Annotated in this window: 47 protein-coding genes (1 of these 47 only partly in view); 20 read left to right on the top strand and 27 right to left on the bottom strand. The window is 61.2% G+C overall.

Annotated features, from left to right (window positions below; genetic code table 11):
* Nucleotides 1-190: 190 nt before the first annotated feature.
* The 3 genes from AC1DYF_RS19480 to AC1DYF_RS19470 form a co-directional block, all read right to left on the bottom strand.
* The gene (locus AC1DYF_RS19480; RefSeq protein ID WP_477878406.1) at nt 191-814 is read right to left on the bottom strand and encodes a GntR family transcriptional regulator; all 624 of its coding nucleotides are present in this window, start codon (nt 812-814) and stop codon (nt 191-193) included.
* 150 nt (nt 815-964) lie between these two features.
* A complete protein-coding gene (locus AC1DYF_RS19475; RefSeq protein WP_477878405.1) occupies nt 965-1,633 on the bottom strand; it encodes a GntR family transcriptional regulator in 669 nt (222 codons plus the stop codon).
* 294 nt (nt 1,634-1,927) lie between these two features.
* On the bottom strand, nt 1,928-2,470 hold the full coding sequence (locus AC1DYF_RS19470) for a cupin domain-containing protein (protein ID WP_477878404.1): 543 nt from the start codon (nt 2,468-2,470) through the stop codon (nt 1,928-1,930).
* 210 nt (nt 2,471-2,680) lie between these two features.
* Between AC1DYF_RS19470 and AC1DYF_RS19465 the strand changes: the two genes are divergently transcribed.
* A complete protein-coding gene (locus AC1DYF_RS19465; protein ID WP_477878403.1) occupies nt 2,681-3,934 on the top strand; it encodes an MFS transporter in 1,254 nt (417 codons plus the stop codon).
* Nucleotides 3,931-5,313: a hypotaurine--pyruvate aminotransferase Tpa gene (gene tpa, locus AC1DYF_RS19460; protein ID WP_477878402.1), complete on the top strand. Its 1,383-nt coding sequence runs from the start codon at nt 3,931-3,933 to the stop codon at nt 5,311-5,313. Before AC1DYF_RS19465 ends, tpa begins: the two co-directional genes overlap by 4 nt.
* Nucleotides 5,314-5,845: 532 nt before the next feature.
* Here tpa and AC1DYF_RS19455 read toward each other — a convergent pair.
* The 3 genes from AC1DYF_RS19455 to AC1DYF_RS19445 all read right to left on the bottom strand — a co-directional run bounded on the left by AC1DYF_RS19455 (nt 5,846) and on the right by AC1DYF_RS19445 (nt 10,648).
* Nucleotides 5,846-6,433: a DUF1349 domain-containing protein gene (locus tag AC1DYF_RS19455; RefSeq protein ID WP_477878401.1), complete on the bottom strand. Its 588-nt coding sequence runs from the start codon at nt 6,431-6,433 to the stop codon at nt 5,846-5,848.
* Nucleotides 6,434-6,511: 78 nt separating this feature from the next.
* Complete coding sequence (locus AC1DYF_RS19450) at nt 6,512-6,964, bottom strand: helix-turn-helix domain-containing protein (protein ID WP_477878400.1); 453 nt, start codon at nt 6,962-6,964, stop codon at nt 6,512-6,514.
* Between the two features lie 42 nt (nt 6,965-7,006).
* Nucleotides 7,007-10,648 carry a FecR domain-containing protein gene (locus tag AC1DYF_RS19445; protein ID WP_477878399.1) on the bottom strand — a complete coding sequence of 1,214 codons (3,642 nt, stop codon included), beginning with the start codon at nt 10,646-10,648 and terminating at the stop codon, nt 7,007-7,009.
* Nucleotides 10,649-10,913: 265 nt separating this feature from the next.
* Between AC1DYF_RS19445 and AC1DYF_RS19440 the strand changes: the two genes are divergently transcribed.
* The 3 genes from AC1DYF_RS19440 (at nt 10,914) to AC1DYF_RS19430 (ending at nt 13,640) form a co-directional block, all read left to right on the top strand.
* A complete protein-coding gene (locus AC1DYF_RS19440) occupies nt 10,914-12,854 on the top strand; it encodes a CHASE2 domain-containing protein (protein WP_477878398.1) in 1,941 nt (646 codons plus the stop codon).
* Nucleotides 12,855-12,935: 81 nt separating this feature from the next.
* Nucleotides 12,936-13,487, top strand: a complete 552-nt coding sequence (locus tag AC1DYF_RS19435; protein ID WP_477878397.1) for a Crp/Fnr family transcriptional regulator — start codon at nt 12,936-12,938, stop codon at nt 13,485-13,487.
* 6 nt (nt 13,488-13,493) lie between these two features.
* Nucleotides 13,494-13,640 (top strand): hypothetical protein, encoded by a 147-nt coding sequence (locus tag AC1DYF_RS19430; RefSeq protein WP_477878410.1) that lies wholly within the window; start codon nt 13,494-13,496, stop codon nt 13,638-13,640.
* A gap of 41 nt (nt 13,641-13,681) precedes the next feature.
* Here AC1DYF_RS19430 and AC1DYF_RS19425 read toward each other — a convergent pair whose 3' ends face one another.
* Complete coding sequence (locus AC1DYF_RS19425) at nt 13,682-14,677, bottom strand: LacI family DNA-binding transcriptional regulator (protein ID WP_477878396.1); 996 nt, start codon at nt 14,675-14,677, stop codon at nt 13,682-13,684.
* 278 nt (nt 14,678-14,955) lie between these two features.
* Between AC1DYF_RS19425 and ltnD the strand changes: the two genes are divergently transcribed.
* From ltnD to otnC, 4 genes are read left to right on the top strand one after another with little or no spacing between them, the layout of a single operon-like run.
* On the top strand, nt 14,956-15,885 hold the full coding sequence (gene ltnD / locus AC1DYF_RS19420) for an L-threonate dehydrogenase (protein WP_477878395.1): 930 nt from the start codon (nt 14,956-14,958) through the stop codon (nt 15,883-15,885).
* Nucleotides 15,886-15,888: 3 nt separating this feature from the next.
* Nucleotides 15,889-16,665 carry a 2-oxo-tetronate isomerase gene (gene otnI, locus AC1DYF_RS19415; protein WP_477878394.1) on the top strand — a complete coding sequence of 259 codons (777 nt, stop codon included), beginning with the start codon at nt 15,889-15,891 and terminating at the stop codon, nt 16,663-16,665.
* Nucleotides 16,666-16,667: 2 nt separating this feature from the next.
* Nucleotides 16,668-17,930: a 3-oxo-tetronate kinase gene (otnK, locus tag AC1DYF_RS19410; RefSeq protein WP_477878393.1), complete on the top strand. Its 1,263-nt coding sequence runs from the start codon at nt 16,668-16,670 to the stop codon at nt 17,928-17,930.
* Nucleotides 17,927-18,565 (top strand): 3-oxo-tetronate 4-phosphate decarboxylase, encoded by a 639-nt coding sequence (gene otnC / locus AC1DYF_RS19405; protein ID WP_477878392.1) that lies wholly within the window; start codon nt 17,927-17,929, stop codon nt 18,563-18,565. Before otnK ends, otnC begins: the two co-directional genes overlap by 4 nt.
* 86 nt (nt 18,566-18,651) lie before the next feature.
* Here otnC and AC1DYF_RS19400 read toward each other — a convergent pair whose 3' ends face one another.
* The 5 genes from AC1DYF_RS19400 to AC1DYF_RS19380 all read right to left on the bottom strand — a co-directional run bounded on the left by AC1DYF_RS19400 (nt 18,652) and on the right by AC1DYF_RS19380 (nt 25,199).
* Nucleotides 18,652-21,021 carry a glycoside hydrolase family 3 N-terminal domain-containing protein gene (locus AC1DYF_RS19400; protein ID WP_477878391.1) on the bottom strand — a complete coding sequence of 790 codons (2,370 nt, stop codon included), beginning with the start codon at nt 21,019-21,021 and terminating at the stop codon, nt 18,652-18,654.
* A 97-nt stretch (nt 21,022-21,118) separates the two neighbouring features.
* Nucleotides 21,119-22,117 (bottom strand): ABC transporter ATP-binding protein, encoded by a 999-nt coding sequence (locus AC1DYF_RS19395; protein ID WP_477878390.1) that lies wholly within the window; start codon nt 22,115-22,117, stop codon nt 21,119-21,121.
* Nucleotides 22,118-22,120: 3 nt separating this feature from the next.
* Complete coding sequence (locus AC1DYF_RS19390) at nt 22,121-22,972, bottom strand: carbohydrate ABC transporter permease (protein ID WP_477878409.1); 852 nt, start codon at nt 22,970-22,972, stop codon at nt 22,121-22,123.
* Complete coding sequence (locus AC1DYF_RS19385; RefSeq protein ID WP_477878389.1) at nt 22,969-23,886, bottom strand: carbohydrate ABC transporter permease; 918 nt, start codon at nt 23,884-23,886, stop codon at nt 22,969-22,971. Before AC1DYF_RS19385 ends, AC1DYF_RS19390 begins: the two co-directional genes overlap by 4 nt.
* Before the next feature lie 59 nt (nt 23,887-23,945).
* Nucleotides 23,946-25,199, bottom strand: a complete 1,254-nt coding sequence (locus tag AC1DYF_RS19380) for an extracellular solute-binding protein (RefSeq protein WP_477878388.1) — start codon at nt 25,197-25,199, stop codon at nt 23,946-23,948.
* A 183-nt stretch (nt 25,200-25,382) separates the two neighbouring features.
* Here AC1DYF_RS19380 and AC1DYF_RS19375 point away from each other — a divergent pair, with 183 nt between their 5' ends.
* A complete protein-coding gene (locus AC1DYF_RS19375) occupies nt 25,383-26,417 on the top strand; it encodes a LacI family DNA-binding transcriptional regulator (RefSeq protein ID WP_477878387.1) in 1,035 nt (344 codons plus the stop codon).
* Nucleotides 26,418-26,500: 83 nt separating this feature from the next.
* Nucleotides 26,501-27,313, top strand: coding sequence for a phosphorylase family protein (locus tag AC1DYF_RS19370; RefSeq protein ID WP_477878386.1), 813 nt, complete (start codon nt 26,501-26,503; stop codon nt 27,311-27,313).
* Between the two features lie 32 nt (nt 27,314-27,345).
* Here the strand turns inward: AC1DYF_RS19370 and AC1DYF_RS19365 are convergent, their stop codons facing one another.
* A complete protein-coding gene (locus AC1DYF_RS19365) occupies nt 27,346-28,266 on the bottom strand; it encodes an SMP-30/gluconolactonase/LRE family protein (RefSeq protein WP_477878385.1) in 921 nt (306 codons plus the stop codon).
* A gap of 211 nt (nt 28,267-28,477) precedes the next feature.
* Between AC1DYF_RS19365 and AC1DYF_RS19360 the strand changes: the two genes are divergently transcribed.
* Nucleotides 28,478-29,470 (top strand): LacI family DNA-binding transcriptional regulator, encoded by a 993-nt coding sequence (locus AC1DYF_RS19360; protein WP_477878384.1) that lies wholly within the window; start codon nt 28,478-28,480, stop codon nt 29,468-29,470.
* Between the two features lie 16 nt (nt 29,471-29,486).
* On the top strand, nt 29,487-29,906 hold the full coding sequence (locus AC1DYF_RS19355) for a GlcG/HbpS family heme-binding protein (RefSeq protein WP_477878383.1): 420 nt from the start codon (nt 29,487-29,489) through the stop codon (nt 29,904-29,906).
* 2 nt (nt 29,907-29,908) lie between these two features.
* Here the strand turns inward: AC1DYF_RS19355 and AC1DYF_RS19350 are convergent, their stop codons facing one another.
* Nucleotides 29,909-30,940: an L-idonate 5-dehydrogenase gene (locus AC1DYF_RS19350; protein WP_477878382.1), complete on the bottom strand. Its 1,032-nt coding sequence runs from the start codon at nt 30,938-30,940 to the stop codon at nt 29,909-29,911.
* An 8-nt stretch (nt 30,941-30,948) separates the two neighbouring features.
* Complete coding sequence (locus AC1DYF_RS19345; RefSeq protein WP_477878381.1) at nt 30,949-31,890, bottom strand: 2-hydroxyacid dehydrogenase; 942 nt, start codon at nt 31,888-31,890, stop codon at nt 30,949-30,951.
* A gap of 146 nt (nt 31,891-32,036) precedes the next feature.
* Here AC1DYF_RS19345 and AC1DYF_RS19340 point away from each other — a divergent pair, with 146 nt between their 5' ends.
* The 7 genes from AC1DYF_RS19340 to AC1DYF_RS19310 all read left to right on the top strand — a co-directional run bounded on the left by AC1DYF_RS19340 (nt 32,037) and on the right by AC1DYF_RS19310 (nt 38,583).
* Nucleotides 32,037-32,798 (top strand): SDR family oxidoreductase, encoded by a 762-nt coding sequence (locus AC1DYF_RS19340; RefSeq protein WP_477878380.1) that lies wholly within the window; start codon nt 32,037-32,039, stop codon nt 32,796-32,798.
* Between the two features lie 4 nt (nt 32,799-32,802).
* Nucleotides 32,803-33,309, top strand: a complete 507-nt coding sequence (locus AC1DYF_RS19335; RefSeq protein WP_477878379.1) for a gluconokinase — start codon at nt 32,803-32,805, stop codon at nt 33,307-33,309.
* A gap of 18 nt (nt 33,310-33,327) precedes the next feature.
* The gene (locus tag AC1DYF_RS19330; RefSeq protein ID WP_477878378.1) at nt 33,328-34,227 is read left to right on the top strand and encodes an NAD(P)-dependent oxidoreductase; all 900 of its coding nucleotides are present in this window, start codon (nt 33,328-33,330) and stop codon (nt 34,225-34,227) included.
* Nucleotides 34,228-34,328: 101 nt separating this feature from the next.
* Nucleotides 34,329-35,825, top strand: a complete 1,497-nt coding sequence (locus AC1DYF_RS19325) for a sugar ABC transporter ATP-binding protein (RefSeq protein WP_477878377.1) — start codon at nt 34,329-34,331, stop codon at nt 35,823-35,825.
* Nucleotides 35,826-35,838: 13 nt separating this feature from the next.
* Nucleotides 35,839-36,891, top strand: a complete 1,053-nt coding sequence (locus tag AC1DYF_RS19320; RefSeq protein ID WP_477878376.1) for an ABC transporter permease — start codon at nt 35,839-35,841, stop codon at nt 36,889-36,891.
* Nucleotides 36,892-37,026: 135 nt separating this feature from the next.
* Nucleotides 37,027-38,124 (top strand): ABC transporter substrate-binding protein, encoded by a 1,098-nt coding sequence (locus tag AC1DYF_RS19315; RefSeq protein WP_477878375.1) that lies wholly within the window; start codon nt 37,027-37,029, stop codon nt 38,122-38,124.
* Nucleotides 38,125-38,244: 120 nt separating this feature from the next.
* Entirely contained in the window at nt 38,245-38,583 is a 339-nt protein-coding gene (locus tag AC1DYF_RS19310) for a hypothetical protein (RefSeq protein ID WP_477878374.1), read from the top strand.
* 53 nt (nt 38,584-38,636) lie between these two features.
* Here AC1DYF_RS19310 and AC1DYF_RS19305 read toward each other — a convergent pair whose 3' ends face one another.
* The 12 genes from AC1DYF_RS19305 to AC1DYF_RS19250 all read right to left on the bottom strand — a co-directional run.
* Nucleotides 38,637-39,644: a fumarylacetoacetate hydrolase family protein gene (locus AC1DYF_RS19305; protein ID WP_477878373.1), complete on the bottom strand. Its 1,008-nt coding sequence runs from the start codon at nt 39,642-39,644 to the stop codon at nt 38,637-38,639.
* Nucleotides 39,645-39,693: 49 nt separating this feature from the next.
* The gene (locus AC1DYF_RS19300; RefSeq protein WP_477878372.1) at nt 39,694-40,059 is read right to left on the bottom strand and encodes a limonene-1,2-epoxide hydrolase family protein; all 366 of its coding nucleotides are present in this window, start codon (nt 40,057-40,059) and stop codon (nt 39,694-39,696) included.
* Nucleotides 40,060-40,407, bottom strand: coding sequence for a cupin domain-containing protein (locus AC1DYF_RS19295; RefSeq protein WP_477878371.1), 348 nt, complete (start codon nt 40,405-40,407; stop codon nt 40,060-40,062). It abuts the gene before it with no gap.
* A gap of 24 nt (nt 40,408-40,431) precedes the next feature.
* The gene (locus tag AC1DYF_RS19290; RefSeq protein WP_477878370.1) at nt 40,432-41,334 is read right to left on the bottom strand and encodes a 3-hydroxyacyl-CoA dehydrogenase family protein; all 903 of its coding nucleotides are present in this window, start codon (nt 41,332-41,334) and stop codon (nt 40,432-40,434) included.
* A 5-nt stretch (nt 41,335-41,339) separates the two neighbouring features.
* The gene (locus tag AC1DYF_RS19285) at nt 41,340-42,143 is read right to left on the bottom strand and encodes an SDR family NAD(P)-dependent oxidoreductase (RefSeq protein ID WP_477878369.1); all 804 of its coding nucleotides are present in this window, start codon (nt 42,141-42,143) and stop codon (nt 41,340-41,342) included.
* Nucleotides 42,140-42,955, bottom strand: a complete 816-nt coding sequence (locus tag AC1DYF_RS19280; protein WP_477878368.1) for a cyclase family protein — start codon at nt 42,953-42,955, stop codon at nt 42,140-42,142. The genes AC1DYF_RS19285 and AC1DYF_RS19280 overlap by 4 nt, the downstream gene beginning before the upstream one ends.
* Nucleotides 42,956-42,969: 14 nt before the next feature.
* Nucleotides 42,970-43,779, bottom strand: coding sequence for a cyclase family protein (locus AC1DYF_RS19275; protein ID WP_477878367.1), 810 nt, complete (start codon nt 43,777-43,779; stop codon nt 42,970-42,972).
* Nucleotides 43,780-43,977: 198 nt separating this feature from the next.
* Nucleotides 43,978-44,868 (bottom strand): LysR family transcriptional regulator, encoded by an 891-nt coding sequence (locus AC1DYF_RS19270; RefSeq protein WP_477878366.1) that lies wholly within the window; start codon nt 44,866-44,868, stop codon nt 43,978-43,980.
* Nucleotides 44,869-44,964: 96 nt separating this feature from the next.
* Nucleotides 44,965-46,473, bottom strand: coding sequence for an aldehyde dehydrogenase family protein (locus AC1DYF_RS19265; RefSeq protein WP_477878365.1), 1,509 nt, complete (start codon nt 46,471-46,473; stop codon nt 44,965-44,967).
* A 25-nt stretch (nt 46,474-46,498) separates the two neighbouring features.
* Complete coding sequence (locus tag AC1DYF_RS19260; protein WP_477878364.1) at nt 46,499-47,599, bottom strand: NAD(P)-dependent alcohol dehydrogenase; 1,101 nt, start codon at nt 47,597-47,599, stop codon at nt 46,499-46,501.
* On the bottom strand, nt 47,590-48,768 hold the full coding sequence (locus AC1DYF_RS19255) for an alpha-hydroxy acid oxidase (protein ID WP_477878363.1): 1,179 nt from the start codon (nt 48,766-48,768) through the stop codon (nt 47,590-47,592). The genes AC1DYF_RS19260 and AC1DYF_RS19255 overlap by 10 nt, the downstream gene beginning before the upstream one ends.
* Before the next feature lie 57 nt (nt 48,769-48,825).
* Nucleotides 48,826-49,936, bottom strand: partial view of a thiamine pyrophosphate-dependent enzyme gene (locus tag AC1DYF_RS19250; RefSeq protein ID WP_477878362.1) — the 3' portion only. 506 nt of this gene lie beyond the right edge of the window; the window shows 1,111 of its 1,617 coding nt (coding positions 507-1,617); the start codon falls outside the window, past its right edge; it ends in the stop codon at nt 48,826-48,828.

Raw genomic sequence — 49,936 nt, 5'->3', positions numbered from 1 at the left:
CCTCGTATGGTGCCGCAAAGAGTGCCGAGATCTACACACAAGGTTCGACGCCGCCGAAGTATGGCTTCTGACGCGAGTAACCTCCCAGTATGACTGCTCGCTTCCAGGAGCACGTCGCCGCGCTACCACCCGGCGACGTGCTTTGTTCAGGCCTGATAGACTCCGAGCATATCTCATGAAAGGGCCTGTCTCAGGCCCAGTCTCCCACGAGATGGCTGAGATGATTGGTCATCAACGTTGCGGTCAGCGGACCATTGCCCGACACGATCGCGTCCAGGATGGGCTGGTGTTCCTCAGCCGACCGCACCAATCCCCCGCGCTCCGATAGCGCCTTCAAACCATATTGCCTTGACTGGTCTCGAAGATTTTCGACGATGGAAACAAGCTGTTCGTTCTGAAGCAGTTGCAGCAGACCCAAATGGAACTGCCGGTCCATGTCGAGATAGCCGACAATGTCACCTTCCTTGGCGTGTCTGAACATGGTCGCGGCAATTTCTGAAAACTCCTGAAATCGCTGAGCGACGATGTCTTTCATCGTGCTGAGCTTGACCATGGACGGTATCTCCAGGAGCATCCTGAGTTCATAAATATTACGCCGTTCCTTGTCGCTGAGCGGAACGACCCTGAAGCCACGGTTCTTCACCGTCTCCATCAGGCCTTGATTGACGAGCGTCAGCATGGCCTCACGGACTGGGCTGTTCGATACGCCCAGTTCTGCGGCCAGCGCCGCAGCGGAATAGATCTGACCTGGCGCAAGGTCGCCCGATACCAGTCTCAGTTTCAGGACCTGGAGCGCCTGGTCCCGCAAATTCATTTGCTGAAGAATATTTTCCACGGACTATCACAATGGGTTATCGGTTACATATTATATATGTCATTCGCGCTGGTGATGCAAGTTTGGCGGCGCAACCTGTATGCAGGCGGTAGGAGGACCTAGTCCGACTATAAACTGTGAAAATGATTCTTAGGCTGGTTGATTTGACGCCGGGCCGCCCCAGTCTTCGATCAACTGATGAATATGATGCCTCATCAGATCCGCCGCTTTGTCACCGTCGCCCGCGAGAATGGCTTCGAGTATTTTCTCGTGCTCGCTGGCCGAACGGGAAAGAACGGCGTGGGCGGTAACGCCACCAACGCCATACTGTCGCACCTGATCGCGAAGCGTTTCGATGGTCGACACCAGATAGGGATTGTTGAGTATCCCGAGAAGCTGGAGATGAAATGCCTTGTCGACCCTCAAATAGCCGACAATGTCGTTGTTCTCGGCACTATTGCGGAGTTCAGCGAGCTTCGCACGCAGTTCGTGCTCCACTTTGCGCACCTGGTCCGGCATGCCTGCAAGCGTGTGGATGCTCGGAATTTCCAGCAGGAGCCGCACCTTATAAATATCTTCCAGCTGTTTACGCCGAATGGGGATAACCCGAAATCCGCGATTGCGAACGGTTTCCATGAGACCCTGATGGACCAGCGTCAGCATCGCCTCCCGTACCGGGCTGTTGGAAACGCCAAGCTCTGCCGCCATCGCGGCAGCTGAGTAAATCTCACCCGGTGCCAATGCTCCGGAAACCAGTCGCGCTTTGAGGATATCCAATGCCTGCTGCCGCAAATTATGTTGTCGGATCTGAGGTTCCAATGTGAGTCCCGCAATGCTGATTGGTTGCGTATTACATAACACCGGAGCAGCCAAAGGCAAACGCCTCTCGTTTGGATCCGAGGGGGCATGTCGCCGGCATCCTGCAGGTCGGCATGCGTCTCCTTCGTTTCAGCCCGTCCTTTCCCACCATCATAAGCTCAACTGCGCCAATGAGCCGACACCTCGTTTGCTGCGCTCAGTTGATAAGCTGGGCGAGATCTGCCTCGAATTGACACCCGACTAAAACGTCGGCGGGGTGCATGCGCTCACGACTTCGCAGACGACCGGCCCAACTCATCGGAAGCGGTGCGGCCTGCGGCTGTCGAAGTAATACGCGTCGCCCGGGCCGAGAATCCGACGCTCGCCGTCAACAGTCACTTCCAGCTTGCCGCTGAGGATGATCCCGCCTTCTTCGCCATCATGGACGAGAGGAATGGAGCCGGTGTCGGCGCCCGGTTGATATCGTTCGCGCAGAATCTGAAGAGCACGGCCGAATGTCTTTTCTCCGACCTGTCGGTAGGAGATTCGACCCTTGCCGATCTCGATCAATTCGTCTTCCCGGTAAAAAGCCTTTTTCGGAGCGGCTGGCTGCAGGGCGAAGAACTCCGCCATCCCGATCGGTATCCCGTCGAGAATGCGCTTGAGTGCACCGACGGACGGATTGCTGCTGTTCGATTCAATGAGCGAGATCGTCGAGTTGGTCACGCCCACGCGTTTGGCCAACTGTCTTTGCGACAGGCCGTGAAGTTCGCGGACATGCCGAAGTCGTCCGCCCAGATCGTCGATCAATGCAATACCTCCGCCGGCGTGTTGAGAGTGTTGATCATTTCGAAACATATGAACGATGATATCATGTTTTTCAATGGGTTATGGAAACAAAGAAAACGACTTGTTGATGAAGTCCAAACGTGATTTCCATGATCGCGACATTCCGGAGGAAACACCGTGTCACAGGCAATGCCGCGCAACGCGCCGTCTCCACGGTGTTGCAGGATGCTCGTCGCCACGGAAGTCCGGATGTGTTTCATCGCGGGGGCACGTGGACACATGAACATCTCCGTTGCGCAGAAGAAAGTCGATGGCGGCGAATTTGCCATCCTCTGCATCGGTGGATTTCTCCTTTCGATCGCCTATGGCGTGACCTTTCTGATTCCGATGCTGGTGGGGCAGCGCGGCGGAAACGAGGCGATGGCGGGTCTGGTGATCTCGGCCGCCACGCTCAGTACCGTCGTTCTGGTCATCCTGTCCGGCCACATCGCCGACGTCATCGGTTCCCCGCGGGCCGTGGCCGTCTCGGGACTGTTTCTTGCGGCTTCGGGGCTGGGCTTTGCCCTGGTCCCTTCAGCCGGGGCGGGCCTGATGACCGTCGGCCTGATCCTCGGCATCGGCTGGGGCACGTTTTATACGCTCGGACCCATCCTGGTCGCCGCGATCATCGAGCCGGAACACCGGATCAAGTCCTTCGCCCTGCTTTCGGGGTCGATGATGTCGGGCATCGGTGCCGGACCGATCGTCGGCCGTATTGCCACCGGCTTGTCGTTGCCGATCGAAACGGCCTTCGCGCTGGCGTCGTTTTCCAGCCTCATCGGCGGCGCGCTTTATTTCTGGCTCCATGTCCGGCTGACCGGCGCTGGCAAGATTGTGCCGCATGTCAACAAGATCTCGTTCAGTGCCGCGCGCCAGGTCGTCGCTTCGCCTGCAATATATTCCATCGTCATGGTTGGCGTCGGCGGCGCAATCTTCGGTGGGCTGTCCAGCTTTCAGACCAGCTATGCCAAAGCGCACGGGTTCGATTATTCCCTGTTCTTCTTTGGCTTCATGTCGGCTGCGATCTCTGGCCGCCTGTTCCTTGCAAAACATGTCGTCAAGCAGGACCCGTTCCATTCACTTCTGGTCCTGACGAGCCTGACGCTGGCCTCGATCATCCCATTCCTTTTCATGCCGTCCAACCCGCTGGCCTATCTCGGAACCGCGGCGATGCTGGGGGTGGGGTACGGGCTGACCTATTCCGTGATCAACGGCCTCGCTGCCAACGAGGCGCCGGCAGGCCTCATGCCGCAGTCGCTGCTGTTGTTCGCACTGGCCTATTTCATCGGGGTGTTCGGCTTTCCGTTGATCGCCGGCAAACTGATCGTTTCATCTGGTATCCAGACCATGCTCCATGCGCTGTTGTCGCTTGCTGTCGTCAATTCAGCGATCGTCCTGTTTCGCGTCGCCCGCCGTGCCGGCGCAAGGCCTGAAACAAAGCGTGCGTCGTGCTCCGTTTCCAACAATCGTCTGCATAAGGGAACTCCGAAATGAACATCACGACGTCTCCAAACGATATCAGCCATGTCGTCACAGCCGACCGCGAACATGTCTGGCACCACCTGACCCAGCATAAGCCGTTCGAAACGGGCGACCCGCGCGTGTTCGTCGAAGGCAAGGGCATGCGGCTATGGGATGCGACCGGCCGGGAATTCCTCGATGGTCTCTCGGGCGGCGTTTGGACGGTCAATGTCGGTTACGGCCGCGAGAGCATTGCCGACGCGGTGCGCGATCAACTGGTCAAGCTCAATTACTATGCCGGTGCGGCCGGCTCCATTCCGGGCGCCCTGTTTGCCAAGCGGCTGAGCGAGAAGATGCCGGGGCTGACGCGCGTCTATTACTCCAATTCCGGTTCGGAGGCCAATGAGAAGGTCTTCAAGATGGTCCGCCAGATTTCCGAACGTCATCATGGCGGCCGGAAATACAAAATCCTCTATCGCGATCGCGACTATCACGGCACGACGCTCGGCTGCCTCGCAGCTGGCGGACAGATGCAGCGCAGGCTGCAATACGGCCCGTTGCCGGAAGGCTTCGTCGAAGTGCCGCACTGCCTGGAATATCGCAGCCAGTGGGGCGAGGTCGAGAACTATGGCGAGCGTGCCGCGGATGCCATTGAGGACGTCATCCTGCGCGAAGGCCCCGATACGGTCGGCGCGATTTGTTTGGAGCCGGTCACCGCTGGCGGCGGCGTTATCACTCCGCCGCGCGGTTACTGGGAGCGGGTGCAGGACATCTGCCGCAAATACGATATTTTTCTGCACATCGATGAAGTCGTCTGCGGCGTCGGCCGCACCGGCAAATGGTTCGGCTACCAGCAATACGGCATCGAGCCGGATTTCGTCACCATGGCCAAGGGCGTCGCGTCCGGTTATGCCGCGATTTCCTGCACCGTGACGACCGAAAAAGTCTTCGACATGTTCAAGGACGATCCCGCCGATCCCTTGTCCTATTTCCGTGACATCTCGACTTTCGGCGGCTGCGTCGCCGGCCCGGCGGCCGCGCTTGAGAACATGCGCATCATCGAAGACGAGAACCTGCTCGACAACACGGTGCGCATGGGCGAACGTCTCATCGGCAACCTGCGTGCCCTGCAGGAACGTCATGCCGCCATCGGCGATGTGCGCGGCGCCGGCCTCTTCTGCGGCGCCGAACTGGTCGCCGACCGCAAGACCAAAGAGCCGGCCGATGAGAAGAAGGTCCAGGCCGTTGTCGCGGACTGCCTGGCGCAGGGCGTCATCATAGGTGCGACCAACCGTTCGATCCCCGGGCTTAACAATACGCTTTGCCTGAGCCCGGCACTGATCGCCTCCGAGAGCGATATCGATACGCTGACCCATGCGATCGACAATGCGCTGACCAAGGTATTCGGTTAATCAAGCCTGCCGATCATCACACCGTCAGGAGGCTCTCGCTACTCGGCCCGTGTTGCGACTTGGTCGCGAGGTCTCCGTTTGCCTTGCATGCCGCAGGTTTCACGCTTGCGACGGACCGGCTTGCCGCCGGGATGCGTCGTATCCCACAGCATGATGGGGATGATCCGCACCACACCTGCTCCATGCCGCGCGCTGGATAGGAATATCCCGGCTGGCAGCGCATGACATCAATGTAGAAGCGGAGTGCATCGTCCATATCATCGACCAGGAAGACAAAGTGATCAATGCCATTGGGCTATAAGGAGCTGCCGTCTTTATGCCGTGGGTCGTTGACATTGATTTCGTTCGGACACTGAGCAAAAATCAAAGCTCTGATCGAACACAGCCGCCACTGCAGTCACGGATATGCATTCCCCCAACAGAGTCCTGACTTTGCAGCGCAAGGCGCCGCCTGCCAGTCTCCATCGAAAGGGACGCGCCCGAAATCCTGTTAACGGGAAATCCAAACGGCTCAGTCGGAATGTTCGCCGATCTAGTTGCCGTTGCGGAGGTTTTCGATCCGCACGGACGATGTTGCGATTTCGTCGAACTTCACGCGGCATGGCTGACCGAGCGGCGCCTGGGCGAGCAACCCCACGCTGAAGGCGTCGTCAGCGGAGCCGAGTGCGAAGATTCGCACCATCTTCCAGAAACGCCCATCGAGGGACCAATGGAAGGCAACCAGATTGTCATCCTTGTGGATGCGCAGGTAGACCGAGTCGGTCCCCGGTTCCTCCGAATTACAATCATCGGACGTGTCCCGCGTGACGACGGACACGATGGTGGGGTCGTTGAGCGCGGACAGCTCATAAACCAACTTGGCCCATTGCCCAGCCGCGGTGCGGATAATCAGCCCGCCTGCGTCATAAATTGTGCCGAGGGCAGCTGTCACCTTCGCCTGGAGAACAAAAACCGGGGAGTCAGTGGCAAATTCCAGTGACGGCGCGTTCAGCTCCGGCATCGAACCGTCCGGGCTGACAAAATAGTTCGTGCCGCCGAGCGCCTCGATCTCGACGCTGCCGCCAACGATGCTAAACGTGCCGAATTCCCTGTTCATGTGTGTTGCCTTGGTCAGGTCCATTACTCTCTCCCTATTGTTCGACCAACGATCGAATCGCGCTGCCGCCATCTAGCAAGACATGCCAGCCCGTTACAAAACTCAAATCCATTGGCGGTCAGCCTGCATAGGCAACGATAGAGAAACACGCGCTGTATCTATCGGATTTCTCGCGCGAAAGCGAAGACGGCAATCGGAGGGCAGGATACCGAACTGGCGGTGAAGCACGCGGCGCAGATTTTGTTCAGTCGCCAGGCTGAACCGGATGGCGATGGGCTTGATCGGCAGATCAGCCCCTTCGAGCGCCCGGTAGGCCGCTTCAAGCCGCATCGCCTCAGTTGCTTTGGCCGGTGTAAAGCCGGTTTCCTCTGCATAGAGCGGCGCAAAATTGCGCGGGTTCATGCCGGCCGTGACCCCGCCCGATGTCGAAATCTGTCCATCATCGATAAAAATCCGAGCTGCGCCAAGCTCAAGATCCGGATGCGCGGTCTGCAGTTCCTCTTGGCGCGAAAGTATCTGGGCGAGGGGCGGCTTGGCCTTTTTGTGGCGCAACATCTCTTTCGTCGATAGGTCGCTGTTAGCTTTGAGGGGCAACGGCTAGAATCGAGCAGTAAAGCTTGCCTTGATCGTTCGACCGGGTGCGGGAATGTCGACGGCAGATTCCGATCGGGTGTTGAAAATGTTGGTAATAACCAGTCCCCAATCGACGGTACGGTTTTCCGATGTCCAAGTCAGGCCCGCATCGGTGGTCGTGTACCGGTCCAACTTTATTGACACCGGAGTGTGGTTATCGAGCAATTGCAGGCCAACCCGGCGGCCGACGAAATTTTGAGCGATCGTTGCGGTGATGCGCGAAGGGTTCACATATTTCAACCCGACTTGGGCCTGGTAATTGGGAACGAGCGGCACCTGGAGGCCATCGAGGCCGGATGTCAGGTCCTTGCTGCGATTGAATGTCAACGTGCTGAATGTGCCCACACCGTTGCCTATCCAATAATTAGCACTGAAACTCAGTTGGTCGATTTGTCCGCGCGTAGACGGAAAACTGTCCTCAATGTCCTCGATCGATAGTGACAGGTCGCGGAATCTCACATGTTGGTACTCGACAGCCGTGAACAGACGTTCGTTCCATTCCGCATCCCAGCGCATAGCTGCAGTTCGTATTTGTCCTCCCACAAAAACCGGCAGATCCATAGGCATGAGCCCTACGGTTGAGATCGGTGATAAAGTATAGCTCGTCGGCACTTGCGTATCCTGCCGATAAAAGGCAYGGAGCCAATGATTGCTGGCCAGCGACCACGCCACTCCGAGCCTCGGATCGATTGGACCCCATCGATTGGTCTCGTCGTCGAATTGGGTAACATACGCGCCGGCCTGCAACTGGAGATCCTTCGTCGCGTCGTACAGTGCGTCGACATAGCCACGGCTTGCCAGAACCTCACTCGGAAATGGCCCGTATTCTTTGACCGGACTACCGTTCAAGGGGGTCAAGGTACGTGACACCGTGCTATCAAGTTGTGTCACCTCCGCACCGTAGCGGAGCGTCACTGGTCCTACCCCCAGAATATGGTTGAGGCCGAAGGTGAAATATCGGTCGGACGACCTTTGATCGAGCAGTTGCTTATCGTTGTTGATGGTCGCTTGCTGCTGAATGTCGGTGTCGCTCGACAGCGCAAGGACTTGGAGGACATTGCGATCTTCGAACGTGTGGCTCCACGCGCCGCCAATCGTCGTGTTATAGGTTTGCGCGTTGTCGAGCGGAGTCGGGGCGAACACTTGCCCGGGAAAGCTCTCGTCGTCGCGATACCTGTTGCCGAACAGGACAATGCTGTCATTCAGGGTCGGGCGGAGCCCCAACTGGATTACACCACCATCGAATTGATGATCGTCATTGTCACGCAGCCCTTTCGGGCGTTCGATTTCACCCTGTATGTAGTAGCTGACCGGAATGCCAGAGTAGCTGGTTCCCTGAAGCGCGATATTGCCGAACGGGCCCATGCCAGTGCCTTGGTCAAGCCCGCTTATGCCGAGATCCGTTTCGAAAAAACTGCGCCGCTCCAGCGTGTTCCGTTTGCTCTCGTCTGCGACCGTCAACGGGTCCAGAAGAAAGCCTTGCAAATGCGAAGATTCCGTGGATTGGCCAGTCGGGAACCGGTCAAGGCCTGACGGCGGCAGGCTCACAAATGGCGACAGCCGGCCGGCATCGGCTTCGTCAAAAAACGTCGAAGATTTGAACGGATCGTAGGCGCGGGCGGCATAATACTGACCCCACTCGTCCATGCCGAGATTTTCAAGTGTGATACCGAGATAGGACGATGCTTGACGATTGGCATCGTAGCCGGTGTAGAAGCCGCCCCTTAGCTGCCTGCGGCGCAATGCTTCGCGTGCTTGAACAATGGCCTCATCGGCCTCGAACTGATCAACTGCGATGCCGGCGCGGATCAGAGGGATGGAAGGGTTGTCGCGATCGAAACGGTCTGCATTGTCGAGCGCCTGTGCCGTTTCATCAGTAGAATTCTGCTGGTAGCTGGCAATCGCCAGGCCGATCAGCGCGTCGCCGTAGGTTGGATTGAGCGCGTTGGCCTCCAGCAACGCCTTTTCGCCTTCCGCAGGCTTTCCGATGCGCAATAAATAGCGGCCCTTGGCGGCCAGCACGGCATAGGAATGCGCATCGAGCGCCGCGGCGGCGTCGATCTCGCGTTTGGCCGCCAGCACCTGGTCATTGTCCATCAGGAAGCGGGCATAGTTTGCGTGTAACGCCGCATTTTCGGGATTGAGGGCAATGGCACGCTTATAGGCGGCCTCAGCTTCGACGATGGCATTCCGATCATCCTGCACAACACCGATCTCGTTCCACACATCATCAGCACCGGGGGCCACTGCCGCTGCATGTTGCAGATCAGCAAGCGCACCATTCAAATCGCTCGAAATCGCCGCCTTGTACCGGCCCAGGATCAAAAGATAGGACGGTTCGTCGGGATCGAGCTGTCCGGCGCGGTCGAGTGCGGCCTTCACCTCGTCGCGACGATCGAGTTCCATGGCCAAAGCGGCGTGCATCGCCCAGAGCCTCGCATCGTCGGGAAAGCGTTTTTCCGCGGCGACGAGCACTGCGATGGCGTCGGCCTGGCCCTTCAAATGGGCGATGGCCTTGGCCTGGGCGAGTGCCGAGATAACGTCGTCCGCATAGGCAGCCTGGCTCGGCGGTGGGATGGATTTGTCTGGCTCGGCGAGTGAGCGCGCGAACCAGAGACCATAGGCGGCGACTGCCTTGCGGTCATGTGACAGTGCCGGAAGTGCCGCCGCGAACAGACGAGCGGCTTCGGCATAATGCGTGTCCAGGCCGGCGAGCATGGCTTCAACAAGCTTTGCCCGCGCCTCGTCTCTCGTGGCAAGCGGCCGCTTGAGATGGGCAAGCGCCATGCGCGCATCCGCTCGGCCGGAGAGAAGCAGCGATGTCTCGGCGAGGATGAGCCAGTCATCCGCAGTCCGGTTGCGCGGGGGAACCGCCAATAGGCGGCGGCGTTCTGCGCGCGACCGTGGGCCGTCCATGCCTGTCGCCGGCAGATCCGAGAACACGCCGCGCAATTCGGTGTAGAGCAGCATCTGCTCGCGCTCCCTGAGGTTCACGAGCGTATATTTGCGCGGCGCCTGACCGAGCGTCGCGGTCGCGCCTTCGCCTTGACGAACCAGGACCGTGCCATGCGGATTCTTCAGTTCGACGGCGCCCTCCAGCACCGTCAGCGTTGTCTGCCCGGCGCTGACCCGCAATGTCCAGTCCGTGCCGCGGATGGCGGCGGCGGCGGCCGGCGTGTCGATCTCCAGGCGGCTTCCCCCGCGCACGGCGCGCGCCCAGACCGATCCTTCCGTCAGGCCGAGCACGCTCTCGTCGACGCTGTCGATCTTTTTTACGATCAGCGTGGTGTTGCGGCCCATGCGAACAAGCGTCTTGTCGGCGAAACGAATGGAGAGATTGCCGCCGGCATTGGTTCGCAGCGTGTCTCCGGCAAGAAGGTTCTGTTCGACATCCACCGGGCGCCAGACGGGCAGATCCACGAACTTCGCTTCCTCGCCGATCTTGTGGGCGACGACCGTTCCTTCGGCCGCCGAAACCCGAGGATATGTTTCGGCCAATCCGCGCGAAGCTGCGAGGCTCAACAGAAGAGCGGTGAAAGCGACCGCTATCCGTCGTGAGGAACGAAACGTCTGTTTATTGGACTTGGAAACCTGGCGCCTCTCCATAGCTTTCCGCCTCAACAAAATAAGCGCGCAAACGCAGGCGGCAAATCCCGCCCATTCTCGCCCTTTTCGTTACCGGAATTGATGATCGCCAAACTGAGGTCCCCCGAGACTTAAGGCAGATTAACGAAACTGAACGAGAGTTCAAGTTTGGCAAAACGACAAATCAGGTTTGCCTTTGCAGAATTCGTGCTCTGTGGTTATCTGACGACAGAAGTCGCTTGGTTGAGGTCTTTTGCTGAAGTCTGGTCTTGCAACAGGAAGCCTTTTGGCGAACGGCCGGCCCGGTACGGCAGAAAATCGGCTACGTCGCCGGTCACTGCGAGCCGGCCTTACCGCTGTCGTGACATTCATCATCGTCGCATCGATAACCAGCCTTGGTGCGTGGCAGCTTTTCGATTTAAAACTGTTCGACTACATGTCGACCTTGCGGCGCCCGTCACTTTCTTCCGACGGGCCGATCATCGTGGCGATCGATGAACCGTCGATGGCCGATGTGAATTTGCAGTGGCCCTGGCCGCGTGCACTGCACGCCAAGCTTATCCAGCAACTTCGTGCCGCCGGCGCCAAGGCGATCGCTCTCGACATCATTTTCTCCGAACCGTCCAAGCCCGAAAACGACCTGGCTCTGGCCAGGGCTCTCGGCCCGGACATTGTGCTGGCGGGAGACGAAACGCTGATCGTGACGCCTGAGGCCGATCAGCTCATACGGGTCGAGCCGATCGCGGAGTTGACGGAAACGGGGGCAAAACCCGGTATCGCATCGATCGGCCTGGGCCGGGACGGCGTCTTCCGGCGGATGCCGACCTATACGGACGGGTTTGCCGTCCGGCTGGGGCAGGCCGCGGGGCTGAGGGTCGGTGCGCCGCTTGGCGACAGGCTGGCACAGGTTTTCGGGCCAGCGCGCACCTTTCCAACGGTGTCCTACTATCAGGCGCTTGATCCCGAGAAGATGTTACCATCAGGGTTTTTCAAGGACCGGGTGGTGATTGTGGGGCTGAGCCTGCAGAATGCGGCAAGCGTGAAAAGCGGCGCCAGCGACGCGTTCGCGACATCCTATACCGTTCATACAGGCAAATTGCTGGCCGGCGTCGAGATCCAGGCGACAATATTCGAAAATCTCCGGCGAAACCTGTCCGTCGTCCATCCGGGCTGGATCGGAGGCTTGCCGCTGCTGTTCGGCGCCTGTGTGTTGGCGGCTGCGGTCTCCGTCGGGTCCCCCGGCTGGCGCACCGTGACGGCCGGGCTGCTCGCCCTGTTCCTGCTGGCTGCGATCAGCGGCGCCGGCTTGTGGTTGACTTATGTCTTCGTCTCGCCGCTTGGTGCAATGGTGGCCTATCTCGCTGTTGCAGCGGCCCAGGCTGCATTCGACTATGCCGAGGAACGTCAGAATCGAAAGCAGATCATTCGGGCATTCTCGCAATATCTTTCCCCGGCACTGGTGAAACGGCTCGCAGATGATCCGTCTCATCTCAAGCTGGGCGGAGAGCGCAGAACGCTGTCGATCCTGTTTTGCGATGTGCGCGGTTTCACCACGATATCCGAACAGCTCAAGGACGATCCGGAGCAGTTGACGGCATTGATCAATCGGCTTCTGACGCCGCTGAGCGACATCGTGCTCAAGGAGGGCACGGTGGATAAATATATCGGCGATTGCCTGATGGCCTTCTGGAATGCGCCGCTCGACGATCCCGACCATGCGATCCACGCGGTTTCGGCCGCGCTCGAAATGCTGGGCGCGATCGATCGGCTGAATGCGGAACTGGCCGAGGAAGCCAGGTCCAGCGGGCGCGAGGCATACACGCTGCGGATCGGGATTGGCATAAACACCGGCGAATGCGTCGTCGGCAATATGGGCTCCGCCCAGCGTTTCGACTATTCCGTGCTCGGCGACAGCGTCAACCTGGCGTCACGACTTGAGGGTGCCTCGAAGAACTATGGAACGCCGCTGCTGATCGGGGAACGGACAGCAAAGGCGGTTGCCGACCGATTTGCGGTCGTGGAGCTCGATCGCATCCAGGTCAAAGGCCGGACGGAGTTCTCACCGGTTTATACTGTTGTTCGCGCAATCACGTCCGAGCAACGGATGCGTCACGACATTTTCCTTGCCGCAAAATATTCGAGGCGGGCTCTGCCCCATTTCGTCGAGCCTCCACCGCTGGAATTGGCTTCATACTACGACGTTATGCGAATGGCGTCGCAGGGTTAATTGCTTGCATGGCAGCAAACAGCTGGTATTGCTGCGGTTTCATACTATCGAGGCGCGCTGGCGGGGAGGCAGGCTCACGGAATGGCTGAAATCAACAAAAGCCCAGCATTCTGGCGATCATTTCCCATCTTCGAAGAGTTTTCCAACGAGCTGATCGAGGAAGTGGCCGCGCTCGCCAGTTGTCGGCGGTGGCCGCCTGGGACCGTGTTGTTCCAGCGTGGCGACGAAGGCAATTACATGATCTTGCTGACCGCGGGCCGGATCAAGGCTTCGCTGATCACGCCCCAGGGCAGGGAGCTGTCTCTCCGGCACTTCGACGCCGGCAATCTCGTCGGTGAAATGTCGCTGCTCGACGACGAACCGCGCTCGGCTGACGCGACGGTGATGGTTGCCGCAGAAGGTTACGTCATCGCCAAGAGCGACTTCACGGCATTGATGGCGCGCCACCGCGCCGCGGTGGAGGCGGTCATGCGCTTTCTGTGCAAACGCGTGCGCGAGACGACGCGGCAATTGGAAACCATCGCTCTCTACGATCTCGACGCACGCGTCGCCCGCTTTTTAATCGCAACCCTGCATCAGATCCACGGCGACGAATTGCCCGGCCGGGCCAGTCTGCATCTTGGCTTAAGTTAGTCCGACATTGCCAGCGTTCTCGGAGCGTCACGACCAAAGGTCAATCGTTCCATTATTCTCCTGGAGGAGGCTGGAGCAATCCGGCGTAACGGGGATGTGATCGAGTGCAACGTGGTTCGGTTGCTTCAACTGGCCGAACCAACCGAGACCTGATCGCCTGTTCCATATCCTCGTGATCCCCGATCGCAATCTCGTCAAACCGTCGCGCCAGGGACGAGCGAAAACCCGACGTCGACTGTCTGGGCTGGCGCATCCTCCAAAAACAGCTCTGCGGCAAGCCGCCCTATTTCCACACGCGGCGTTAGAATGCTCGCGATTGGCTGCGGGGTGTGGCGGCAGATGTCGAGAGCGTTGAAGCCTATGATCGCGAGCCGGTCGGGTACGGAAATGCCTGCGGACAGGCAATGGAAGTAGCCGCCAAGCGCCATATCGTCATTGGAGAAATAGACAGCCTCGACGTCGGGCGATCGGCTTAAGACACATGCCAATCCCTCTTTCCCTTCGCTGACCGAGGAGGCCGCATCCCGGATTTCCCGCTCTCTCAGCGCAAGCCCCGCTTGATCGAGCTGTTCGACGAATCCCTGGAAGCGTTTTGCACTGCGGGTATCGCGCTCCAAGTCGTGCCCGATATAGGCGATACGGGTGTAGCCTTTTTCGATGAGATGGGCAGCGGTGGCCTTGCCGGCCGATCGTTGGGAGAATCCGACCGCGATGTCGAGCGGTTCTCCGTCGATATCGAGCAATTCCAGAACCCGGCAGCCTGCGGCGCGAAGCATCTTCCGCGTTCCCTCGGTATGCTCCAGGCCGACAAGCATCACCGCTGCCGGCCGCCACGCCAGCATGGCGGCGACCAGGGCCTCTTCCCGCACCGGATCATATTCCGTGACGGCGAACACGGCCTGCCTTTGCCGCATCTCAAGCGCCCGCGTCACGCCGCTCAGGACATCGGCGAAAACAATATTCGAGAGCGAGGGTACGATGATCGCAACCAGGGGCGTGCCCGTCGATGCCAGAGCTCCTGCAATCTTGTTGGGAACATAGCCGAGTTTGTCGACCGCCGCGATGACACGCGCGCGCGTCTTCTCGGAAAAGGACCCGTGATTGCGCAGCACCCTGGACACAGTGCTTTCACCCACGCCGGCCGCATTCGCAACCTCGGCCAGCGTGATGGGGGCATTTTTCAGGTCCATTTCAATCCTCAGCCCTGGCCCTTCGCAAATTGGTTCTCGGGTGCGTCGCCGTTTCCCCTTGCCAATCAGGAGCTTAGCAAGTGCACGGATGCTGGGAGGCCGCCTTGTCCGAGCATACTAGAAGAATGGTGCCGTTATTCAATGGCAGCGCTGCCAAAAATGGCTTGGCAGCGCTGCCAAAACAGGTTATAAAAAATGGCAGCGCTGCCAAAATTGCGAGAGACGGAATATCCCCGTCAGCCCTTGGGAGCGCCATAGCACCATTCAGGGATCATCCTATGACAACTCCCCAAGAAAATGCGGCAGCACCCCAGGTGGCGGCGGTGATCGGCCTTGGATCCATGGGCATGGGCATGGCCCTCTCGCTCAGGAAAGCCGGTCTCGATGTGATCGGTGTCGATATTTCCACAGATGCCGTTTCCCGCTTCGTTCAGGCGGGTGGCCGCTCCGCTTCCGGTATCGCCGAGGCCGCGAAGCAGGCTGATATCGTGGTCTCAGTGGTCGTCAACGCGGCGCAGACGGAAGGCGTCCTGTTCGGCGCCGGTGGCATTGCCGATGTCATGCGTGCTGGCTCCGTGTTTATTTCGTCCGCAACGATGGACCCGGCCGTGGCCCGAAAGCTTGCTTCGCAAATCGAGGCAAAGGGCGTTCACTATCTCGACGCCCCCATTTCGGGAGGAGCCGTGCGCGCCGCCAACGGAGAACTGACGATCATGGCGTCGGGAACGAAGGCTGCCTTCAACGTGGCGCGTCCCGCGCTGGATGCCATGGCTGCCAAGGTCTATGAACTCGGCGATGCCGCCGGTGCCGGTGCCGCCTTCAAGATGATCAATCAACTGCTCGCCGGCGTTCATATCGCCGCTGCCTGCGAGGCCATCTCTCTTGCCGCGAAACTTGGGCTCGACCTCGACAAGGTCTATGAGGTGATCACCGCCTCGGCTGGCAATTCATGGATGTTCGAGAACCGCATCCCGCACGTGCTCGCTGGTGACTATACGCCGCTCAGCGCCATCGATATTTTCGTCAAGGATCTCGGCATCATCCAGGACATGGCGCGGACCGAACGCTATCCGGTGCCGGTGAGCGCCGCAGCGCTGCAAATGTATCTTGCCGCCAGCGGCGCGGGGATGGGACACGATGACGATTCCTCGCTTGCCCGTCTTTATGCGCAACTTTCCGGCGCGGCGCTGCCGGAAAAGACGAGGTGAGCCATGCCAGTCTTCGCCGCCAATCTGACGATGATGTTCAACGAATGGTCGTTCCTCGATCGGTTCGACGCTGCAGCCGAGGCCGGGTTTTCTGCTGTCGAATATCTGTTTCCTTACGACTTCAAGCCGGAGGATATCCGCGAACGGCTCACCCGCAACGGCTTGACGCAGGCGCTGTTCAACATGCCGCCGGGTGACTGGGCTGCCGGCGAGCGCGGGATGGCGTCGCTGCCGGGCCGCTTCGATGATGTCGCCGAAGGCGTGACCCGCGCGCTCGTCTATGCCGAGGCCACCGGCGTGAAGAACATCCACCTGATGGCCGGCCTTGCCGACCGCAACGACCCGCAGGCTGAGCTCGATTATCGTCGTGCGGTGGAACATGCCGCCAATCGGCTCGCCGAAAAAGGGCTCAATCTCCTGTTGGAACCCATCAACGGGCGCAACATGCCCGGCTATTTCCTCAATGATTTCCATGCTGCCGCGCGGATGATCGGTGAGTTCGGGCTCGCCAATGTGAGACTTCAGTTCGATATCTATCATTGCCAGATCATTCATGGCGATGTGACGACATGCCTGCGCAGGCTGATGCCGATCACCGGCCACGCGCAGATCGCCAGCGTGCCGTCGCGCCAGGAGCCGGACGGCGAAGAACTGAACTATCCCTTCCTGTTCTCCGAACTCGATCGACTCGGCTACACCGGCCATGTCGGCTGCGAGTACAATCCTCGCGGTCGAACGACGGACGGCTTGGACTGGTTCAAACCTTACAGGCGGGGATGATCGTGACGATTGCTCTTGGTGTCATAGCAGACGACTTCACCGGTGCGACCGATATTGCCAGCATTCTCGTGCGCGAGGGCATGCGGACCRTCATGTCGATTGGCGTTCCGACACGGGCTTTCGATGGCCACGATGCCGACGCTGTCGTCGTCGCGCTGAAATCCCGCACCAGCCCGGTCGCCGACGCCGTCGCGCAATCGCTCAATGCACTTGCCTGGCTGAAGGCGCACGGCGCCGAGCAGATTTTCTTCAAATACTGCTCGACATTCGACTCGACCGCTGAGGGCAATATCGGCCCTGTCGCCGATGCCTTGAGCGAGGCCTTGGATGCGCGGATCGCGGTGGTCTGTCCTGCCTTTCCCAAGAACGGGCGGACAGTGTTCAACGGCCATCTTTTCGTCGGTCGCCAATTGTTGCAGGATTCGCCGATGAAGGACCATCCGCTGACGCCGATGCGTCGGTCCGACCTCGTCGCGCTGATGGCCGAACAGTCGGCCCATGGTGTCGGCCTCGTGCCTCACGACGTGATTTCGGCTGGCGACGCTGCGATCGCGGACGCTTTTGCCGGGATCACGCAGGCCGGACAACGCTATGTCGTTACCGACGCCACCGAGGACAACCATCTCCGTGCCATCGGACGCGTCGTGCGCAGCCACAAGCTCGTCACCGGAGGCTCGGCGCTGGCCATGGGCTTGCCGGCCAATTTCGGTTTTTCACCGCGTGGAGCGGCGAAAGATGCTGTCGCATCCACGGTAAGGCCAAGAACAGCCATTCTGGCGGGCAGTTGTTCCGCTGCAACGCGTCAGCAGCTCGCCCGGGCGAGGGCGCTTTGGCCGAGCCGCAGGATCGATATCGACGCCGTCGCCGCACAGCGTCCGGTCGTCGAAGAGACCCTTGCCTGGGCGCAGAGCCAGCCGGCCGAACAGCCGATCGTGATTTACGGGTCCGCCGATCCCGCGGAGGTGCAGGAAAACCAGGCGAGATACGGCACTCAGCAGGCGGGCGCCTTGATGGAGCACGCACTGGCCGCTATCGCCGAGGGGCTGGTGGCCAATGGCGTCAGCCGCCTGCTTGTCGCGGGCGGAGAAACGTCGGGCGCAGTGATTTCCGCACTCAAAATACAGGGACTGTCCATCGGCGCTGAGATTGCGCCCGGCGTGCCATGGACGACGACGCTTTCCGATCGGCCGTTGCAGGTGGCGCTCAAAAGCGGCAATTTCGGTGGCCCTGATTTCTTCGAACGCGCCTTGGACATTCTCGCATGAGCGATGCAAAAATTCGCGAGCAGATCGCCGGCTATGCAAAGTCGCTGTTCGATCGCGGCCTGACCGCCGGATCGACCGGCAATATCAGTGTCCGCGTCGATGACGGATGGCTGATGACCCCGACGGGATCGTCGATGGGAACCATCGACCCGGCACGCATCGCCAAACTGGATAGAGCGGGGCGGCACATTTCGGGCGACGCGCCCACCAAGGAAGCGTTTCTCCATCGCGTCATGTATGAGAAGCGGCAGCGCGCCGGCGCTGTCGTGCATCTGCACTCGACCCATTCAGTCGCAGTCAGCTGTTTGTGCGGCCTTGACCATGATGACCTGCTTCCGCCGCTGACGGCTTACTATGTCATGCGCGTTGGCCGCCTGCCTCTCGTCCCATACTATCCCCCTGGCGACGAAGCCCTGGCCCAGGCGGTTGCAGAGCGGGCAGTCGGGAGCCACGCAGTGCTTCTCGCCAACCATGGTCCGGTCGTTGCCGGTGTCGATCTTTCCGAGGCGGTCTATTCCATCGAAGAACTCGAGGAGACAGCCAAACTGTTCCTGCTGTTGCGCGGCGAGAAAACCAGGCCGTTGAGTTGCGAAGAGACGACGGAACTGGCACGGCGCTTCCCTGCTAAGTGCTGAAGCGCGTTGCAGATCGGTCGTTACCCAACATCGGGCACCGCTTTCGGGCGACATGCTGTGCTTTCGGTCCCTCTGCCAGGTCGCCGTCAAGCACTGGAGAATTCACTCGTCATCCGCCATTTCTGCGGAAGTTTTCGCGTGGTGCCGACCGCCTCGATCACTGCTGACAGGCGGATGTCATTGCTCGACGCGCCAATGGTCACGTCGAACAGACCCGGTTCGACGACACGCACCCCAGGGATATCCGTGAGGAAAAGCATGTCGGAGGGGATATCGAGTGTCATGCGCCGGCTTTCACCGGCGTCGAGCCACATCTTGCCGAAGCCTTTCAATTCCTTCACGGGGCGGACGACAGAGGCCACCTGGTCGCGAATGTAAAGCTGCGGCACCGCGAAACCAGCTCGATTTCCGATGTTGTGAATGGTGAATGCGAGGCTTGCAACGCCGCCCTCGATCGGCACCTGGGCGGATTTGACCACGAGGTCTTCGAAGGCAAAATCGGTATAGCTCAACCCGTGGCCGAACGGGTATCGGCTGCCGAAATGCCTGGCGATCGGCGTCCCCGAACTCTTGAATTTGTGATTGTAGTAATAAGGCGAGGCCCCGGCGCTGCGGGGAATCGAGAGCGTCAGCCGGCCTGACGGCTCCACCTCTCCGGTGAGCACATCGACAAGGCCGCTGCCGCCCTCCTGGCCGCCGAAGAAGGACATGACGAAGGCCGCGAGTTTCGGCTCCAGCCCGCCGATCGTGTAAGGGCGGCCGGACGACATGACCAGGATAACGGGGGTTCCCGTCGCGACCACGGCTTCCAGAAGCCGTTGCTGGACGCCTGGAAGTTCGAGGCTGTCGACGTCAGAGCCTTCGCCCACCGTGCCGGTCTGGAAAATACCGGAGAGATCGCCGACACAGACCACGGCGACATCGGCCGACTTGGCCGCCTGCCCGGCTTCGTCGATGAGGTCGAGACGCTGGGATAGCTTGGATTCGACATCCAGGCTGGTGCTGTCCAGGACGTCCCCTGGGAACGCGGGATTGCCGAATTCGCGTTGCTCCAGGATATGGCAACCTTTGGCGAAGACGACATTTTCGGCGCCGAAGCGCGCCTCGAAGGCCGCTCTCGGCGTGATCACATTGCGCGTACTTTCCACCTGGTCGGCGACGATCAGGTGGACGGGGAAGGAATAATCGCCAAGCAGCGCCAGGGGATCGTCGGCCGTCGGGCCAATGACTGCGATCTTCGGCTGTCCTGAAATCGGCAGGATGCCGTTGTTTTCGAGAATGACGACGGATTCCTGCGCCACCTTGCGCGCCAACGCCACCGATTCAGGTGCTTGCAGCCGGATCGTCTGTTCGTCAGCATAGGGTTTTTCGAACAGGCCGATCCTGAATTTCTCCGTGAGGACACGGGCGACAGTCGCATTTAGCGTATCGATGGATATCCGGCCGCGTTCGAGCGCGGTTTCAAGATGCTGGGCGCAGTCGTTTCCGGGAAGCTCGATATCGAGGCCGGCGTTAAAGGCCATTGCCGCCGACTCCATGGCATCCGAGGCGACGCCATGATGCTGATGCAACAGGTTGATGCCGATATAGTCAGCGACAACAAGGCCATCGAAGCCCCATTGATCGCGCAGGATTTCGGTGAGTAAGCGGTGCGACGCATGGCAGGGTTCTCCATCGATGTCGTTATAGGCGGGCATGACCGAGCCGGCATTGGCAAGCTTCACCGCCATTTCGAACGGCAACAGGAACGTGTCGTTGAGATCGCGCCATCCGAGCGCGGCCGGGGCATGGTTCCGTCCGCCTTCGGAGGCGGAATGGCCTGCGAAATGCTTGAGCGTCGCCAGAAGGTCGCGTTTCTCGCCCTGCAGGCCGGCCACATAGCGTGAGGCCATGATGCCCGTCAGATAGGGGTCTTCGCCGAACGTCTCCTCAGTCCGGCCCCAGCGCGCATCGCGCGCCACGTCAAGCACGGGCGCAAGCCCCTGGTGGCAGCCGACCGAGCGCGCTTCCAGACCGATAGCCCGGCCGACCTCCTCGATCAGTTCGGGATTCCATGTGGCGCCGAAAGCCAGCGCGGAGGGGAAGAGCGTGCCGCCGCGCGCCATCAGGCCGGAAAGGCATTCCTCATGCGACATGACGGGGATGCCGAGGCGGGTTTCCTCGCACATGAATCTTTGCAACTCATTCAGGGCTCTCACGCCCTCACGCGGTTCGATGGGGCGGCTGCCCAGCGGGCGAGTGATTTGTCCAAGGCCATGCTTCAGCAGTTCCCGAAGCTTTTCACCGTCGGCGGCGCCGGTGAATTTGTCGGCGCGCACTTGATGCTTTCCATCTTCAGACAAGATCAGCCACAGGGCATGCAATTGGGCGATCTTCTCCTTGATCGTCATCCGTTGCATCAGGTCGGCGACACGATACTCGATCGGCGCTGTCGGATTCTTGTAGGTGGGGAGCATTTTCTCTCCTGACAGGTTGTCGATGTCATTTTGGTCGCGGTGATTCAGCCCGCAAAGCATGTCGGTATATACGGAGATTTGGTCGAACTGCGCTATCTCATTGTTCGCGGAGGCCAGCCTTGAATCGATGCAGCCTGTCTTCCCGCGGCCGCAATCCGATTTCGGCGCCGATCCCATGCATCTCTTCGCCCGACGTCGTGACGATCATAGACTGGCCGTCGCGCAGGTCGAGATAATAGACAGTCGAGGCGCCCAGGCGTTCGAGGTGGCGTACACGCCCCGTCCAGACTGCAGGTGCGGCCTCAATGGCCACATGTTCCGGTCGGATGCCGAGCGTGTCGGCGCCGTAGGGTTGTGCGAATTGCCCGGTGAGGAAGTTCATTTTCGGCGCGCCGAGAAACCCCGCGACGAACTCGGTTCTGGGCTCGTTGTAGAGCTCCATCGGCGCGCCGACCTGCTCGATACGGCCCGCATTCATGACCACGATCTGGTCCGCCATCGTCATCGCTTCGACCTGATCGTGCGTGACATAGATCATCGTGGCTCCGAGCTTGCGGTGCAGTTCGGCCAGATCGACACGCATCTGCGTCCGCATCGCCGCATCGAGATTGGAAAGCGGCTCGTCGAACAGGAAGACATCCGGCTCTCGGACGATGGCGCGGCCGATCGCGACGCGCTGCCGCTGTCCTCCCGAAAGCGCCTTCGGTTTCCTGTCGAGCAAGTGCTCCAGCTTCAGCATGCTGGCGGCTTGCCGGACCTTGCTGTCGGCCTCTAGCTTCGGGACGCGTGACATCCGCAAGGGAAAGCCGATGTTCTGCGCCACGGTCATGTGCGGGTAGAGGGCGTAGGACTGGAACACCATGGCAATGCCGCGTTCGGCGGCGTCGACCTCTGTCACGTCGCGGTCGCCGATGCATATCCGGCCGCCGGTCGTCGTTTCCAGGCCGGCCACAATCCTGAGTAAGGTCGACTTGCCGCAGCCGGACGGGCCGACGATGACGGTGAAGGAACCCTTGGGGATGGAGAGCGACAGCGACGGAAGGATCGTTAGCCCGCCAAACTGCTTGTTGATATCGATCAGGGAAACACTGGACATCTCTCAGCCCTTGACTGCGCCGCCTGTGAGGCCGGCAATGATGTAACGTTGTGCGAGAAGGAAGAAGCCGATCGCCGGCGCCAGCGTCAGGGTCAGCAGCGCGAGCAGCTTGGGCCAATCGGTGGAATAGGCGCCCTGGAACTGCTGCATGCCCAGCGGCCAAGTGTATTGCTGTTCGCTGCTCAGTGCCACGAGCGGCAGGAGATAGCTGTTCCAGCTGGTGATGAAGGTGAACACCCCGACGGTGGCGATGATCGGCAGCGACAACGGCATGACGATGAACCAGTAAATGCCGAGATAGCCGCACCGGTCCATCAGTGCCGCCTCGATCAGTTCACGCGGCAGCTCGGCAAAGAAGCTGCGGAACAGCAGGATGGCGAAGGCCAGGCCGAAAGCGGCCTGCGGCAGGATCACACCCCATAGTGAATTGAGGAGATCGGCATCGCGCAGCGTCAGGAACACCGGCAGGATGGCGGTGGCGACCGGAAACAGCAGCCCAACCGTGAAGAAGGCGGCAAGGTGTGACCGGCCGAAGAACCGCATATGCACCATGGCAAAGGCAGCCATCGAGGATAGGAGCACCGTCAGCGTCAGCGTAGTCGCGGAGACGAACAATGAATTGCCGAGCATTGTGGGGAATTGGCCGCCACCGATGATCGAGGCGAAGTTGGCCAGGCTCCAGCTTTGCGGCAGGCCGAAGGGATTGGTGCGAAGCTCGCCGATGGTCTTGAAACCTCCGACCAGCGTCACATAGATCGGCAGGAGAACGAAGAGAGCCACGAGCAGGATGCCGATGCCTTGTCCGATACCGATGGCAGCGGGCCGTTTTTCCATTTGCGCTGATGTCATCGTCAGTTCTCCGTCATCCGCGCGGCGCGCTGGTAGATGATCGACACCAGGACGCAGATGATGAACAGCACGATGCTGACCGCGCTGCCGAAGCCGATGCGCATGCGTGTCACCCCGAATTGATAGAGGAAGCCAACGATGGTCAGGCTGGCATTGTTGGGTCCGCCATTGGTCAAGGGCACGATCAGGTCGAAAAGCTGCAGCGAACCGGTGATGGCGAAGAAGGCGGTGACGGCGAGCGCGGACCGGATCATCGGGATCTTGACGTGACGGACGATCTGCCAGGGCTTGGCGCCATCGAGCCGCGCCGCTTCGATCATGTCGTTGGGAATGCCCTGCAGGGCGGCGATATAGATCATCATGTGGAAGCCGAAATATTTCCACACAAGCACGAGCGCGATCGCCGGCATGACCCAGGCCGGATCGGCGAGGACGAATTTCGGTTCGACGCCAAGTGCTGCGCCCAGCGCGTGCGCCAGCCCGTAATCTCCGTCATAGATGAAGTTCCACATCAGCCCGGCGGCGATCTCTGCCAGCATGTAGGGCAGGAAGAACACGGTGCGGAAAACCGCCGTGAACCAGGTGCTGCGGTAGAGCGCAAGCGCCAGCCAGAGGGCCAGCGGCAACTGGACGATGAGCGACACCAGCACGATGATGACGGTGTTCCTGAGCGCGGTGGCGAAATGCCGATGGGTGAGGACTTTGACGTAGTTGTCGATGCCGATAAACTTCGTCGGTGCGCCATATCCGTTCCAGTCGTAAAACGAAAACCTGAGCGCCTGCAGGATCGGCAGGACGACGAATACGCCGAACAGCAGCACGGCCGGTGCCAGAAGGACGATTGCCGCAACGGTTGTGCGGTTCGTGGAAAAGCTTGCGCGCCTGGCCGTGGCCGGCGTCGGCATGGTGCTGGTGATCATGTTTTGGGTCCGGTATGTCAGGCGGAGGGCAGCCGCACCGAATGCGGCTGCCCAGGCGATCAGCGGTCGGTCGCCATCGCATCTTCGACATCGGCCGCAGCGTCCACGGCAGACATCGCCTTCGACGCCAGGGAGGATGAGACGTCGTTGACTGCATTGCCTGCGTCGAGGCCAAGGCTCTGGTCGAAGAAGATCGCGTGATAGGTCGAGGCGGCGATGTCCTTGGCGATCTGTCTCTGGAACGGATTTTCCAGGCTTTCCGCCGCCTTCACATTGATCGGGATATAGTAGCCACCCTTGGCGAATTTTTCGAGATTGGCGGCGTCCTGGTACCAGGCCATGAACTTCACCGCCTCTTCGGGGGCGTTCTTCGAGAACACCCAGCCATTGATGCCGCCGAGCGTGTCGGTGGAATTGCCCTTCTGGTCCGGCAAGGATGGAAAGGCGAAGAAGCCCAATTTGGCATCGGGAAGGCCCTTGCCCGATGTCGAATTGGTTTTCGCTTCCTGGTAGTTCCAGTCACCCATGAGGATCATCGCCGCGTTTCCGTCGCCGAACACGCCGGACGAGGAGGCATAGCCCGCCGCTTCGAAACCCTTCTGGAAAGGCTCAAGTGCCGCCAGTTTGAGGAATTCGTCGCCGGCTTTGACGAAAGCCGGAGCGAGGAAGCCATCGCTCGCACCGGCGCGTGCGACATCGAGCCCCTGCTTGCCCGCCAGGCGAAGTGCGAGATAGTCCCAATAGAAGGCCGCGGTCCACTTGTCTTTTGCGCCGAGCGAAATCGGCGTAATCCCGGCAGCTTTCAACTTCGTGACACCGGCCAGAAGGCCGTCCCAGGTCTTCATCGACGCGACGTCGACGCCTGCCTTGGCGAACAGCTCCTTGTTGTACCAGAACACCACTTCGGAAACGTTTTGGGCAATGCCGTAAAGCTTGCCGTCGCGGCTGAACGCGTCGACGCCCGCTGGTCCCACGGCGCTCTTGCCGTCGTCGGAAACCACGCTGTCGATCTGGCGTAGCAGGCCGGCATTGACCTGGTCGGTCAGAACGCCGCCGCCCCAGCTGTAAATCACAGCCGGCGCATCCTTCGACTGCAGCGCCGTCGACAGCATGGTCTTATAGTCCTGGCCGAATTTGCGGATATTGATCTTCACGTCGGGATGCGACGCCTCATAGGCGCTTGCCATCTCGTCCATGAGCTTCAGTTCACCGGGATTGGACTGAACGTGCACCATGTCGATTTCGACCGTCCCGGCCATGGCGCCATGGGCAGTCATCGCCAGCGTGCAGAGCGCACGGGTCATCAATTTCATCTTCAACCTCCCTCAGAGAAGCGACGCGATCGCCGCAGAACCGTGACTGACAGGTCACGATATACATAACGTTATCGTTAACGTTATGGGGAGTCAAGCGTAACGTTGACACTTGACGTGAGCGGTCGCAAAGGCCAGTTTGAAAGCCGAAATTCCAACCCATTGCGCTGGGCAAGCATCCGAGTGGCGAACAACAGAAAAAGCTCTACTCTGTCGGAAATCGCCAAGATCGCTGGCGTATCCGTGATGACGGCGTCGCGGGCGCTGAACGGCCAGCCGGGTGTCTCGGAGGAGAAGCGGGCCGAGATCATGCGCATCGCCGAGGATATGGGCTATATGGCGAACCGCTTCGCGCAACGCCTTTCCGGCGGGAAGTCGCATGTGATCGGCGTGATCGCGCAACTCCACACGCTCTATACCAGCGATCTTGTGCTCGGCATCGGCAGCGCGCTGCGCTCTTCGAAATATGAAATGCTGGTCTATTCATTGTCCGACACCGACAGCCAGCCGCCCGAGACCATCGTCAATCTCCTGCGTCAGTTCGTCGACGGGATTATCGTTATCCTGCCGTTTCAGTCGGACTATCTTGCATCGCTGTCGAGCGCCGACTTGCCGATCGTCACGATCGACGAAGGCTCGCGCAAAAATTTTCCCGAGGTCGTGGCGGACAATTATCAAGGCGCGCGGCTTGCGGTTCAGCACCTTGCCGAGCTCGGCCATCGGCGCATCGGCTTTATTGCCGGCAACAATCGGCTAGCGTCCGCCCGCGACCGGGAGCGCGCTTTCAGGGACATGCAGGCGCAGTTCGGCCTGGATGCCGATCCCGAACTGATCGTCAACGGCAATTTCATGCAGCAAGGCGGCTTCAATGCGGCAAAGCAGCTGTTGAAGCTGGATGTTCCACCAACCGCGATTTTTGCCGCAAACGACATGAGCGCCGTCGGCGCCCTCTCCGCGATCCGGGACGAAGGGCTGGACGTTCCTGCGGACATATCGCTGGTCGGTTTCGACGACATTGCCATTGCCCATCAGGTCTACCCGCCGCTGACCACCGTCAAGCAGCCGACCTCGCAAATGGCGAGGGCCGCGGTCAACACCATCGTCGCCATGATCGCCGGCATCGACCCGGCGTCGCAGGTGATCACGCTACCGACCGAATTGGTGATCCGGCAATCCACGCGAGTCCACGACGATGCGAGTGCCACGCATGCGTTCTGACCCTTGGAACCTTGCAAACATGCATTCCATCAGGCATCGCAAATGCAGCCGGTCTCATAGATCACCACTTTCATGGGTTCTTCATGCCAAACGCCAAACACCCCCATCTCACCCCGCAAAGCCTTGTCGGCCTGCGCTTCCCGCGAGAGACCTTCGGCGGCGACGTCAAAATCGCCCTGGTCGGCTATTGCCCGCCACCCACTGCACTCGACCGCTATGCGCCCCAACGTGTCGACGACCAGCACTTCATCCATGTGTCGCCGGATAGCGTTCGGCTGCTGACCCATGGTGACCGGCGGGTCCTGTCGCTGGCGCATGTTTATGGCGGGCCGGTGTCTTCTGCGACAGTGGAAGAGCTCGCTTACTATGGCATCGAGGTGATCCTGGCCTATGGGCTGGCGGGAGGACTGGGGACGAAGGGATTGKCCATGGGGGATTTTTACCTTGTGGCGGATGCGTTTGCGGCGGACGGCACGACGCGGCACTACGCCGACGAGAGCGTGATCGCTGCCGATCATAGCTTGCGGGATCGGGCGTTGGGCTTATGGCGGCAGGAAAACGGTCGGATCATCCCGGTACGGGCGGCGACGGGCGACGCCATTTATCGCGAGGATGACGCGATGCTGGAGCGGTTTCGCGCCGAAGGCTGCGATATCGTCAATCTCGATACGGCCCATCTCTATGCCGTTTCGCGCAACAATGCCGAGGGGCGGATGATCCGCACCATACAGTGCGGCGTCATTTCGGATGTCGTCGCGTCCGGACCGCATGCGGGTTCGGAAAGCACGCTGTCAGCCATGCTCGCCAAGGGCAATATCGGGCTCAATCCGCTGGAGCGAACGGGCGACATCGTCGCGTGGTATATTGAGCAGCTGGCGCCGGCGCTCGGATATTGAGGATTTTTGGCGTGGCGGCGGAGCCTGCGCCCTCAGATGCTGATCCCGGTCGCCGTGACATAGACGGCATAAAGTGATGTCGTGCCGGTGATGAACAGGCGGTTCAGGCGCTCGCCGCCGAATGTCAGGTTCGAGACGAATTCGGGGATGCGGATCTTGCCGATCAGCGTTCCGTCCGGGTCGCAGCAATGCACGCCGTCCGCGGCGCTTGTCCAGAGCCGGCCCTTCGTGTCAACGCGGAAACCGTCGAACATGCCGGCGGTGCATTCAGCGAAGACGCCGCCAGGCTGCAGCGAATTGTCGGCGTTGACCCGCAGTATGCGGATGTGTTTCGGCCCGCCCCTCATGTGCGAGGCACCGGTGTCGGCGACGTAGAGGAAATCCTCCTTCGGCGAGAAAGCCAGGCCGTTGGGCTTGACGAAATCCGTTGCGACCGCCGTGACGCTGCCATTAGGATCGACGCGATAGACGTGGCAGGCGCCGATCTCTTCCTCGCCATAGTCGCCTTCATAGTCGTGCATGATGCCGTAGGAGGGGTCCGTGAACCAGATCGTGCCGTCCGACTTGACGACCACGTCATTAGGCGAGTTCAGCCGCTTGCCCTGGTAGCGGTCGGCGATGACCTCGATGCGGCCGTCGAAGCCGGTGCGGGTGACGCGGCGCGYCAGGTGCTCGCAGCTCACCAGCCGTCCCATCCCGTCGACCGTATTGCCGTTGGAATTGTTCGACGGCTGGCGGAAGACGGAGACGTGGCCGGATGTGTCGTCGTAGCGCAGCATCCGATTGTTGGGAATGTCGGAAAATACGAGATAGCGGCCCGCGGCAAACCAGGCCGGTCCCTCGAGCCAGCGGGCGCCCGTCCACAGCCGCTCGACCCGGGCATGCCCGACGAAGCAGGCCCCGAAGCGCTCGTCCAATAGCTCGAAGCCGGTCCCCTCAATCTCCCCAAACATTCGCTTGCCTCGCCCTGGAAGAAAATCTATGTTATCGATAACAGCATCTTGCCGTAGATCAAGTGTTTTATGGCGGGTGGTGGCCGAGATGCGGGACGGTCCATGGCATCTCATTCTTATGACGACAGCCCGCGAGAGATCAATCGGATTGACGACACGCCCGCGTAACGAAACTCGGCAGAGACGGGAACACGCAGCCAGCCAGGCAACCATGGCTGACGTCGCCCGTCATGCCGGCGTGTCGGCGATGACCGTGTCGCGTGCGCTCAAGCAGGACCCCCGGGTTTCCAAGGACACGCGCGAGAAGATCGAGGCTGCCGTCAATGCGCTCGGCTATGTGCTCGACCAGTCGGCGGGCAGCCTGGCATCGGGCCGGACCGGCTTCATTGCCGCCATCATTCCCTCGATCAACAATTCCAACTTTTCCGACACCGCGCGCGGCATTACCGATGCGCTGGCGAAAAGCGGCCTGGAATTGCTGCTCGGCTATACCGATTATTCGAGCGAGAAAGAGGAAAAGCTCGTCGAGTCCATGTTGCGGCGCCGGCCCGAGGGCATGATCCTCACCGGCGGCACGCATTCGGACCGCGCCCGCCGGATGTTGCAGAAGGCGGGAATTCCCGTCGTCGAGACGTGGGAACTGCCGACGGATCCCATCGACCATGTGGTCGGCTTTTCCAATTCCGAAGCCATGGCGCTGCTCGTGCGCACCCTGGCGACAGAGCGCGGCTACCGCAAATTCGGCTATATCGGCGGCACGACGGAGCGCGACACGCGCGGCAACCAGCGCAAGGAGGGTTTTCTTCGCGCCTTGTCGGATCTGGGGCTGCCCCAGGGCAGGGTGATCTCCTTCGGCATTCCGCCGATTTCGACAGAGCAGGGCGGCCAGGCCGTCGTGTCGATGCTCGAGCGCTGGCCGGACACCGAGGTGGTGATCTGCGTCTCCGATCTTTCGGCCTTTGGCGCGCTGATGGAATGTCGCCGGCGTGGATTGCGGGTTCCGGAGGACATTGCGGTCGCCGGCTTCGGCGATTACGAGATCTCCGCCTCATGCCATCCCCGGATCACCACGATCAATGTCGGCTGCTACGATATCGGGCGGCTTGCCGCGGAGCGCATCCTGCGCTCGGTCCAGGGCGAGCGCAAGCACGCGGACGAGCTGACGCTGACCCCTTACCGTGTGATCCTCAGGGAAAGCGCCTGAAACCATCCGGAGACCCATGAGCAATTTTCGCCAGACTGTCGCGCTATCGCATCAGGGAGCATTGAAGGCCGTTGCCGCCGCTGTCGCTAAGGCAGAGGAGATCGGCGCGCCGCAGAACATCGTCATCGTCGATGCCAGCGGCGTATTGCTCGCCAGCATCCGCATGGACGGGGCCAAATATCTGTCGATCGACACGGCCACCGGCAAGGCGCGTTTCGCCGCGTCGCATAACATGCCGTCAGGCAATCTGCCGTTCGAAGCTGGCGCCATTCTGGGTGTCGTGACCAAGGGCACGGCGACGAATTTGCCGGGCGGCCTGCCGATCCGCTTTTCGGGCCAACTCGCAGGTGGTATCGGAGTGGGGTCCGGTACGGGCGAGCAGGACCTCGTCGTCGCCCGTGCCGCGCTCGCGGCCGTGGGCGCCGACGAGGTCTGAATTTAAAAAGCGATCTGCACCTTCATCGAGCGGCTGCGGTCACCGGCGGTCTCGAAGGCTTCGACCGCGTCCTTGAGGTCGTAGACGCCGGTCAGCAGCGGGGAAAGATCCACGCGCCGCTGGTTGATGAGATCGACGGCCAGGCCGAATTCCTCGTGGAAGCGGAACGTCCCGCGGATTTCGATCTCCTTGGCGACGATCATGTTCTGGGGGATCGAGATATCGCCACCCAGGCCGAGCTGCACCAGGACGCCGCGCGGCGCTAGCGCTTCGAGGCCCGATCGCACGGCGCGTTCATTGCCCGAGGCTTCGAACATCACGTCGAAGGTTCCCTTGTCGGCATTATAAGCCTGCAATTGCTCGGGATGATCCGCGACATTGATCACCCGGTCGGCGCCAATGCGGCTTGCGAGCTGAAGAACACCGTCCATGACATCCGTGGCGACGATTTCGCGTGCGCCATGGGCACGGGCGGAAATGATCGCCAGCGCCCCTATCGGGCCGCAGCCGGTCACCAGCACGCGCTTGCCGAGCAGGCCGCCGGCGCGATTGACGGCATGCAGCGTCACTGCGAAGGGCTCGGCCATCGCGGCCTCGTTTATGGACACACCTTCGGCGATCTTGTGGCACTGCCAGCTTTCGGCGACCAGCGACTGGCGGAAGGCGCCCTGGATATGCGGGAACGGCATGGCCGAGCCGTAGAATCGCATGTTGAGGCACTGGTTCTGCTGTCCCTTCAGGCAATAGCGGCAATGATTGCAGGGCCGGCTCGGCGAGATGGCGACACGATCGCCGACCGCGAGCCCGGAGACGCCTGCGCCGAGCGACGTGATCTTTCCGGCGACCTCATGCCCAAGGATCATCGGCTCCTTGACGCGGACGGCGCCGAAGCCGCCATGATTGTAATAATGCAGGTCGGAACCGCAGATGCCGCCCGCTTCAAGGGCGATTTCCACCTGGCCGGGACCGGCGGTTTCCTCCGGCCGGTCCGCGATGCGCAGATCCTTGGCGGCGTGAATGACGATGGCTTTCATGATGAACCTCAAACGACCGGCGTGATCAGCGGCAGACCGGCAAAATGTGCTGAAAGATTGTCCCGGACCAATTGTCCCATGGCCTTGCGCGTTTCCACGGTTCCTGAGCCATGATGCGGCTGCAGGATGACGTTGTCGAGGGAGAGGAAGCGGGGATCGATGTTTGGTTCGTTGCGGAAGACATCCAGGCCTGCGCCGCCAATCGCTTTGCGCTCCAATGCGTCAAGCAGCGCCGCTTCGTCCACCGTCGTGCCGCGGGAGATGTTGATGAGGTAGCTGTCCTGCCCGAGTGCTGCGAGCACATTACCGTCGACGAGGCCCAGCGTGGCCGGGCCGCCGGCAAGCGTGACGATCAGGAAGTCGGCCCAGCGCGCCAGTTCGATGAGATCAGGCTCGAAAGTCCAGGTGACGTCAGCCTTCTCCGTTCTGGCAAAGTAACGGATATCGCAATCGAAACCGGCCGCGCGCCGGGCAACGGCCTGGCCGATCCGGCCCATGCCGGCAATGCCGATCTTCTTGCCGAAGAAGCGCGTGACCAGTCCCATATTCGCCTGCGGCCAGTTGCCGGAACGGACATAGGCATCCGCCTGCGGGATCTGCCGTGCGAGCGCCAGCGCAAGACCGATGCCGATATCGGCGACATCGCCGGTCAGCACATCAGGCGTATTGGTGATCCGGATATTCTGCGCCCTGGCATAGGCGAGGTCGATGGCATCGGTGCCTACGCCATAGCAGGAGACGATCTCCAGGCGGGGCAGTTTCTGCATCAGCTCGGATGAGGCGCCGAGCTCGCCGCGGGTGGCGATGGCGCGAATTGCCTTCGCCCGCTCCGCGACAAAGGCGTCACGGTCTTCGGCCTGCCAGAGTTTGTGCACCGCGTATGTCTTTTCCAGTTCCTCCATGTCCCATTGCGGATAAGGACCCGTCATCAGTATTTCCGGCTTCGCCACGGCTGCTCTCGATTTCCATGTTCAGGGCTTGCATATGTTATCGATAACATATATTTCCTGGTCCTGTTGTCAAGGCGGCAGGACAGCTTTAGAGGAGGTGCAGCAATCGCTGCGCACCTGCTGTCGATGGTCTCGGAGGGATATTCATGTCGGCGCTTTTCGATCTTGCCGGCGCATTGGCGCTGGTGACCGGTTCCAGCCAGGGCATCGGCCTTGCGCTGGCGGAGGGGCTTGCCGCACACGGCGCGCGGATCGTCATCAACGGCCGCGATCCGGTAAAAGTCGAGCAGGCGGTGGAGGGGCTGAAAGCCAAGGGATATGACGTCTTTGGCGCCGCCTTCGACGTTACCACGCCTGGCGTCGCTGCCCATATCGACCGCGTCGAGGCAGAGATCGGGCCGATCGAGATCCTGATCAACAATGCCGGCATGCAGTTCCGCACGCCGCTCGAGGATTTTCCTGCCGAGAAATGGGAGGAACTGCTACGGACCAACATTTCCAGCGTCTTCTATACGGGCCAGGCCGTGGCGCGGCACATGATCCGGCGCGGCCGCGGCAAGATCATCAATATCGGCTCGGTCCAGAGCGAGTTGGCGCGTCCGTCGATCGCACCCTATACTGCCACTAAGGGCGCGGTGAAGAACCTGACGCGCGGCATGGCGACCGACTGGGCCAAGCATGGCTTGCAGATCAATGGCATCGGTCCCGGCTATTTCCGCACGCCGCTCAACCAGGCGCTGGTCGACAATCCGGAATTCTCCGCCTGGCTGGAAAAGCGCACGCCTGCCGGCCGTTGGGGCGATGTCGAGGAACTCGTCGGCGCTGCGGTATTTCTCGCCAGCAAGGCGTCTTCATTTGTCAATGGACACATGCTCTATGTCGATGGCGGCATTACCACTAGTCTCTGAATCCATGTCCTATGTGATCATGGGCGTTTCCGGCTGCGGCAAGACTTCCGTCGGCCAAGGGATAGCGGATGCCCTGGGAATGGGCTTCATCGAAGGCGATGCACTGCATCCGCCGGCCAATGTCGAGAAGATGTCGCGCGGCATTCCGCTGACCGACGAGGACCGGTTTCCCTGGCTCGACCTGATCGGCAGGGCGATCGGCGGCGCAGCCGGGGAGGGCCGTGGCGTGGTCGTATCCTGTTCGGCGCTCAAGCGGATTTATCGCCACCGGCTGCGCGGTTTTGCCGCCGGTCGGCTGACATTCGTCTACCTGAAGGGCACGGAGGACCTGCTGGGCCAGCGTTTGACGGCCAGAAAAGGCCATTTCATGCCGGCATCGCTGCTGCAGTCGCAGCTCGCCGCGCTTGAGGATCCGACAGGTGAGGGCGGTGTGGTTGCCGTTGACATCAGCGGATCGGTGCCGGAAATCATCACGGAGTCGCTGGAGGCGATCCGGAATTTATACGGCTGAGGCCGGGGGAGGAAGACTATGGCATCTGAAAATCTGGCTTCGGTCGCGGTTATCGGCGCCGGCATCATGGGCAGTGCCATCTGCACCCGCCTGCTCGAAACCGGTCATCGCGTCCATGTCTTCGATCTCGACCGCCAGAAGGTTGCCGCCCTCGAGGCCAAGGGCGCGATCGCGTCGGCGACGGCGAAGGATGCGGTGGCGGCATCGTCTTTCTGCATCCTCAGCCTCAATCATGCCAACATCGTCCGCGCCGCCGTGTTCGGTGCGGAAGGCGTTGCCGCGGCTGCCTCCGCCGACAAACTGCTGATCGACATGTCGTCGATCGACCCGGCCGACACGGCCGATATGGCCGGCAGGCTGGAGCGCGAAACCGGCATGGTTTGGGTCGATTGCCCGCTGTCGGGTGGCGTGCCCGGCGCGCTTGCCGGGCGGTTGACCATCATGGCCGGCGGCAAGCCTGAGCACTTCGAGCGGGCGCGAGAAGTCATGCGGCATCTTGCCGCCAATTACACGCTGATGGGACCGTCCGGCGCCGGCCAGACGGTCAAGCTGATCAATCAGCTGTTCTGCGGCGTGCTGTTCCAGGCGGTTGCCGAGGCGGTCAAGCTCGCCGAAGCCGGGGGTGTCGATGCGAGCCGCATTCCGGCGGCACTGGCCGGCGGCCGGGCGGACAATCGCATCATGCAGGAATTCATGGTCAAATTCGCCGCCCGCGACTATGCGCCAACCGGCCGCATCGACAACATGTTGAAGGATCTCGATTCGCTGCAGGCTTTCGCGATGAAGACCAAGACGCCGATGCCGATGACGGCGCAGGTGGTCGAGATCAACCGACTGCTTTGCGCCGCAGGCCTGGGCGCCAGGGATTCCGCCGAGGCGATGCGCCTGCTGGACGGCATGCCCTCAGCCTCAAGCTGACGATCCGAAGTCCGAAGATTTCGGGCTTCATGTTTTTACTCTTGACTTGCATTCTGTGTTATCGCTAACATGACTTATCAACGTCGCTCTGGAGGAGTGAAGTGAGCGTGGAAAGATTGCTGGAATTCCGTTCCATCACCAAGACCTTCGGCGGGACGCGGGCGCTGTCTTCCGTGTCCCTCGATCTTGGCAAGGGCGAAATCCTGGCGCTGCTGGGCGAGAACGGCGCCGGCAAATCCACACTCATCAAGACATTGGCCGGCATCTACAAGCCGGACGGCGGCGAAATCCTGTTCAAGGGTGCTGCCTATAACCATCGGCCGCCGAAGCCGAACGAACGCCAGCCCGTCGCCTTCATCCATCAGGATCTCGGCCTGATCGAATGGATGACGGTCGGCGAGAATGTCGGCCTCGCGCAGGGCTATTCGATGCGCGCCGGCGTCATCGATTGGCGCGCGACCGAGGAGAGGGCGCACGAGGCGCTGAAAATGGTCGGCTGCGACTTCGATCCCTCGACCCGCGTCTCGCAACTCACCCGGACGGAAAAGTCGCTGGTTGCTATTGCCCGCGCACTCGCCGTCGAGGCGGACATATTGGTGCTCGACGAACCCACCGCCAGCCTTCCGGCCGATGAAGTCGACCGGCTTTTCGACGCCATCCGGCCGCTCAAGCAGCGCGGCGTCGGCATGATCTATGTTTCCCATCGTCTCGATGAGATTTTCCGCATCGCCGACCGGGTCGCAGTGCTGCGCGACGGCAAGCTGGTCGGCCAGAAGCCGGTGCGCGACACCAATCCATCGGAACTGATCGAGATGATCGTCGGCCGTTCGGCTGCCGAACTGTTCTTCCGCGCCGGCACCACGGCAGGCGAACCGGTGGTCAAAGTTGAGGCGCTGCAATGCCAGGGCACGGCGCCGATTTCTTTCGACGTCCGCCGCGGCGAGTTGCTGGGCCTTGTCGGCCTGCGCGGCGCCGGCCATGAACTGATCGGGCGCGCCTTGTTCGGCAGCGAGGATTTTTCCGGCGTTGTCACCGTGGAAGGAAATGCTCCGGACCTGTCTTCACCGAGCGCCGCCATGCGTTCCGGCGTCGGACTCATTGCCCGCGACCGCACCGAGGAATCGGCGGCCATGCCGCTTTCGATCCGCGAGAATACTTTCATCAATCCCGGGGCATCCGGTCGTGGCCTGTTTTCCTTCCTGTCGCCCCGCCGCGAGGCAGACAAAGCGCGCGCCATCGGCGCAAGCGTCGGCCTCAGGCCCAACGATCCGGACCTGGCGATCGAAGCGCTGTCGGGCGGCAACCAGCAGAAGGTGATCGTCGGCCGCTGGCTGGCCACCAGCCGCAAGCTGCTGATCGCCGAGGATCCCACCGCCGGCGTCGATGTCGGCGCCAAGGCCGATATCTACCGGCTGATCGCACGGGCGCTCGAAGCCGGGCTTGCGGTCATCGTCGTCTCCACGGATTTCGAGGAGATCGCCCATATCTGCCATCGCGCGCTGGTGTTTTCGCGTGGCGCCATCGTTCGGGAATTGAGCGGTCCGGAACTGACCGTTCAATCCGTGATCGCCGCGGCGTCGGCATCCGAAGCGGCTTGAGAGGAGTTTTCGCATGCAATCCATCCAATCGACCGCGCTGGAGCCAACGCGCAGCGACATGCAGGGCCTGTCCTTCGGCCAGAAGATCATTCGTCTTCTGCCGGTCTATGGTCTCGTGCTGCTGACACTGGCGCTGATCGTCATCTTCTCGGTCCTGCTGCCCAATACATTCCCGACGCTGCTCAACCTGCGCTCGATCGTCTCCAACAAGGCGATCATCGCCCTGCTCTCGCTTGCGGCGATGATCCCGATGGCGGCCGGGCGCATCGACCTGACGATCGGCTATGGCATCGTGCTCTGGCACATCCTGGCGATCTCGCTGCAGACCATGTTCGGTTTTCCCTGGCCGATCGCGGTTTTGGTCGTGCTGGCGCTCGGCGTCGCCTGTGGTTTCCTCAACGGATTGCTGGTCGAAGTGGCGAAGATCGACTCCTTCATCGCCACGCTCGGCACCGGCACTGTGCTCTATGCGCTGGCGCTCTGGCATACCGGCGGCCGGCAGGTTGTGGGCGTGCTGCCGGATGGCTTCTACGCGCTGAACGGCACCATGGTCTTCGGCCTGCCGATCACCGGTTTCTATGTCATCGTCATCGCCGCGATCATGTATGTGGCGCTCGAATACCTGCCGATCGGGCGGTATGTTTACGCCATCGGCGCCAATCCAAAGGCGGCGGCGCTGAACGGCATTCCGGTGCGCAAATTCGTCATCGGCGCCTTCATCGCCTCGGGCTTCCTGTCGGCGCTGACGGGCGTGCTGCTTGCCTCCAAGCTCCGGATCGGACAGGCGAGCGTCGGCCTTGAATACCTGCTGCCGGCGCTGGTGGGCGCCTTCCTGGGATCGACGACGATCAAGCCGGGCCGTGTCAATGTCTGGGGCACGCTGGTCGGCGTGATCATTCTCGCGGTCGGCATTTCCGGCATCCAGCAATTTGGCGGTTCGTTCTTTGTCGAACCGCTGTTCAATGGCGTGACCTTGCTCGTGGCGATCGGCATTGCCGGCTATGCGCAGCGCAAGAAGGGCGTGGTCACACGGCGTCCGACGGAAACCAAGAAGGACGCAGCCTAGCGCATGTCTTCCGGAAGTAGTCACCGGTTTCGGGAATAAGACATGCGCAAAAACAACGAGCAGAGCGCTGCGAGCCAATCCCCGAGATTGCGACGTGCTTTGCCCACACTGTTCAAACCAAAGGAGGAGGAAAACATGAATCGTAGAACATTCCTGAAAGCGAGCGTTGCCACGCTGGCGCTGATAGCGGCCACGCCGGCTCTCGCCGACGCCATGGCAGATGCCAAGGCCGTCGTTGCCAAATATGCCAGCAAGGTCGACAAATGGGATGGCCCGACATCCGGCCCGAAGGGCCAGAAGGGCAAGAACATTGTCGTGCTGGCCGCTGACATGAAGAATGGCGGCATCCTGGGCGTGGTCAATGGCATCCAGGAAGCGGCCAAGAGCCTTGGCTGGACGATCACCGTGCTCGATGGTGCTGGCGCGATCGAGGGCCGCACGGCCGCCTTCGGCCAGGCCATGGCGCTCAAGCCGGATGGTATCATCATCAACGGCTTCGATGCCCTTGAGCAGAAACCATCGATGGATGAAGTCAAGGCCGCGAAGATTCCGATGGTCTCCTGGCATGCGGCATCCGCCGTCGGCCCGGTTCCGGATGTGGGCGTCTTCGCCAATGTCACGACCGACGCAATGGAAGTGTCGAAATCCGCAGCCGACTATGCCTATGTCGATGCCGGCGGCAAGCCCGGCGTGATCATCTTCACCGACTCGACCTATGCGATCGCCATCGCCAAGGCCGACCGGATGAAGCAGGAGATCGAGAAGCTTGGCGGCACCGTGCTCGAATATGTCGACACCCCGATCGCCGAAACCTCGCAACGCATGCCGCAGCTGACCACGACGCTGTTGCAGAAATACGGCGCCAAGTGGACGCATTCGCTGGCGATCAACGACCTCTATTTCGACTTCATGGGACCGTCACTCTCCGCAGCCGGCATTGCCGGCGACGGCGCGCCGATCAACATCGCCGCCGGCGACGGTTCGGAAAGCGCCTATCAGCGTATCCGCGCCAAGCAGTTCCAGAAGGTCACCGTGGCCGAGCCCCTGAACCTGCAGGGCTGGCAGCTGGTGGATGAGCTCAACCGCGCAATCGCGGGCGAGAAGTGGTCGGGCTATGTCTCGCCACTGCATGTCGTCACGTCTGACAATGTCGAGTTCGATGGCGGACCGAAGAATACATTCGATCCCGACAACGGCTATCGTGACGAATACAAGAAAATCTGGGGCGTGTAAGCTTTCCTCCCAGGGCGGGGAGCTCTCCTCATCAACTTCCCGCCCTTTCTTCTTCATCCGTTTCCCGACGGCTTCCGTTCTCGGATTGCCGATCGGGAGCTCATACTCGGGAATCCGGTCGTGATCATTCGCTATGCACTGTTCGAAGGCAAAATCCATGAAGGCAGGGAGGAGGAGTTCCGCACCTTCGTGAAGGAGAAGCTGGTCCCGCTTTGGACCAGATTTCCCGGTGCCGAGGAAGTGCGGGTGCTGGACGGCATGGACCGGGATGAAGGCGCACCGGAATATGCCATGGCGCTCGCCATCCGCTATCCGGACATGGATGCCGTCGACGGCGCCCTAAAGTCGGACGTTCGGTTCCAAAGCCGCGATGTGACGGGTGAGTTGCTGAAGCTGTTCACGGGCCGCGTTCATCATCACGTCTTTCGCGCCAACGAATATCCGACGATGAGAACCTGACAGATCGTTGGTGTCTGCCATCGACCAGCAGCTCCGATTCATGCGCTTTCGGTCTATCCCACCACGACCGTCTGTCGGATGCAGCCAAACACGCTTTTTCCGTCCCGATCCCGCATTTCAATGGTAATCCGGTCGCCAATCCCCAGAAAAGGCGTCCTCGGCTCCCCCGAAAGGATGGTCTCGACCACCCGCTGTTCGGCGATGCAGGAATAACCGTCGCCACCTTCGGAAATCGGCCGTCCGACCCCATCGTCATGGCCGCGATTGGAGACCGTCCCTGAGCCGATGATCGTGCCCGCTGCAAGTCTTCGGGTGCGGGCGGCATGCATGATCAAGGTCGGGAAGTCGAAGGTCATATCGATGCCGGCATTCGGCCGTCCGAACGGGATATCGTTCACGCTGCTGAGCAGCGGCAGGTGCAGGCGTCCCCCGTCCCAGGCATTGCCCAGTTCATCCGGCGTGACTGCGATTGCGGAGAGTGCCGAGGATGGTTTTGACTGCAGAAATCCAAAACCCTTGCCGATCTCGGTGGGAATGAGGTGGCGCAGCGAGACGTCGTTGACGAGAACCAGTAGCCGTATCGCGCTGGCAGCGTCCGCGCGGGCCGGCGCCATGGGCACATCGCCGATGATCACGGCGACCTCGGCTTCGAAATCGATCCCATAGCCTTCGTCCGGAAAATGGATTGTCTCATGGGCCGCCAGGAACGAGTCGGAACCGCCCTGATACATCAGCGGATCGCTCCAGAAGGAGTCCGGCATGACCGCACCGCGCGCCCGTCGGACAAGGTCGACATGGTTCACATAGGCCGAGGCGTCCAGCCATTGATAAGCGCGCGGCATAGGCGCGGCACAGGCAGTCGGATCGAATGGCGAGCTCGGAATGAGACCTTGTTCCAGAGCTTCGGCCCGCTGCCGCAAGAGCGGTTCGAGCTCGGACCAGTCGTCAAGTGCGGCCTGTAATGTCGGCACGATATCGGTGGCATCCGCCATGCGGTCGAGCGCTCTGTTGACGATGACGAGGCGTCCGTCGCGACCGTGCTTCAGCGATGCAAGTTTCATGGCGTTCCGGACAGGTGGGCTTTGGGCTGACCCGTTCGACAGGCGTGGGTCAAAGCTTGTTCTCCAATGTCGCAAGATCGAAATAGTCCCGCCAGGCGATGATCTTGCCGTCCCGAAGCTGGAAAATCCCGGCAACGGGAAGAGCGACCGAGCCTTGGGCAAGGGTGAAATAGTCGATGCGCTCGTTCATGACGAGATCGCCGGCCGCGACCTGGTTGACGATCTCGAAGCGCAATCCTCTGAACTGGTTGGGAATATCGGCAAGGAAGGCGCGGATTGCCGTATGGCCGACCAAGGGCTGCATCGGCATGTTGTGGTAGACGGCATCGGCTGAAAAATAGCCGATGAGTTCGTCCGCATCCAGCCGCTCGAAGGCAGCGCAGAACTGTCTGACGATGCGATCGTTTGTGTCCATTCAGGTCCTCGTTTGCGGATAGGGCATGATGACCAGCATGGAGGCAGGGAGATTGCTGCGATTGATGATTTCGCGGCGTTCTCCGGCTGCCAGCCGGCAGGAATCGAGTGCATGCAGTGTGGTCTCTCCCGTGTCGGTGATAACAGTCACCTCGCCGCTGACGACGACATAGACTTTCTCGATCGGCGAATCCGAGCTCTCGGCGCCGCCGCCGGGCAGGAAGTGCGACAGGCCTACCCAGAAGTTTTCGTTGGGCGAGACATCATGACCCTGAAGCCGCAGGCCGGTCATGTTGAAATGTTTGGCCGCCTCATAAGGCTTGGCATCGGATAGGCGCGTGACATGCATAGTTTGTCCTTTCATGTATCCGATTCACCGTGCGGTGCCGGCGGCCAGGAACCGGCGCAGCCGCTCGCGCGTCGCTTCCGCCAGTTCCGGCGTCCAGCGGCGGAACCCTTCGCCGGATTTCATCCCGAGCTTGCCCTGGGCGACGAGCGCGTCGAGATAGGGATGCGTGGTCGGCGTGACATCGAGGTCTGCAATAACGACATCGTGGATCGCTTTGGTGAGATCGAGTCCGACGAGATCGGATTGTTCGAGCGGCCCGAGCACCGCAAGCCGGGCGCCGAAACCGAGCTTGACCACATCGTCGATCGTCTCGGCATCGCAGACGCCAGCGGCGACCAGGGCGATCGCCTCGCGCTTGAGCGCGTGCTGCAACCGGTTGCCGACAAAGCCGGATATGTCGCGATGGACGAGGACGGGATGTCGGCCGATCTCCCTGAGCAACGTCTCCACGACCTGTGCGGCCGGCCTGTTTGCCTCGCTCATCAGCACGATCTCGACCAGTGGCACGAGATGCGGCGGATTCCAGAAATGCGTGCCCAGCACACGCGATTTGTCGGCAATTCTTGCCGAGATCGCACCGATCGGGATGACGGAAGTGTTCGAGCAAAGGATCGCATGGGGCGGCGCGTGGCGCTCCAATTGAGAAAATATCTCCTGCTTCAGCGCCAGTTTCTCGGGCGCCGCCTCGACGACGAGATCGGCATTGGCGACGGCCCAGGCGATATCCGATCCGGCTTCGATCCGCGATGCCGGCGAGGACGCATCTCCGAGCAGGTCCGCGATCTCACCTATCCGCTTCGGCAGGGCGTCGCGTGCGATCTCCTCTGGGTCTTGCACCCGAACGTGATGTCCGGCCGCGGCAAACAGATAGGCGATGCCGTGCCCCATCAGCCCGGCGCCGATCACTGCGATTTGTGCCTTCTGCATGCCCGCTACCCCGCCGTATAGCCGCCGTCGACATACATGATCTGGCCGGTGCAGAAATCGGAAGCCGGCGACAGCAGGTAGAGCGCCATGCCGATCAGATCCTCGGGCTCGCCCAGCCGGCCAAGCGGGATGCGCGACAGTGATCGCGCTCTGGTCGCCTGGCCGACTTCGTCCTCGCTCCACATCCATGCCGTGAGTTTCGAGCGAAACACCGTGGGCGCAATGGCGTTGACGGTGATGCCATGCTTGGCCCATTCAGTCGCCAGCACCCGGGTCAGGGCGTCGGTGGCGCCCTTCGAGGTGCAGTAGGCGGTATAGCCGGAAATATTGCCGTGCCGTCCGCGCACGGACGACATCAGCAGCATCTTGCCCTTGATCTTGCTTTCGATCCAATAGGTGCCGACGGCCTTGGCCATCAGCCAGGCGCCGCGGACATTGGCGTCCATGACGCTCTGCCAGGTTTCATAGTCCTGGTCCTGGATGAAGCCCGCCTTGTTGAAGCCGGAGGCGATGACCAGCATATCGACCCGGCCGAACGCCGCGATCGCCACCTCGAGCATATGCCTGGCACTCTCCAGATCATCCGGGCGGGCGACGACGGTTCTGCAGTCCGCGCCCAACTCGGCCGCCTCGGCTGCGATGCCGTCGAGTTCCCCGCCCGAGCCGGAGACCAGCACCAGTTTCGCGCCGCTTGCGCCGAGCGCCAGCGCGCAGGCGCGGCCGAACGAGCCGGATGCCCCAGTAATCAGAGCAATCTTGCCGGTGACGTCAAACAGCGATTTCGGGTTCCTGAGCGCTTCGCTGATCATGCTCGCGCTCCCTGTGCGCCCGGAAAGCGGAATGTCTGGTCCGGATCGATGATCGCCACGACCCGCACGCCGCAGCCTTCGCCCTCCGGCCACCGCCACGGGAAGGCCATGAAGGTGCAGCGCTTGCCAGTGATCTTGTCGAGATCGCCATTGATGTTCTCGATGCCGGGAATGCCGCCCTTGACCATCAGCGTCTTGTGGGCGATCTCCCAGTAAGGGAAATCCGCCATCACGTCGCGGCCGGTTTCGCGTTTGTATTCGGCCATCAGATGCGGATGCGACGGGCCGGGGCCATGGTCGACCAGTTTGGTGCCGAGCGGGTGGTCGAGCGCCTGGACATCGACACCCACCATCTTGACGCCCTTCTCGACCAGCCATTCGGCTGACTCTTTGTAGAGGCCGGGCGAATAGGCATAGTAGTCGTCGGTGTCGCCGAGGATGCGATGCGTCCCGGTATTGATCATCACAATGTCGTTCTTGCGGATTGCCGGGCTTGCCTTTTCCAGGTCGTCGGCAGTGATGACGCCCCATTTGCCCTTGGGAATGGAAACGGCGACGCCGGTGCCGAAGAACCGCCAGATCGGATAGCCGGCCAGCGTCGGCGTGTTCTCGGTCACATGCAGCGGCGCATCCATATGCGTGCCGCGATGCATGATGCCTTCAAACTCGTTGACATAGATGCCGTGATTGGCGTGGTATTGATGCGTCAGCACGTTGATGCCGGGGGCCGATGGCCATTCCGGCATGCCGTGGCCCCAGCGGGCGGACAGGTTGTAGAATTGCAGGCCTGATGTCTTTGCTGCATAGGTCATTATCTTGCCTCGCCTTACGCCGCTTTGCCGGATTCGATCCGGTAATTGCCCTGCGTGTCGACAATGCCGACGAAACGCACCGGGCAGGCATCGCCCTCATGCCAATTCCAGGGATAGGCCTGGAACACGCAAGACCGGCCGATGAGATCGTCGATATCGCCGCCGACATTCTCGATCGTCGGAATGCCGGCATCGAGCAGGATGCGGTGGGCGACGTTCCAGGTGGGGAAGTCTTCCGCTGTCGAGCGGCTGGTCGCAGCCTCGTAGGCCTTGGGCAGCCGTTTCATCTGCGGACCGTTGCGATGGTTGCCGAGCGACGTCGCCAGCGGATGGTCCACTTGTGGCGTGTCGACGGCAACGAGCTTGACCGCGCGGGCGACGAGCCATTCCGCCGCATCCTTCGAAAGACCGGGGCTATGGCCGAAATAGTCGATACTGTCGCTGTATCTGCGGTGCCAGCCGGTGACGATGACGACAATGTCGCCGGCCTCAATGCGGGGCGAGGCGGCTTCGAGATCGGCAGCGGTGACCTGCTGCCATTCACTTTTCGGGATGGAGACCACCACGCCCGGACCGAAAGAGCGATCGAGCGCGATCTCGCCGACGCCGATGCCGCGTTGGATCAGGTGGCGCGGGGCATTTATGTGGGTTCCGGTATGCATGATGGTGCGGATGCGCTGCGCCATGACGCCGTTCTTGGCATGCGTCGTCGAGCGGAAGATTTTCACGTCGTCATAGCCCGGCAAGGTCGGGACACCGTGGCCCCAGACATGGCTGAGCTCATAGAATAGAAGCCCGGTTTCGGGTTCCTGTACGCCGGACATGATTCCTCCCCAGCCGGTCGAGCCGGCGCTGCGAATGCTCTGTTTTGGTGATTTCCTGTGCTGCAGGAACGGTTTGAGGATGGCGGCATGCGGCTTGTGGCGCAAATCAAAAGGCCGCTTGATGCTATGCAAACTATTTATGGCTGCATGCAGCGGGAAACGGCCATCCGATGCCTTCGCGATGAAAAGCAGATGCAATCAGGCCGAAAGCCTGGCGCGCAGGATCGCCATGAAACTGTCCAGAGCCCGTACTGGGTTGGGCGTGCGGCGATAGGCAATGCCGGCTTCCGCCTCCCAGAAGGTCCCCTCATGCGAGACTTCCTTCAATCCGTATTTTTCCGCATCGACCAGCATCTGTTCGGGGAAATGGGCGAGGAAATCGCCCTCGCTGAGAATCTTGAACAGGCCGATCGATGTCGTCTCCACGGCAATCGTCGGTGGCTCGATGCCGTTGGCGACGAAATAGGAACCGATGCGGCTGGTCCCGACATGGTCGTTTGCCAGCACCAGCCAGGGATAGCGTGCCAGATCCTGTGCCGTCGCCACCGGCAATTGCAGCAGCGGATGCTCGGAGCGGGCCACGACCGTATGCTGGATCTTGACCAAGGGCTCCTTGACGATCTCCGCCTGCGACGGGAAATCCAGCGTGCTGCAGACGAGGTCGATGTCGCCGTTCATCAGAGCCGGGACGAGCGTGTCGATGACACCGCTGCTCAACACGACCTTGACCTTGGGAAACTGCGCATGGAAGGCGGCAATCACCGGCGGCAGGAACGTGGTGATCCAGACCGGGCCGGCGCCGATCCTGAGCGTGCCCACCATGCCCTTTTCGAGCGCGCTGATTTCCGCCAATGCATGGTGGTATTCGAGCTCCATCAGCTTGACGCGCCGGGCAAGGATCTCGCCCTGGCGGGTCAGCGCCACGCCGCTCGGCAGACGCTCGAACAGCGTCACGCCGAGAATGATTTCAAGCTGTTTGATGCTGCGTGTCAGCGCCGGTTGGGTGAGGTTGAGAACCTTGGCGGCCGCCGTGATATTGAGATGTTCGGCCGTTGTCAGGAAGAGGATCAGCAGTCTGGAATGCATCATTGTATTTCGGTGTCGCATACCAAGTCCAATGCTCATTCCAACCCATAAGAAATTGTTATACCTGGGCTGAAAGCCGGTCAAGCAATCGTAGGACGATCAGCCGGAGGCCCGTTCCGAACGCCGCACGACCACATTCTTCAGGTCCGAATAGAGGTCGACCGCATGCATCGATCGGTCACGACCGAAGCCGGATTGCTTGAAGCCGCCGAACGGCATTTCCACCACCGGTCCCGTGCCACCGTTGACATTGATATTGCCCGCCACCAGCCGCGATGTGGCATAAGCGACATCGTCGATATTGGCCGACCAGAGATTTGCTCCGAGTCCGTAGCGGGTGGCATTGGCGATAGCGATCGCCTCTTCCAGGGTATCGAAGCGGATGACCGATAGCACCGGCCCGAAGATTTCCTCTTGTGCCAGCGCACTTTTCGGATCGACCCGGTCGGCGATCGTCGCGCCCAGATAGCTGCCGCCCGCCAGACCCGTGGCATTTCTGCCATCAAGCAAGAGGTTTGTGCCATCTTCGACGGCGGTTGCGATGCGGGAAACGATCCTGTCATGGTGGCTCGCATGGATCACCGGCCCAAGATCGGTCTCGATCTGAAGCGGATTGGCGATGCGGAGCGCGCGGGCTTTTTCGACCAGACGATCGAGGAAGGACTGGTCCGTGCCGTTCTGGACAAGCAGCCGCGAGGGCGCCTCGCAAACCTGCCCCTGGTTGGAAAACATGAAACCGACGGCGACGTCAGCGGCCATGGCGAGATCGGGCGCATCGGCCATGACGATATTGGCGCTTTTGCCGCCGAGCTCCAGGCTGACACGCTTGAGGTTGCTGTCGGCGGAGGCGCGCATCAGCGCCCGGCCTGTGCCTCCGGAGCCGGTGAAGGTCAGGCAGTCGATATCTTCATGTTCGCCGAGCGCCCGGCCGACCTCGGCCCCGCCCGTGACCACCTGCAGCACGCCTGCGGGGATGCCGGCTTCGAGCGCCAGTTCCGCCATGCGCAGCACCACGAGCGACGCTTCCTCGGACGGCTTGACGATCACGGAATTGCCGGTGACCAGTGCCGGTCCCATCTTCCAGGCGCCGATCATCGCCGGCGCGTTCCACGGCAGGATCGCCGCAACGACTCCCAGCGGCGCGCGGGAAATATAGGCTGTAACGTGATCGTCGAGCGCGATCATCTCGTCATAGAGCTTGTCGGCCAGCTCGCCATACCAGCGGATCGTATCGACGGCGAAGCCGGTGTCGAGGTTATAGGCCATCATGATCGGCATGCCCATGTCGCGCGTTTCGGTCACGGCGAGCGATGCCTGTTCGGCCGCCATCAGCTCTGCCCAGCGGACCATGCGTTTCTTGCGCTCCTTGGGCGGCATGCCGCACCATGTCCGCGCTTCAAAGACGCGCCGTGCCGTGGCGACGGCACTGTCGACATCGGCCCTGTCGCAGTCGGGCATGCTGGTCAGCACGCGCCCGTCGATCGGGGACAGGATCGGTCGGCGCTTTCCCGAAGCGGCTTCCACCTGTTTGCCGTCCAGCAGGCAAAACGCCTTGCCGAGCGGGCGGCTGGCCAATCCGTCGATCGCAGCCTGGTCGAATTCGGTCATTGTTGTTCTCCCTTGCGCACGGCGATCAGAAACGCAGCACCGGTTTCACCACCCTGCCGCTCAGTGCATCGGCGACGGCACGGYTGATGTCCCGGAAGTCGTAATGGGTGATGAGCCTGTCGATCGGGAAGCGGCCTTTCAAGAACAGGTCGACCAGCTTGACCAGGAACGCATCCGGATTGCTGTCGCCGAGAATGATGCCGCGGATCGAGCGGCCGCCGGTCATGATATGCTCGACATCGATTGAGACTTCCATGCCTTTCGGCGCGCCGCCAACGAAACCGCAGGTGCCGCGCATGGCGAGCACGTCCATCGCCTGGCGCAGGACTTTCATGTTGGCGGTGGTGTCGAGCGTATAGTCGAGCCCCTTGCCGCCGGTGATCTGCATGATGGCGTCGGCCGCGGGCTGCCGCCCGGAATTAATCGTGTGCGTGGCGCCTAACTCTCTTGCGAGTTCCAGGCGGCTGTCGACCAGATCGACAGCGACGATGGTGCTTGCGCCGACCAGATGTGCCGCTATGACGGCGGATAGGCCGACGGCGCCCGTTCCGAACACCGCGACCGAGGCGCCGGCACCGACGGCCATGGAATTCATGATCGCACCGGCGCCGGTGATCACGCCGCAGCCGATCGGTCCCAGCATGTCGAGCGGGGCATCGGGCGGCATCTTCACCACATTCTCCTCGGTCGCGACGGCGTGGCTGGCGAAAGAGGACTGAGACTGGAAATAGTGCAGCAGCCGACCATTCTGCGACAGCGGACTGCTGCCATCCGGCCGCGAGCCGTGGAAGTTATGTTCGTTGAATTCCTCGCAATAGCTCGGCTTGCCGATGTTGCAGCTCGCGCAATGGCCGCATGACCCGGCCGTCATCACGACATGATCGCCCGGTTTGATTTTAGAGACGCCGATGCCGGTGCCCACGACGATGCCGGCTCCTTCATGGCCGAGCACGACCGGATGCGGGATCGGGTAGATCTGATGGTCGCGCATGAAGATGTCGGTATGGCAGATGCCGGTGGCAACGAGCTTGACCAGCACCTCGTTCGGCCGCGGCTCTTCGAGGGTCGCCTGTTCGATCGAAAAGTCCTGGCCGATGCCACGCGCAATCGCTGCCTCTATTTGCATCTCTGCCCCCTGACGATGGATTGCAGCCCGCTGGCCGCACTGTCGAGTGCGGCAAGATCCGCCGCTCCCATGAATTTCAATGCATTGACGATGTCGTTGCGGAACAGTGCGGCGGCGTGATCGCCACCGCGTTTGCCGAGAGCACAAACAGCAAACAGGAAAGCCCGGCCGGCAAAGGCCGCTGTTGCGCCGAGCGCGCGAGCACGCACGACGTCGATGCCATCGCGGATGCCGCTGTCGAGCAATATGGTGGCGCGCTTGCCGATTGCCTCGGCAATGGCAGGCAACACCGCAGCGGTGGGCGGGCTCGGGTCAAACACGCGCCCGCCATGATTGGATATCCACACGCCATCGGCGCCAACGGCCACCGCGCGTTCGGCGTCTTCCGGATGCGTCATGCCCTTGACCACCAATGCCCTCGGCCAGAGATCGCGAATACGGGCAATATCGTCCCAGGAGAAGGTGCCGGTGATTTCCCGAACCGCAAATGCGGCCGAGGCCCACGCCCCCTTTTCACTGCCGAGGTAAGGCAGCAGATTTTCGAAGCGCGGCAGGCCGGTGCGGGCGACGGCCGCGAGCCATGCGGGTGCCGCGAGCGCCTGCAGCGTCATTTTCGGCGTCAGAGAGAAGGGCGGCACGAGGCCGTTGCGGATATCGCGTGGCCGTTTCGATCTGGCGGCGCTGTCGACGGTCAGCACCAGCACGTGCGCACCGGCGTGGTCGGCTCGCGCAATCATGTCGCGGGCCACGGAACCCTCATTGCCGGGGATCTGGTAGAGCTGGAACCAGAAACTGTCGGGCGCGAGGCGTGCGGCTTTTTCGATGCTCATCGATGCGCCGGTGGCAAGCACATAGGGTATGCCGGCCGCCTGCGCGCATCGTGCCAGTATTTCGTCGGCGCCGGGCCAGGCAAGTGCCGCAAGCCCCATCGGCGCGATGCCGATGGGCATGGAATAGCTGCTGCCGAAGAGCGTCACGGTTACGTCGGCATCTGCGGGGCTTGCGCCATAGCGTGGAACGAGATCGATATCGTCGAACGCGGCAGCATTGCGCTGGACCCCAAGCTCACGCCCCGCGCCTGTATCGAGGAAATCGAAGGCCAAGCGAGGCAGGCGCGTTCTGGCGCCGGCCCGCATGCTCTCGAAATCGGGATATCGTCTATCGATCAAGCTGGCCACTCTGCATCATTCACTCTGCCGAAATTCATCGATTTCATCCACGGCTTTTCAGTGATCGATGAACGGCCAGGGGCTGGCTTCCGAGCCCCGCTCGACCATGACTTCGATCAGCACCGGCCGGTCGGCGGCAAGGGCTTTTTCCAGAGCCGGCTTGAGTTCGTCGGGAGATTTGACCCTGCTTGCGCTGACGCCAAAACTCTCCGCCAGCCTGACGAAATCGGGATTCACCAACTCCGCGCCGATGACGTGGCCCTCGAAGCGCATCTGCTGGTCGCGCCGGACATTGGCGAATGCCGCATTGTTGAAGACGATCACGGCAACGGCGATATTGTACTGCACGGCAGTCGCCAGTTCCTGCACGGCGAACATGAAGCCGCCATCGCCGCAGACCGAAATAACCGCCTTGTCCGGATTGGCGACTTTGACACCCAGCGCGGTGCCGAAACCGCTGCCCAGCGTGCCCTGGTGTCCGGAGGAGATGTAGCTGCGCGGCCGATAGACCGGAAAGCCGAACCAGGAGGCGAAACCGACCTGCGACAGATCGTCAACGAAGAAACCATCGCGCGGCAGCACATCTCGGATGACCCTGAGGTAATCGATCTGTGGCTGGACCGTCTGGATGGCGCGTCCCGTTTCTTCCTTCGCGCGGCGGATGGCATCGCGCCGTCCCGGGTGGCTTCGGACGGTCTTTCGTGCCGCAGCCAGCAGCGCGCGCGTCGCAACCGAGGCGTCGGCGGTGATATCGATATCGCTTGGATAACGGCGAGCCTCCACGGGATCGATGTCGATGCGGATGGTCTTCAGTCCTGCAGGAGATTTTCCCCAGCGCCAACCGGTGATTTCCAGCCGTGTTCCGATGCCGATCAGAAGATCGGTATCCTTCCATAGCGGGAAACCGGAAGCGATATTGACGCCCAGTTCCCGGTCTTCGCCGACAATGCCGCGGCCGTTGCGGAGCGCGACCACAGGCGCGCCGAGAAGCTCCGCGAGTTCGGCAACTTCGGCCGAAGCGTCGACGGCGCCGCCGCCCACAAAGATCATCGGCGCGGTGGCGTTGCGGATCAGTGCGGCGGCTTCCTCAATGCGGCCGAGATCGACAGGCGGCGCGAAAGGTGCCAGGGAGGGGGTGTCGACCTCCACCTCCATCGTCTCGGTAAAG

Source organism: Rhizobium sp. P2_G9, assembly GCF_056403475.1.
This window is presented reverse-complemented; position numbering and strand designations above follow the sequence as displayed.

Coding starts and splice junctions, on each gene's coding strand:
- AC1DYF_RS19480 (WP_477878406.1), bottom strand. CDS start 814: ATGAATTTGCGGGACCAGGCGCTCCAGGTCCTGAAACTGAGACTGGTA.
- AC1DYF_RS19470 (WP_477878404.1), bottom strand. CDS start 2,470: ATGTTTCGAAATGATCAACACTCTCAACACGCCGGCGGAGGTATTGCA.
- AC1DYF_RS19465 (WP_477878403.1), top strand. CDS start 2,681: ATGAACATCTCCGTTGCGCAGAAGAAAGTCGATGGCGGCGAATTTGCC.
- tpa (WP_477878402.1), top strand. CDS start 3,931: ATGAACATCACGACGTCTCCAAACGATATCAGCCATGTCGTCACAGCC.
- AC1DYF_RS19455 (WP_477878401.1), bottom strand. CDS start 6,433: ATGGACCTGACCAAGGCAACACACATGAACAGGGAATTCGGCACGTTT.
- AC1DYF_RS19450 (WP_477878400.1), bottom strand. CDS start 6,964: ATGTTGCGCCACAAAAAGGCCAAGCCGCCCCTCGCCCAGATACTTTCG.
- AC1DYF_RS19435 (WP_477878397.1), top strand. CDS start 12,936: ATGGCTGAAATCAACAAAAGCCCAGCATTCTGGCGATCATTTCCCATC.
- AC1DYF_RS19425 (WP_477878396.1), bottom strand. CDS start 14,677: ATGGACCTGAAAAATGCCCCCATCACGCTGGCCGAGGTTGCGAATGCG.
- ltnD (WP_477878395.1), top strand. CDS start 14,956: ATGACAACTCCCCAAGAAAATGCGGCAGCACCCCAGGTGGCGGCGGTG.
- otnI (WP_477878394.1), top strand. CDS start 15,889: ATGCCAGTCTTCGCCGCCAATCTGACGATGATGTTCAACGAATGGTCG.
- otnC (WP_477878392.1), top strand. CDS start 17,927: ATGAGCGATGCAAAAATTCGCGAGCAGATCGCCGGCTATGCAAAGTCG.
- AC1DYF_RS19400 (WP_477878391.1), bottom strand. CDS start 21,021: ATGCTCCCCACCTACAAGAATCCGACAGCGCCGATCGAGTATCGTGTC.
- AC1DYF_RS19395 (WP_477878390.1), bottom strand. CDS start 22,117: ATGTCCAGTGTTTCCCTGATCGATATCAACAAGCAGTTTGGCGGGCTA.
- AC1DYF_RS19385 (WP_477878389.1), bottom strand. CDS start 23,886: ATGATCACCAGCACCATGCCGACGCCGGCCACGGCCAGGCGCGCAAGC.
- AC1DYF_RS19380 (WP_477878388.1), bottom strand. CDS start 25,199: ATGAAATTGATGACCCGTGCGCTCTGCACGCTGGCGATGACTGCCCAT.
- AC1DYF_RS19360 (WP_477878384.1), top strand. CDS start 28,478: ATGGCTGACGTCGCCCGTCATGCCGGCGTGTCGGCGATGACCGTGTCG.
- AC1DYF_RS19355 (WP_477878383.1), top strand. CDS start 29,487: ATGAGCAATTTTCGCCAGACTGTCGCGCTATCGCATCAGGGAGCATTG.
- AC1DYF_RS19350 (WP_477878382.1), bottom strand. CDS start 30,940: ATGAAAGCCATCGTCATTCACGCCGCCAAGGATCTGCGCATCGCGGAC.
- AC1DYF_RS19340 (WP_477878380.1), top strand. CDS start 32,037: ATGTCGGCGCTTTTCGATCTTGCCGGCGCATTGGCGCTGGTGACCGGT.
- AC1DYF_RS19335 (WP_477878379.1), top strand. CDS start 32,803: ATGTCCTATGTGATCATGGGCGTTTCCGGCTGCGGCAAGACTTCCGTC.
- AC1DYF_RS19330 (WP_477878378.1), top strand. CDS start 33,328: ATGGCATCTGAAAATCTGGCTTCGGTCGCGGTTATCGGCGCCGGCATC.
- AC1DYF_RS19320 (WP_477878376.1), top strand. CDS start 35,839: ATGCAATCCATCCAATCGACCGCGCTGGAGCCAACGCGCAGCGACATG.
- AC1DYF_RS19315 (WP_477878375.1), top strand. CDS start 37,027: ATGAATCGTAGAACATTCCTGAAAGCGAGCGTTGCCACGCTGGCGCTG.
- AC1DYF_RS19305 (WP_477878373.1), bottom strand. CDS start 39,644: ATGAAACTTGCATCGCTGAAGCACGGTCGCGACGGACGCCTCGTCATC.
- AC1DYF_RS19300 (WP_477878372.1), bottom strand. CDS start 40,059: ATGGACACAAACGATCGCATCGTCAGACAGTTCTGCGCTGCCTTCGAG.
- AC1DYF_RS19295 (WP_477878371.1), bottom strand. CDS start 40,407: ATGCATGTCACGCGCCTATCCGATGCCAAGCCTTATGAGGCGGCCAAA.
- AC1DYF_RS19290 (WP_477878370.1), bottom strand. CDS start 41,334: ATGCAGAAGGCACAAATCGCAGTGATCGGCGCCGGGCTGATGGGGCAC.
- AC1DYF_RS19285 (WP_477878369.1), bottom strand. CDS start 42,143: ATGATCAGCGAAGCGCTCAGGAACCCGAAATCGCTGTTTGACGTCACC.
- AC1DYF_RS19280 (WP_477878368.1), bottom strand. CDS start 42,955: ATGACCTATGCAGCAAAGACATCAGGCCTGCAATTCTACAACCTGTCC.
- AC1DYF_RS19275 (WP_477878367.1), bottom strand. CDS start 43,779: ATGTCCGGCGTACAGGAACCCGAAACCGGGCTTCTATTCTATGAGCTC.
- AC1DYF_RS19270 (WP_477878366.1), bottom strand. CDS start 44,868: ATGATGCATTCCAGACTGCTGATCCTCTTCCTGACAACGGCCGAACAT.
- AC1DYF_RS19265 (WP_477878365.1), bottom strand. CDS start 46,473: ATGACCGAATTCGACCAGGCTGCGATCGACGGATTGGCCAGCCGCCCG.